The organism is Flavobacteriales bacterium, from assembly GCA_019694795.1.
Taxonomy (GTDB): Bacteria; Bacteroidota; Bacteroidia; order Flavobacteriales_D; family UBA2798; genus UBA2798.
The window spans coordinates 1-57671 of the sequence record JAIBBF010000002.1 but is presented as its reverse complement, the minus strand read 5'-3'; the positions used below and the strand labels follow the sequence as shown (position 1 = coordinate 57671).

Sequence of the window (57671 nt, the reverse complement as noted above, 5' to 3'; positions counted from 1 at the left end):
ATTTCACTTTTCGCAATGGTCTTTTAACGAACGTAATCCTTTTTCGTAGTCGGGACCAATAAACTTCTCCATCATTCTACCGAAAATACGCGCAATGGGATTCATTCCATTGTCAGATTCAAAATCCCAGGTTACTTTACAAGTTCCACTGCCATTGTCTTCAAGAATAAAACAAGCAATAGCCGTTCCTCTTCCTTTAAATGCAATTTTGGTATCTACCTTTTTCCCCTCTTTCACTTCAATAATTTCCATGGTTCCTTCTCCTACTTTTTTTGGATCTCCCGACCAGAAATAACGAGCGCCTAATCCTTTTTCACTTCCCGAAAATTCCTGTTTCATGTTGGGATCTAATTTGGACCAGGGCGACCAATTGCCAACGAAATTTTTCAAATCGATCATTTGCTCCCAGATCACCTCCGGTGAAGCTTTTATTTCAATGCTGCGATGTAAACGTGCGTAACGCGGAGATAAAAATCCGAATAAAACAATCAGGACAATCAGCGACCCGATGATAATTAAAGCAGTAATCATGATTTTTGGTTTTGGTACAACCAAAATAGAAAAAATACAATCAGGTTTTCTGCTTTTTCTTTTTTGCAGCAGGAAAAAGAATGTTATTCAGAATTAAGCGATACCCCGGCGAATTGGGATGCAGACTTAAATCGGTTGGAGGATCGCCGACATAGTGACGATAATCTTCGGGATCGTGTCCGCCATAATAGGTCCAGGTTCCTTTTCCATAGGTTCCGTGCACATAACGCACCGTTCCGAATTGTTTGCTTTCACCCATAATGGTGGCGCTACTCTTTACAAACTTTTTGAGGAAGTCGGTGGTTTGTCCCATAAATCCGGGAACAATGGCGGTGTGATTTTGGCAGAGCATGGTGGGCACAATATCCCATTTGGCTGAGAATTCAAAAAGGGTAAACACATCCTGCGATTCGGGAAGATTATGCAGAGTAGAACCATCGATATCCGAAAATTCATAAATCATCGGATCCATCGTTAATCGGAAATTTTCGAAACAGAATGTCCGGTTATAATCCAGTTTACTTTGCGCATTCGGATCCTGACCATCGCCATCGTACATGGGTCCGCAAATATCAACGCCATCTGCAGATAATGCAATATCAAACGAATCCGTACCGGAGCACATGGTGAAGAGGAATCCCCCATTCGCTACGTATTGTTTTATACGCAAGGCAACACCCAGTTTTAATTCTGAAACTTTATTAAAACCAAGAAATTTTGCCATCGCTTCCGTTTCCCGTTGCTGATTTTGATACCAGGCGGCATTTCGGTACTGGGCATAAAATTTTCCGTACTGACCCGTAAAATCTTCGTGGTGCAAATGCAACCAGTCGTATTTCGTAAGTGCTCCGGTAACTACGGCTGAATCGTAAATCTGATCGTAGGGAATTTCCGCATAGGTCATGACCATGGTAACCGCATCATCCCAGGGTTGATGTCCTTTAGGAGCATACACTGCTATCTTCGGTGCTTTCTCCAGTTTTACCACTTCCATGTTCACTTCCGGATCAGCAATTTCATTGCGGATGGATTGTGCGCGGGAATCAACAATCACTTCATACGAAACGCCACGGATTACACATTCTTCTTCGATGGTCTTGATATAAGGAAGCAGAAAACTACCTCCTCTGTAATTAAGCAGCCATTCTATTTCGAGGTTATTGGCTAAAACCCAATAGGCGATTCCGTAGGACTTCAAATGATTCTTTTGTTTCTCATCCATCGGCACCATGATAAAATTGGAACGGGCGATCTGAGAAAACAGCATTAACACCAGGAGAAAAAATCCTGAAGTTAATTTTCTGTTCATCGTATTATTTATGGAAGCAAGCATGGTGTATTAAAACGAAAAATTATGCCAAATGTTGCTTAGAACGGATCCGGTTCAAATCCACCAGGCTTCATGGGACCAAAACCAATATCAAAGTCTTCATCATCGTTCAGATCATCCATCTTACTCCGTTTAATCACGTTAGTAGTTGGGGTTTTCTGTCCGGTACCGCCATCGAAGTCGGTATTAGGCATCATGTTATTGGCAGCGTAATTATCTTCGAACTGGAAGGAATCGAGATTATCGAATTTGGCGAATTGTCCAACGAATTTCAATTGCACATTTTCCAGTGAACCATTACGGTGTTTTGCAATAATGATTTCACCCACGCCGTGAAGTGATTGTCCTTTTTCATCTTCCGTGATACCGTAGTATTCGGGACGGTAAATAAAGCAAACGATATCCGCATCCTGTTCAATTGCACCCGATTCACGAAGGTCAGAAAGCATCGGACGTTTATCGCCTCCACGTGTTTCCACCGAACGGGAAAGCTGCGAAAGTGCAATAACCGGAACATCCAATTCTTTGGCAATGGATTTTATACTTCTCGAAATCGTAGAAATTTCCTGCTCGCGGTTTCCTTTTCCTTCACCACCGGCCGTCATTAATTGCAGGTAGTCGATAATGATTAATTTAACTCCATGCTGCCCCACCAACCGGCGCGCCTTTGCACGCAATTCGAAAATGGAAAGTGCCGGGGTATCATCAATAAAAATCGGTGCTTCCGATAATTTTTTAATGCGCGAATGCAATTGTTGTAATTCATGCTCTGCCAGATTTCCCTTACGTAATTTATCGGCAGGCAATTCAGTTTCGGAAGCAATCAAACGATTCACCAACTGCAGGGCCGACATCTCCAGCGAGAATACGGCAACCGGTTGATTAAATTGAACCGCAGTATTTCTGGCCATCGATAAAACGAAAGCGGTTTTACCCATACCCGGACGAGCAGCAATAACTACCATGTCGGAACGTTGCCAGCCTGAGGTAACACGATCCAGTTCCGTGAATCCGGTTGGAACACCACTGATACCATCCATATGTCCTTTGGCCTTTTCAATTTCATCAATGGCCTGAAGGATTAATTTATCCATCGATTCATAATCGCGACGAATATTTCCCTGGGTAACTTTATACAATTCACCCTCGGTGGCATCCATTAAATCGAATACATCAGTAGTTTCTTCATAAGCATCCTTAATGGTCTCCGAAGAAATACGAATGAGTTCACGCAAAATATGTTTCTGAGAAATAATCCGCGCATGGTATTCCACATTGGCTGCAGAAGCAACGCGATTGGTTAATTGAGAAATATAAAAGGGACCTCCAACAATATCCAGTTCACCCTTCTGGCGCAATGTTGCCGTTACAGTGAGAATATCGATTGGTTGCGACTTCTGAAATAATTCAGTAATGGCTGCAAATATTTTTTGATGCGCTTCTTTGTAAAAGGATTCGGGTTTTAAAATATCGATCGCATCATTTACTGCATTTTTCTCCAGCATCATGGCACCCAACACGGCCTCCTCCAAATCCAAAGCCTGAGGAGGTAATTTTCCACCATCCACATTTATAGTACCAATGCTCTTCGGACGAGAGGCTCCTCTGCGCTGTTCTGTTTTTATATCTTTCTGTTCATCCATAGCCCAAAAATATCGTTCAATCAGCAACGACTTCGTTCATAAATTTTTTGTTTCTGAAAAGCTTTTAACAGAGCTTATCAACAATTGTTGATTACCCAACGACTAAACCAGCCTTCATTCGTCACAAAATCTGTAGTCGCATCAGGAACGTAAGTCTAAAAATACAACAAAATCCGCTATTTTAGATACATGAAATGGAAATCACACGGTATCAGCCTCTGCCTCCTGGCAAGCACAGTCCTGATTTCCTGTTCCAAGCATAAGGACGAACAGGCACCGGTGGTGATAATACATGGTCCCGGCAACCTTAGTTCCTACCAACTCCCCGCTTCTATTCCGGTAGATGTGGAGATTCGGGACGATCAATCGATTGAAGAATTCAGCATTTCTATTTACAATTCACAAGGTGAAACCGCTTTTCGTGAAATCTGGCAACCCGGACAAAAAGAAATCAGAGAGACTTTCTCCTGTGCAGTGAACGGGCTATACCTTTCCTCCGGAACCTACACATTAAAAGTTTCCGCCAGCGATGGGGTAAATAGTTCTTCTGCATACGGACAATTACAACTCATCGAAATCCCAAAAGCGTTAGAAGCGATCCATGTCCTTTGTTACGGTCAATCGAATCCTGAAATTTTTCGTTTGGACAACGGGACGTTTATTTTTGAAAAATCGATTCCACACGCCATTAAATCGGCCTATATCTCCAATGCATCGCATCAAATTGCCGTACACCCTGTTTCCGGATTTCCCGTACAGGCCTTCCATACTTCCACCTTTGGTGATGCATTTCAGTTGCTGTACCAAAATATAGGTGCCACCGAGTATTTTCAAAGCATGAATTATTCCGGTGAAGAAACTGCTTTATGGGTAGCATTCGGCAACCAACAGATGCGTGCTTATAATGGAGAAGGAAATATCGAAAACACCATCAGTCAACCAGCCAATCGCGTAACAAAAAAAATGATTGCGGGTGGTCGCACACTTTTGTGTGATGAAGAAAACACAAGCAACGGCAATCACTATTTGAGTGCTTACAATCTCAATACAGGATTAACCTTTTTCTCGACTTCCATAAGCGGTGAAGTAATGGATGGACGATTGTGCACCAATGGAAAATTTATTTTGTTTATCAATGAAAACACAACTTCTGCGGTTTATGAATTTGATCCTGATCAATCGATACTCAGTTTAAAACACAACCTGGCTTCAGGCAGAGTCCTCGAATTGACTGCAATCGATTTTGATCTCAGCTGTCTGGCGCATGAAAACGGAATTTTGCTTTACAGTTATCAAAACAACATTTCCGGATTTTTCAATAACAGCATTCAAATCCAACACATTGCATTCGATCCGGTGAATGAAGAAATTCACACCGGTAACAATAAAAGCTATTCGGTTATCGACTACACCAATGGAGCCATCCTGCAGCAATACACCTGCAGCGATACAATCCGAAAAATTTTATTGGAATTCAATAAATAAATCGGATTTTCGTTATACCAGATATCATCATCTTGCTATGAAAACAATACTTCCCCTGTTCTTATCCTTCCTGCTTATTCAACCTGCTTTGGCCCAGGAAGAAGGGAATCCCGATTATGTGGAATACGAAAAGAAAAAAGAAGAAGCCAAGAAAGAAAAAGAATCCGAACTGGATGGTTATTCATTTGCAGAACGTTGCTATTGGGGAGGAAACCTGGCCGGATCTTTAGGCACCTATGGAAATTACCTCGATGTCAGTCCGATTTTCGGATATAATCTGAGTCCGCGGTTATCTGCCGGTATCGGATTAACCTATAAATATTTTAGCGGAATAAATCCATATTACGGTATAAGCTACAGCACTTCCGTTTACGGAGGAAGTATTTTTGCCCGTTATTTATTGGGGAATTCTTTCTTGTTACAAGGTGAATTAGAAACACTGAATACCGAAGCCTGGAACGACCTGAAACAAAAATTCGAACGCAAATTCATTCCCGTTGCATGCGCCGGAATCGGTTACCGCGGCGATATGGGCTATAATTCCTACTCCTACTTTTTACTGATGTACGATTTTATTCAGGACCGCGATTCGCCCTACCCCTTCTCGCCTTTAATTATTAAAATCGGAATGGTGTTCCCTATCAAATCTCCGGAATAGATCGCACTAAATCGTTTTGGAGGAAAAGAAATCAACATTTCGTCCACTTACAACCATTTCTATTGACTTACAAGCTTACGGATTCTATTTTTGCGTCCTCAGCTTGCCTATGAAAAGAACAATTTTCCTTTTTGCATTTTTGCAAATCACGTTGTTTGGTTTTTCCCAACAACAGCTTTTAACCAATGAAAACGCCGCTGTAAATTTCGATGCCGTTTATCAATCGCATCCGGAAATTCCTAGAGGAATACTCGAAGCGGTGGCATGGAACAATACACGAATGCATCATATTGACGCCAATGAAGCAGAAAGTTGCATGGGCATTCCCAAAGCATGGGGTATAATGGGACTCACCCTCGATGGCAAAAACTATTTCAGAGAAAATTTATTGTTGGTTAGTCAACTCTCCGGCTATTCTGCCGAGCAAATCATTACTTCACCGCAATGGTGTGTTGATGCGTATGCAAAAGCATATTCAGCAATTTTAAATCAGAAAAAAAAATCGAATAAGAATAAAGTCCAACCATTCAATGCAGAACTTCATGCTGCTGTCCTTTACGAATTATCGGAAATCCCCGATTCAGGAATGGTCAATCACTTAGCACGCGAAATTCAGGTTTATCAGATATTTTCATTCTTAAACGATGTCAATAAAGCACAGGAATTTCATTTCACGCCCTTTCAGATTAATCTTGAAAAACATTTTGGCGACAACTACAAAATTTTATCTGCGCGAAAAATCATCTTCGAAGAACATGCCATCACCAATGAAATGGGTGAGCCATACCAGGTGACTCAAAAAAATCTGAGAAGTACGGAATATGGTCCAGCTATTTGGACACCCGCCCCAACTTGCAATTACAGTTCTAGAAACGGAACGGCGATTTCTGCCATTACCATTCACACCGTGCAGGGAACTTATGCCGGAGCAATTTCCTGGGCACAAAACTGTGCATCGAGTGTCAGCTATCACTATGTAGTTAGATCGAGCGACGGACAAATAACTCAAATGGTAGCCGAAGCCAATAAAGCATGGCACGTAGGTTCAGAAAATCCGTACACCATCGGTTATGAGCACGAAGGGTATGTGAGTCAAACCGGATGGTACACCACTGCCTTATACAACGCCTCCGCAGATCTCAGTCGCGATATCTGCAATTCGGGATACGGAATTCCACCTTTGAGAACCTATTATGGTCCCTCCTCCACCGGTACCAACACACTGGGCGGATGTACCAAAATTAAAGGTCACCAACATTTCCCCAATCAAACACATACCGATCCGGGAATAAACTGGGATTGGGAATTGTATTATCGTTTAATCAATAATGCGCCGACCATCACCTCGGTGACAAGCAGCAGCGGAAATTTTTACGACAGCGGCGGAGCGGGAAATAATTATTCCGACGACGAACGAAAAATTACAGTGATACAACCCAGCGGAGCAACATCCGTTACGCTCACCTTTACCGCATTCAATATTGAAGCCAATTGGGATTACATGTACATCTACAATGGAAACAGCATCAATGCTCCTCTCATTGGCGTTTATACAGGAACCACATCACCGGGAACGGTGACCGGCAATACGGCATTAACCATTGAATTCAGAAGTGACTGTTCTACCACGCAAAGCGGATGGGCAGCGAGTTGGACCTCTAATGCAACTCCTCCACCTCCTACCGATAATATTGCGCCGAGTACCAATGTGATAGTGAATAACACCTGGCAAACACAAAATTTTACGGTGAACTTTACCGATCAGGACAATGTGGGAGGAACCGGAATTGAAAAATCATATTATCAAGTGATCGATTATGACGGAAGTGATTGGAGAGCAAATGCAGACAACGGATTTTTCTCTGATAATTTTGATTTACCGAATATCCATGCCGACTGGTTTACCATGAGTGGAAACTGGAATATTGTAAACGGAGAATTAGTGCAAAGCGATCAAACCAATGGCAATACAAATATGTATGCTTATTTGAATCAATCATTATCGAATCGTTATCTCTACCACTGGGCAGGAAAAATGGATGGCACAGGAACTAACCGCAGAGCAGGATTGCATTACTTCTGCGATGATGCCACATTAAGCAACAGAGGAAATTCTTATTTCGTTTGGTTTCGTCTCGATAACGACAAAGTACAATTGTACGATGTAGTAAATGATGTATTCACGTTGGTGGATGAAGTCCCATTTAATTTTAACGCCAATCAGTGGTACGATTTCAAAGTCATTTACGACCGCATTACCGGAAAGCACACGGTTTACATTGACAATGCACTCGTACAAACCTGGACCGATGCTACACCACATGTAACGGGCGATTATATTTCCTTTCGCAGTGGAGAATGTATTTACACGGTAAACAATCTTAAAATTTATCGTTCAAGAGCAAGTTCCGCATTAGTAACGGTAGGTACAAGCGGCGATTTGCGTTATCAAAATCAGGATCCGCTTACTCCTGCCGGAAGAATTAAATCGATTGTTGCAGACAATGCCGGAAATTTAAGCGCAATTACATGGCAGGATGTCAATGTAGACTGGACCGCTCCTTCTGATGTGAGTAATGTAAATGATGGTCCTGCCTCCGATATCGACATCAGCACCAATGCCAATGAATTACAAGCGAACTGGAGCAATTCATTCGATCAGCATTCCGACGTTGCACGATACTGGTATTCGGTAGGAACAAGTGCAGGTGCAACTGATGTATTAAACTGGACCGATAATTTCTGGTATGATACCGTTCGCATTCAGGGCTTAAGTCTCAATTATGGCAGCACCTATTTTGTAAATGTAAAAGCAGAAAACGGAGCAGGATTAATTTCAGGAGTTGTAAGTTCCGACGGTGTACTAATACAAACACCAAGCAATCCACCGCACGCCAATTATGTAAATGGCAACACCTTTATTTGTGCCGGTGAACAAATTCACTTTCAAAATAATTCCAGCGATGCAACAACATTTAGCTGGACCTTTCAAAATGGATCACCATCCAGCTCCACACAAACTCATCCGGATATTTCCTATTCTGTTTCCGGAACCTATACCGTACAATTGATTGCAACAGGTCCGGGTGGAGCAGACACCTTAATTTCGAGCATCAACGTGGATGTATCGCAACCTGTTATTGCAGATTTTGCAGTAACCGATACAACGGTTTATCTTCCGAATGCTTTTGTAGGATTTACCAATTTAAGTTCAAATGCAAATGGTGCAACTTGGGATTTTGGTGATGGAAACGGAAATTCAGGAATGAATCCCTGGCACATCTACACAAATTCCGGAGATTATGTTGCCGTTCTTATCAGTGTAAACAATGCTTGTCCGGCCGATACCGCACAAAAAATAATTCATGTAATCGGAACAAATGCCATTGATGAAACTGCTTTATCCAACTTCACTATTGTTCAGCAATTGAACCAGATTATGATCAGCACCAACAACCAGCACCTGCTTAAAAAAATTGATCTGTACAATATGGAAGGTCAACTCATCTCCACTTACGTCCTCCCTTCTACTTCCGCCATCATCCATACCTCTGCAATTTCTGCCGGTGTGTATGTATTGCGATTGGAATCTGACAATGAAATTTTCATTCAAAAAATACTGATCAGTGATCATGAATAACGTTTTATTGCGATCGTTTTTCCTTGCAGGAATAATGCTGCATGCTTATTTTTCCCATGCACAAATCAGTATCCACCAGGAAGAATCTGAGCTTCATTCACAAGCCGGACTCAGCGCTGAGGATTATGAAATTGCGAATCAGCCGCTCGCTAAAGACCGAATAAATCATGCCGCCTGCAATTTGAATAAAGTTGTTTACGGATGGCATCCCTATTGGAGTAATGGATTACAAAGCAATTACGATTGGAGTTTGCTCTCGCATTTATGTTATTTCAGCTATGAACTGGATGCCTCAACAGGAAATGCCATCAGTACACATAGCTTTTCCACTGCACAAGCCGTTACCGATGCACTTGCCAATGGTGTGCGGGTAGATTTATGCGTTACATTATTTTCCAACCACGCTACATTTCTTACCAATACAAGTGCAAAACAAACGCTCATCAACAATCTCATTTCATTGATTTCATCACGCGGTGCGCATGGCGTAAATATCGATTTCGAGGGATTACCCGCTGCTCAGGCAACGAACTTCCGGAATTTTATGAATGATTTGTCCAATCAAATGCACGCTGCCATACCCGGATCACAAGTCAGCACCGTATTGTATAGTGTCGATTGGAACAATGCATTGGATGTAGCCAATATGTCGGCTGTCGATTATTTTATCATCATGGGTTACGATTATTATTACAGCGGTAGTACAACTGCCGGTCCCAATGATCCCTTATACCAATTCAGCACCAGCTACAATTATACCTTATCGAAAAGTGTTACGTATTATCTCGACAAAGGCGTTCCAACGAATAAATTAGTATTAGGACTTCCCTATTACGGAAGAGAATGGGCAACTTCTTCCAATGCCATTCCATCATCTGCAACTGCAAGCGGAGTTAGCCGAACATTTACCTATGTAAAAACCAATTCAAGCGGATTTTATTCTACCGCCAATCGTCATTTCGAAAACGAAAGTATTTCTGCGGCCTATGTGTTTAATAATTCCGGATGGCGACAATGCTTCATCACCGAAGGAAATGAAATGGAAAAACGATTGGATTTTATTAATAAACGCGGCATTGCAGGAATGGGAATCTGGGCATTAGGTTATGATGACGGATACAATGATTTCTGGAACGCCATTGCCAATTATTTTACCGATTGTTATTCCTCTCCATGTTCAGATACCTTAACCGATATCGGAGGAGGACGGTTTAAAAATTATTACGACAAAGAAAATTACACCTACACCATTAGTCCACCCAACGCCACCTCCATTACACTTACCTTCTCCTCCTTTAACCTCGAAAACAATTACGATTTTTTATATGTGTACGATGGTCCAACCACAGCTTCACCTCAGGTGAGCGGATCTCCATTTACAGGCACAAGCATTCCTGCGGCAATTACGAGTAGTGGTGGACATCTCACCTTAAAATTTACTAGTGATGGCGCAACTACAGCACCGGGATTTGTAGCCACCTATCAATGCACGCAGGATAATATTAATCCCGTTACTCAGATTCAATCCATCAATGGCTGGAAGACTTCTAATTTCAATTGTAATTTTACCGATACAGATCAGGGATCAGGTGTGAATCAAAAATTCTGGCAGGTGATGGATAATAACGGCAGCGAATGGCGGGCCAATGCCACACACGGATTTTTCAACGACAACTTCGATGTTGCCATCAACAGCGAATGGACCAATCAAAGTGGAATATGGAATATTACCAGTGCACGACTTAATCAAAGCGACGAAGCGCAGGGAAATGGAAATTTATACACCTCGCTTACACAAGATGCCACTCATGCTTACCTCTATCACTGGCAAGCCAATATGGGAGGAAGCGGAAATAACCGTCGCAGTGGATTGCATTTCTTTTGCGACAATCCTTCATTGACCAATCGCGGAAATTCTTATTTCGTTTATTTCAGGGTGGATAATAACAAATGCCAGATTTACGAAGTGGTGAATGATGTCTTTACCTTAATGACCGACGATGATTTCACCATTGCTCCTTCCACCTGGTACGATTACAAAATTACTTATGATCCATCTACCGGCGAGATTAAAGCCTATGTCAATAATGTCCTTGCTTCTCAATGGACAGATCCATCTCCTTTACAAAGCGGAAATTCAATTTCCATCCGAACCGGAAACACGAATGTATTGTTCGACGATTTAAAAGTATATAAAAGTCGTAGCGCCAATGAATCAATTACCATTGGAAATGTTTCCTCCATGGTCAGATATCAGAACAATGGTCCTGCAAATCCCTCCTGCCGTATTCGTTCCATCATAAATGATCATGCCAACAACTGGAGTAATTCTGTTTCGCAGAATGTAAATATTGACTGGACACCCGGTTCTAATCCCGCATTTGTGAATGAAAGCATCAGTTCAGATATCGACACCACCAATGAAAATTTAAGCAGAAGTTGTAATTGGGGCGTAGCAAACGATGCGCATTCAGGAATAAGTTATTATGAACATAGTATAGGATTAAGTCCTGGCGATTCGAGTGTGCATAGCTGGTCCAACGCAGGAAATGCCTTAAACGACACCATTACGGGCCTTCTGCTCAATTACGGAACCACCTATTATGTGAATGTACGATCGGTTAACGGAGCGGGACTAAAATCGACCATCAGCAGTTCCGACGGATTTATTGTTCTTCAACCAGCCGATCCGGCGATTGCAAGTTTCATTGGAGGAAGTATTCAAACCTGTTCATCCGATTCCTTACAACTGTTCAACACCTCTACACTCGCCAACGGATTTTATTGGTCGCTCCCCGGCTTATCCCCTTCCAGCAGTACATCCACTCACCCAAATGTGATGGTTCCTTCTACCGGAAATTATACAATTACCCTGATTGCATTAGGAGCCGGCGGAAATGATACCTTAACGCAGAACGTAAATATTACGTTGGTCGATCCGGTTACGGCAAGCTTTTCGGTCAATGCAACAACCTTGTATTTACCCAATGCATTTTTGGCACTGCAAAACACCAGCAACAACGCAACATCTTATTATTGGGATTTTGGCGACAGCACTTTTTCTTCAGACAGCGATCCCTGGCACGAATTCACGCAGTCGGGCATCTATGATGTTTGGCTATATGCATCCAACGGTGTTTGTCCCGACGATTCAAGCCTGATAAGTATTACCGTTCTTGATGCCACCCAAGTGGAAGAAAATTCCAACCAAATTCAATTCAGCATTTATCCGAATCCCGCCACTGAGTTGGTAACGATCCGAAACAACAATGCTGTAAAATTTGATGTAGAACTTTACAGCATAGAAGGAAAACTGGTTATTGGGAAAAACAATATCACGGAAAAAAACTATGTGATTCAGGAACAACTGGCAAAAGGGATTTACCTGTTGAACATCAAAACAGAACATTCTTCGCAGCAGTTTAAATTAATCATCGAATAATGCCAGTAGTTTAAAACTTCTATTTTTGCAAAAAATATAATTGCTCATGAACGAATTTCTCGACAAAGTCTATTACGGCAACACCATTTACCATTGGGGCATTTCGGTGGGAATATTATTAGCCTTTATTTTACTGGCTAAAATTGCGTATTGGATTATCGGAAAAGCATTGCGTGGTTTAACGTCCAGAACAAAAACAAAACTGGATGATTTAATCATTGATAAAGTTGAGCAACCGGCCATCATGGCCATTATTCTATCCGGATTTTTAATTGCTTTCAACCGACTTGTTTTCCCGGAAAACACAACCAATTTTATTCATAACTCTACCTATCTGGCTGGTGCTATAAACATCACCTGGATGTTCGTGCGCATTATCGATGCATTAATGGAGGAATATTTAACCCCCTATGCGCAACGAAGCGATAATAAACTCGACGATCAACTCATTCCCATTTTACGACGCGGAATACGGGTTTCACTTTGGATTCTCGGAATAATTGTAGGTCTCAACAATGCAGGATTCGACGTTGCCGCTTTAATCGCCGGACTAGGAATTGGAGGTTTGGCTGTAGCTCTTGCCGCGCAGGACACCGTAAAAAACATCTTCGGAGGAATGATGATTTTTATGGACAAACCTTTCCGCATTGGCGATCGTGTGGTGATTGATGGAATGGATGGAGTGGTTGAAGACATCGGATTACGAAGTACACGCATTCGACAGTTAGATGGCCGATTGATTACAATGCCGAACGGACATTTTTCGGAGAGTCCCGTATTAAACGTCACCAAAGAACCGCAACGGAGAGTCAATATTAAACTCGGTTTGGTTTACAATACCAGCGACGAAAAATTGGAAAAAGCATTGGAGATTTTGAGAGGAATAACCAAAGATCATCCGCTTATCGACGATAGCAAAACAGTCGCCTTTTTCGAATCCTTTGGCGAATTCAGTTTGAATCTTTCTTTGTTTTATTTTATTGAACCGGAACAGGACAATATGAAAATTCAGGGCGAGATCAATCAATCCATTTTAACTGCATTTCGTAAGGAAGGAATTGAATTTGCGTATCCAACGCAAGTGGTGTTTAAGAAAGAAATTAATTAAACGGAATCGTATAATTAAATTTTTCCTTCAGCTGAGTAGGCGTCATTTTAAGCACACGTACGTTCATGGCAATGGGAATTTCGGGTTTATCCTGAGGAACTTTTTTTACGGCAGCGATTTTATCTACCACTTCCATTCCTGAAATAACTTCACCAAAAATGGTGTATTGCTTATCGAGCCAGGGTGTTCCTCCTATTTCCTTGTAAACTTTCACTTGTTCCGGAGTAAAATGAAAACTGCTATCCTTTAATCCTTTTTGCACGCGTTTTTCCTGAATGCGTAAAGTGGAATCATTGAATTTTCTTCCCTGCACTATATAAAATTGCGATCCCGCCGATTTGCGAAGCGGATTAACATCATCGCCATTTCGCGCTGCCGCAATTACACCCCGACGATGGAAAATTTTAGCGTTGTTCATTAATATTTCCGCGTCCAGTTCATAACCGGGACCACCCTCGCCTACCGAATCTTTTTTCTCCGGCATTTTCGAATAGGGATCACCACCCTGAATCATAAAATTCTCGATGACACGATGAAAAAGTGTTCCGTCGAAAAATTTCTTTTTGGCCAGCTTTAAAAAATTAGACCGGTGCAAGGGCGTTTCTTTATAGAGCCAGATATAAATATCACCATGCGAGGTTTCAATCTTAACGATCTCTTCTGCTTTTTCTTTCGGTGTGGTAGTTACAAAGGAATATAACAAGCCTGCACATAGCAACACCAAAAAATACCAACGAAACAACTTCATCTTAGTTTACAAAAAACGTGTGCTTCTTCCTTTGCCGGTTCCAATTCCTGCGCGGTACATCAGCATTAATTCCATTCCGCCATTTCCATTGGTGGCCACCGATAAATCAGAAAGATTTAAATCGTAGCTCATTGCCAGCGTAAATCCGGTCCAGTTAAACTGCAATGTCCCCCACAGTGCATCGCCCACGCGGTAATAGGCACCCATGCCTACCGACATTTCATTTACAAATCCCGTAAAATGCGATTGCTCCTGAATAATGTATTTCACATCGGTGCCCACATTAATAATGCGGTTTCCGCCTTGCATTTTAACAAGGAAATTCGGTAGAATAATCATATTGGTATTCTTCAATCCGATTTCCATTCCTCCGTGAAAAATATATTTACGAAGTAATTTATCGGTTGATCCCAAAAAACTAATATTCGGCTGCGTTAAATGCGATCCAGATGCGCCTAAATAATAGGCATTGTGATCATCTTTTCTGTAAATCCAATACAGACCGGCACCCATATCGAACGATAAAAATTTGGAAGAAGTGCTTGCTTCCCCACTATTTAATGCAGTATTAAATCCATTGCCCGTAAACTGCGTTCCATAATACAAATCGGAAGTATTAATGCTTTTCTGAAACAAACCGGGTTGTACACCGAGCGATAAATACATGTCCTTCGATAATTCAATGGCATAGGCCAGATTTAAACCGTAGGATTGTGTGGTGAGTTTACTTGCTCCTGCTTTATCATTGTAAAACGTTAACCCTGCTCCCAAAAATCCGGAAGATCCGTCGTACACTTTTGCATCTACCGAACTGCTGATGGTGGTAAATGGTTCCGAAATCGATTTCCATTGATTGCGGTAATTGACCATCGCACGTATATCGCCGTTAAACACGCCGGTTGTTCCGGGATTAATTAATCCGGATGCGGAATAAAACTGACTGAAATGAATATCCTGTTGCGCATGTAATGTCGACATGCCCAAAACAGCTCCTAAAGTGATATATAATTTTCGCATGATTTCTGTTTTTAACGTACAACCGTTACATTTCCTTTAATGGTTCCGCTGGCACCGGATATCAATGTGTATTCTAAATAATAAGCAAACACACCTCCGTTTAGTTTTTTACCATCGAGTGTTCCATCCCAGCCTCTCGACTGATCCGTTGTTTCAAACACTTTTTGTCCGTATCGATTGTAAACAATGAAATTCATTTTTACGATGCCTTGTCCCATTACAAAAAGTTCATCATTGATCTGATCACCATTCGGTGAAAAGGCATTCGGTACGCCGATTCCTTCAATGATGTTCACCGTAACCACCACGGTATCCGTAGCCGAACATCCATTTTCCGAATAGGTCACAATATAAGCCGTAGTTCCCAATGGCGTTGCATCTGTAGTTGCTGTACCGGGAGATGTTAATCCGCTTGTGGGACTCCATGCATAATTTCCACTTCCGGATCCTACTGCAGTTAGCGTAACGGTTGATCCTAAATCAATAGTTGTATCTGCACTTGCTGTTACAGTTGGAGCCGTACCTACGGTAATGGTAGTGGAAATGGTATCTGCTCCAAATCCATTGGCGGCAATTAATTGTATCGTGTAAGTTCCGGGAGTAGAATAGCAAATTACACCCGGATTTTGTGAGGTGGAAGTGGAAGGTGTTCCTCCGTTAAAAATCCATCCATACGTACTGGCGCTTGTACTCGTGTTGTTAATGGTAATACAATCGCCTTCACAGAGTGATGTGGCCGAAGGAGTAAATGATGCAACGGGATTACTACACGTAGTAACTGTGATGTAATTCGTTTGCGTAATGGAGTTGGTTCCATTGGCATTTCCTACGGTTAATGTCACCGTATAGGTGCCTGCAGTGGCATAAGTAACAGTGGGATTTTGAGAAGTGGATGTACCCGGCGTTCCTCCTGTAAAGGTCCAGTTCCATGTAGTAGGTGCTCCTGTAGATAAATCCGTAAAGTTCACCGCATCGCCTGCACAAATGGTGGTGCTGTTCGCGCTGAATGCTGCTACCGGAGGAGTGGTGCAGGTGTTAACGGTGATGAATGAAACTTGTGTATCCGTATCACTTCCGTTGGCATTGGTAACGGTTAAAGAAACATCATAGGTTCCTGCAGTGGGATAACAAATATTACTTGGCGAATCCAATGTAGAACTTGCAGTAGAAGCGCCGCTGAATGTCCAGCTGGTTGCCGTAAAGGGTGCTCCGGTACTGGTATTCGTAAAATTAATGCAATCGCCTTCGCATATACTCACCGAGCTGGCTGTAAAAGATGCCACCGGTGGTGATGTTGGATTGGAAGTTAATTTAATATCATCTACAGCAAAACTTGGATCCGTTGCCACTCCGTCTCCGTCATTTTTCCAAACGAAACCAATTTTTACATTCGGATTATTATTGGCCGACGCAGGAAGACTAACCGAATAGGCGGTCCATTTACCCTGACCCGAACATCCGGCGTTGTTTGATTTAGCTATTTGATCTGCCATCACCCAGGTGACACCATCGAAATACCAGAACGATCCATCGTCATCCAGATTTTCTCCGGTTTCCATATACACAAACGTGCAAACGATGTTGGTTTGACCCACACAGGAAATGGTGGGCGACTCCGCGCGTATATTGGTAATTTCATTCGGACTCGAATCATCATAAGCCGCTCCGCAATCGCCGGTTGGACAAAAAATAAATGCTGCAGTAGAAGTTGAAACATTCCCCACATGCAATGATTGATCGTTCCCGCAACCCGATCCGCATTGACCGGCCGCATTTCCGTTTTCCTGGCAGCTGATAAAAAATTTGTTGGCATCCGTTCCATTCGCGCCCACATTCGTCACCGTCCATCCCACCAGCGAAGGATCACATCCCGAACCCGCAGCACAAACAGTCCCGTCAAATTCTTCCTGATAAAACACCTGAGAAAATCCTTTTGAGCCGAAAAGAAGCATCAAAAGTGGCAAGAGTAGTCTTTTCATCATAGCAATAAGTTAATGGCTTAAATTAACGAAAAATGGCTTCATTTTTCATTTTTATCTCCACTCTAATATTTTCCTCTTGTTTTTTAACGGATTTCGGGATTTTATGTATTTTTGCAGCCTCTTATTCGGCACATCTTTCGAATAAGTCCCTGATGCCCAAGTGGTGAAATTGGTAGACACGCCATCTTGAGGGGGTGGTGCACTACGTGCATGCTGGTTCGAGTCCAGTCTTGGGCACAAAAAAGTGGCTTTTTGCCACTTTTTTTTTGTCCAAGACCGGGCGAGAAGTTTATCCCGAAGGAGCAAAGCGGATTTCGGGAAGTCCGGGATTAAAACCGATGAGCTTTAATAACTCTTATTAATTATAATCTGTTTTTATTATCAAATGCTTCAGAATTTAAAAGTTCGTGCTATTTAACTATAGAAAATAGACATGTATCGAATTGCTAAATTTTACATTAAAATTCTTGTCTCGAAACCATCATTTTAGTAATTTGAAAAAAATCAGAAAATTATGAAAAGACTTTCCTTTACGATTTTTCTTTGTTTTAGCACAATTTTAGTTGGTGCTCAACAACAGTCCCCTGCAATTTGTATTCCGCCCTACTATGTGGATTTAATAAGCCCGCTAGGACAAACAGGTAACTTAAGGACTCTCCCGCAAAATAACTGTATTAGTTGCTATCAGGGAGCGCAGGCTAACTATTCAAGCAATATGGTGCTGGATTACGAGGGGAACATAAAATTCTTTATTGTTGATGGTGAAATTTTCGATCGTGAGGGGAACTCAATAGGCTCGTGCTTAAGAGGTCACTCTGAAACCGTGATTATTCCAAGATCAGAATCATTTGATTGTAATAGTTATTATGTTATTTCCAGTGAGGTACCTGATAATGGTATAACCTTGAGAACTGATTTAGCTTAATTGAACCATTGGGCGGTTCTACAACTGCAATGACTTATACGTCCTTAGGGTCTATTAACATTCCAATTGCTAATAAATGTAAATCGATGCATGTAGCGGTTTCAAAACCACTTCCAAATTTAGATAGATATATCTATATCATGGCAGGCGATGATATTCATAAACTAGTACTCCAAGGTGTTAATTTAACTGAAGTTCCATTTCAAATTCCAAACATCCCTTTAAGTGTAGACAATAACTATCATCGTTCAGAAATGGAAATCATTTCACTTTTAGGGGGTGGTTACCGTTTAGCCATATCAAAATTATCTCCAGATAATACCCTTGGAACCACTGGTTCACTAATTGTTGCTGATTTAGATGCCAATGGAGATTTAATTCCTGGCTCAAATGCAACTTATAGTTTAGGACAGGTAATACCATATGGAATTGAATTGTCGCCAAATGGAAAATATCTTTATTATACATTTGAAAATTTAAATACAGGTGCAGGTGGAATTAATTATTTTGATCTTACCACAGGTGTACTTAATGCGCTGCCAGGTGCAATTCAAGCTCAGGATTTTTCCCATTCTCAAATAGAACTATTTTATCCTGGAAAAAAAATGTATTTAGCAGCTAATAACCGTTTTGGATACTTAAGCGATGCTAACGACCCCTATAGTGGATTTATCGAGCCTGATCTAAACATTCCAATCAACTCATTAAATTTAGCGCAGGGTGGCGCACCTCTCAATTCGACCATAAATTATGGGATTTATTTAATGAATGATCAGGTTGACGGAGGATATTATTTTACAGATATTGAGTCACCACCATCATGTTGCAGTGAAAATATTTCTTATGATAAATTCTCTTATTCCGCATCTGTTTCGGCAACATGGACTAATGGAAACAACCCTTTTTCAAATAAAAACGGCATTATTTTTATTCGCGACGAATTAAGAATTCCCACAGGAAAAAGCATAATTATTTCCGGAATGAATTTTCATTTTGGAATAAATGGCAAAATTATCATTGAGAAAGGCGCTAAACTTACTATCAACAATAGCACCTTAACAAGTGTGGGTTGTCATGGAGTTATGTGGAATGGTATAGAAATCCAGGGGACTCCAGGTATTGCTCACTCCACAGCTGCTGTTAATTCAAATTACGGTGTGGTAGTTTTGAATAATTCAGAAATCAGTAATGCACATTATGGAATATCGACCACTCTTCGCGACATAAATAATAACTTTATTGTTCCCCATAGTGGGGGTATGGTTGTTGCAACGAATTCACATTTTTTAAATAACTATATTGATGTCGATTTTGCTCCATTAATTGCATTTTCCGGTATATTTCCATTTACCATTAGCCTTCAAAGTAATAAATCTGTTTTTACTGACTGTTTGTTTGAAACAACGTTTGCCGAATTGAAAGATAATTTAAAACCATATCCGCTTTACCATATTGGAATGGTACAAGTTGCTGGTGTTAGATTTTATCGGAATACGTTTATCAATCAGGTAAATCAACAAGCTAACCAAACCGATCGCGGTACGGGAATTTATAGTGTTGATAGTAAATTTTACGCAACCTGGAAATGTAATTCCAATCCTCCAATTGGCGTACCTTGCCCGGAATCAGATCGTCAGGGAAATTTGTTCGAAAATCTGGCTTATGGTATTGATGCAAGTTCTGCAATGCCGCTAATGAATCCTGTGATAGAGTATAATGATTTTATAGATAATGCAAGAGGAATCCGTATGGTAGGTATAGTAGGAGGCTCAATTGCGAAAAATAATTTTGAAATTGGGACGGATGTGCCCGATCCTTCAGGAATGTTTACGACCTATGGTATTCATACAACAAACTGTACGGGTTATTTTATCGAGGACAATTATCTCACAACGCATAATAACGGGAAGCTGGGAATAGTTACTGTTAATTCAGGTCAAAACAATAATCAAATTCGTAATAATACGTTTAATAATCTGGATTACTCTGCATCAGCTTCAAGGATAAATTGGGGAGATAATATCAATGGCACTTATGTTGGTGTTCAATATCTATGTAATGATTTTAATAACTCACACCAAGTAGATGTACAGGTGACCAGCGGGGGAATTCACACAGGGCAAGGAAGTTGTTTGGCCCCTTCTGCACCTCAAAACCTGAGGAATATGGCTCCCGCCAACAATACCTTTTCTCCGGTGGTTCCACCTTTGTTGCATTTTACTCTCGATGCAACACATGTGTTTCACCAAACAACCTATGTATTTCCGGCCACAAATAGTACGCCTGGCATTATTGAACCTGCGAATGTGTCTATCTTTCCATATTTTGAATCGCCTTGTGGAACTGCAAACTATACAGATAAACAATCGGTATGTCCGGACCTGTATGCGACAACTACCCCAAATGGAGTTTTGATAACGCGTATGTCCACACTTAAAGGGGAAATAGATGCTTTACTTCAACTTATTGATGCGGGAAATACACAGGGATTATTAGCTGCAATTAATAGTAATATGGCACCCGGACAATTGAAAAATTTGTTGATGGGCGCTTCACCGTATCTGAGCGATGAAGTTTTATTGGCTTTAATTCAAAAAACGCCATCCCTTCCTCCTGGTATTTTAAAAGACATATTATTGGCGAATGCTCCGTTTAGTCCTGAAGTATTTGATGCGATTCAAACGTTAACACTCCCAAAAGGTATTCGTAGTCAAATTACAGCTGCGCAAAAAGGTACGTCTGCAAGAGATGAATTATTTGCAGATATTTCATCGCGTATGTTTGAAAAGGACATGGATTTTGATGAGTTGTTCCGCCGTTATCAAAACGATACAATTTATTCAAATCCACTAGACAGTCTTGAAACTTTGCTATTGACAGATCCTACAATAGAACATGAATTGACACGTGTAAGTGTTAAAATAATGAAGGGTGATTTCTCCGGTGCAACTGCACTTATTACGAACATTCGTTCGATCACTACTGATTATGAGAATTACCTGAAGTTATTAGAATCTCTTATGACTATTTATCAATGTCAGGACAAAGCATTTCGTCTTAATTGGGATCTTACTTTGAAACAACAAATGATTGATATTGCCACCGCTGATGATAACAAAGTTGAGTGTAAGAACGCCGGTTCTATTCTTGAATTATTAAAAATATTTAGTCAACCAGAATTGTTTGAATATGTAAACCCATCTAATGCCCGTTCAATGGTGTTTTTGTCTCCCGATACAGAACAGGAAAAATCGCTTACCATCTGGCCCAATCCTGCTGATGATATTCTTAATATTCAATTACCTGTTGTTGAAGCTCAATTTGATATCAGAGTATATGATGCTACAGGTAGAATTATTCTTAGTACATCCAATAGTAACGCAGATTATGCAAAGCTTAACATGAATGAATTACCAAGTGGAGTCTACCTTTTGATTATTTCAACACGTAACGGTAAACAATATTTCAATAAGCTGATTAAAAACTAATGCGAAAATTAATCGTGTTCATATCATTGATGTGTTGTGCTGCTCAAGTGGTAGCACAACACATTTATTTTAAAGGAAGGTATGAATACCAGCACAATGATCTTGCACTTAATTATGGCAATTTATTGTTGCCGGATGGTTATTTATTGTACGGCTCAATAAAAACACCCATGATCAATGAATATAGCGCTGCATTTTTGAAGATTGATCCGTTTGGTAATAAAATCGATTCTTTGATTATTAATGAACCTAATAAATTAATTGAATGTAAATCAGTGTTTGCCTTACAGAATGGATTTATTGCAGTTTGTCATAAAGGAACCAACGGTGGTGGCAACCGATACGATCCATACATCATTCGATTAAATGCAAATCTTGATACCTTATGGACAAAGACCATCGTATTTGGAAGTGATACATTGCCATTTGTCTCGGGGGCAATGATGACACGTGATAGTAATATAGTTGTGTATGGGGATGTGCTTGATAGTATCCCCACAAGTGGGGGAATAATGATATTGAAAATTGATACCCTTGGAAATCTGATGAAATTTAAATCCTTTATTTTTCAAAATGAGTATCAAGGTTGTTCAAGTGTCGATCAAACATTAGATGGAGGATTTATTATTGGAGCAGGATCAACATATTATCATCCACTTGGCCTTGGATATTATAAACAACTTGCCATAAAAACTGATAGTTTGTTTAATGAACAATGGAATTACATTTTTGGAAGGAATGATGCAAATGATGGTGGATTTCTTGTTAAGGCAATGAAAGATTCCACAATAATTATTTATTCGACCACTCCAACACAGGCTGGGGTTTCTCCTCCAAAAGATTGGTATTTCAGAAAGGTTACATATAGCAATCAATTAATCTGGCAGAATCAACATGGCCCAGCAGATACAGATGCTTGGGGATTTGGTTTAACCGAAGTTGGTGATTCAACATTTTACTTATTCAGGCAAACAACCAATAATCCAAAACCCATTATCTCCCGATACGATGCTTCCAATGGTAATCTGCTTTGGTCGCGCGAAAGTCGTGTAGGTTGGGGGGCGCATATTGGCGCGAGCTTAAATTTTGTTCCTGCGGATAGCGGATTTATTATTTCCGGGTTTTATCAATTGTATATGGGAGGTATTTATCCTGCTGATACCGGTTCGCAGGACATTTTTGTAATTAAAACCAATTGCGAAGGTTTTGCAGATCCGCCATTAGCCGACTTTATTCCATTTAGTTTTCCCGGATTTGAAGTAGTGTTAGACAACAACACGATGTATTATACCAGTATGCAAATTAATTGGGGCGATGGTGAAGTTGAATATTTTGGAATTCACTCTGATACGTTAATTTCACATTATTACCAAACACAGGGAACCTACACAGTTACTTTGATTGCCAATGCATGTGGTGATTCGGACACTACCTCGATGAGTGTAGTAGCAAGCACGCTCGGATTGGATGAAAATGATAAGTTAAAAATTAAAATCTGGCCCAATCCTGCTGATGATATTCTTAATATTCAATTACCTGTTGTTGAAGCTCAATTTGATATCAGAGTGTATGATGCTACAGGTAGAATTATTCTTAGTACATCCAATAGTAACGCAGATTACGCAAAGCTTAACATAAATGAATTACCAAGTGGAGTCTACCTTTTGATTATTTCAACACGTAACGGTAAACAATATTTCAATAAGCTGATTAAAAACTAATGCGAAAATTAATCGTTTTCATATCATTGATGTGTTGTGCTGCTCAAGTGGTAGCACAACACATTTATTTTAAAGGAAGGTATGAATACCAGCACAATGATCTTGCACTTAATTATGGCAATTTATTGTTGCCGGATGGTTATTTATTGTACGGCTCAATAAAAACACCCATGATCAATGAATATAGCGCTGCATTTTTGAAGATTGATCCGTTTGGTAATAAAATCGATTCTTTGATTATTAATGAACCTAATAAATTAATTGAATGTAAATCAGTGTTTGCCTTACAGAATGGATTTATTGCAGTTTGTCATAAAGGATCCAACGGTGGTGGCAACCGATACGATCCTTATATCATTCGATTAAATGCAAATCTTGATACCTTATGGACAAAGACCATCGTATTTGGAAGTGATACATTACCGTTTGTTTCGGGAGCGATAATGTGTAGAGATAGTAACCTTGTCATATTTGGCCTTGTTCTTGACAGTGTTCCAACAAGCGGAGGGATAATGATACTCAAAATTGACACACTGGGAAACCTCTTGAATTTTAAGTCTTTCGTTTTCCCCAATGAATACCAAGGATGCGCCAGTGTCGATCAAACTTATGATGGTGGATTTGTTATTGCAGGGAGTTCATCTTACTATCATCCGTTAGGTCCCGGATATTATAAAGATATTGTGATTAAAACAGATAGTTTATTCAACCAGCAATGGATATATCCTTTTGGAAGAAATGATGCTGATAATGGTAGCTGTGTCGCAAAGGCTATGAGCGACTCTACAATAATGATCTATACTCCCATACCCATTCAGGCGGGCGTGAACCCTATGCGAGAGTGGTATTTTAGAAAAGTTACTTATACAAATCAATTAATATGGGAAAATCAGCATGGGCCGGCTGAAGATATAGCATGGCCACGAAACCTTGTAGAAGTTGATGATAGCACTTTCTACGTGTGTAGGCAGTTTTCTAATAATCCTAAAGTGGTTTTATCAAAATACGATGGCAATAGTGGCAATCTTCTCTGGTCACGCGAAAGTCGTGTAGGTTGCGGAGCTCATATCGGAGGTTCTTTAAATTATGTTCCTGATGATAGCGGTTTTATTATTACAGGTTTTTATCAATTGTATGGCGGAGGACTTTGTCCACCCGACACAGGTAGCCAGGACATCTTTGTAATTAAAACCAATTGCGAAGGTTTTGCGGATCCGCCATTAGCCGACTTTATTCCATTTAGTTTTCCCGGATTTGAAGTAGTGTTAGATAACAACACGATGTATTATACCAGTATGCAGATTAATTGGGGCGATGGTGATGTTGAATATTTTGGAATTCACTCTGATACGTTAATTTCACATTATTACCAAACACAGGGAACCTACACAGTTACCATGATTGCCAAAGCATGTGGTGATTCGGACACTACCTCGATGAGTGTAGTAGCAAGCACGCTCGGATTGGATGAAAATGATAAGTTAAAAATTAAAATCTGGCCCAATCCAACCGACAATGAGGTAAGCATTCAATTCAATGAATTACTCAATGAAGTAAATCTTGAGCTTTTTGATGTAACGGGAAGAAATTGCTTAACAAAGCAATTCTTAACTTCCAAAACAATTCATCTGGAATTATCCGGTTTAAATCCGGGCATTTACCTATTAAGAATTACGGATCAGAATGGTATAGTTTTTACAAAAAAAATAATTTTAAAATAAATAAACCTATTATTATTCAGCGCTTGAGAATTTTTGTCAGGAAGCATATCCTAATACTGTAGATTAAAAAATTTCAATTTTACAGGGAAAATACTGTTTGTGGACTTCTTCAGGTAAACGATTCTAAGCAATTTGTAAGTTCAGAACCAAATTGGATTGATTTTCTATTCTCATAGAAGTTAATTGGATAAGCAAAATAATCAATTTTTCTGATTCCGAAATGTGATTACAAAACGCTTAAAAAGCAAATAATATATTTTCATTGTTTTTAACCACTCTTTCTCAATCAATTTTAGCCTATTTTAGCAAAAAAAACATGCTCTCTCACCTCAAAATTGTTGAACTCGCTTCTGTATTGGCCGGACCATCCGTAGGTATGTTTTTTGCCGAACTGGGAGCAAAAGTGATCAAGATTGAAAACAAAAAAACCGGTGGAGATGTAACTCGTTCCTGGAAATTACCCCATGAAGAAAGCGATAAAACTGTTTCCGCCTATTTTTCTTCGGTGAATTATGGCAAGGAATATATGCAGGTAGATTTACAGAATGAACATGATCTTAAACGCATTCATGAATTAATTGCAGGTTCAGATATGGTCATTGCCAATTTTAAAGCGGGCGATGCCGAAAAATACCAACTCGATTACGAATCCTTAAAAAAAATAAATCCTGCACTCATTTACGGATCCATCACCGGATTCGGTGAAAACGATGCTCGTCCTGCCTTCGATGTAGTACTGCAAGCCGAGAGCGGATTTATGTCGATGAACGGAACACCGGATAGTGGTCCGCTAAAAATGCCGGTTGCTTTAATTGATGTCCTCGCAGCCCATCAGTTAAAAGAAGCGTTATTACTGGCCTTACTTAAGCGTGAAAAATCGGGCGAAGGAAGTTCGGTGTCGGTTTCATTGTACGCGGCCGCTGTGAGTTCACTGATTAATCAGGCCACCAATTATCTGATGGGGAATCATATTCCGCAACGTCAGGGTTCTTTGCATCCGAACATTGCGCCTTATGGAGAAACCTTTATTACGGCCGATAAAAAATTCATTGTGCTGGCCATTGGCAGTGATGCACAGTTTAAAAAACTCTGCGATGTATTGGGCGATCCGTCCATCGCCATGAAGAAAATGTACAAAAGCAATACGGCCCGCGTAGAAAACCGCAAGCGTTTGTATTCCGATTTATCTCCCTTATTTTTTCAATATCACCGCAGTGATCTTATGAAATGGTTCATCGAACAACAAATTCCTGCCGGTGCTGTGAATAGCATCGATGAAGTTTTTGCTCAATCTGCCGCTCAATCTTTATTGCTTCGTGAAACTATCGATGGCGTAGAAACTTGCCGTGTGAGTTCGCTGGCCTTCGATCCAAAACGCGTTTTATGATTCGCATTATTCAACCTTCTACCGTGCACGAAATGGAGCAGTATTACGATTTGCGCTGGAAAACGCTGCGTGAACCATGGGGACAAGTCCGCGGAACGGAAAAAGACAATATGGAGGATAGTTCCATTCACTTCATGGCTCTGGAAGGTGAAATACCTTTGGGTGTTTGCCGACTCCAATTCAACGACGAATCGATCGCTCAGGTACGCTTTATGGGTGTTTCTGCTTTAGCAAGAGAAAAAGGTGTTGGAAGAAAATTGCTGGAGGAGGCTGAAAAAACAGCTGCTGCACAGGGTAGAAAAAAAATGATTTTGCAAGCGCGCGATTATGCTGTTCCCTTTTATGAAAAATGCAATTACCGCATAGTAGAAAAAACATTTTTATTGTGGGATTCCATTCAGCATTACCTCATGGAAAAAGAATTAAACTGAAGCAAGGGGTCTGCCCTGCTCTTTTAATTTTTTTAATTCATCGATAAAAAGATCATTGAGAAATCGTCGCAATTTATCCGCTTCTTCATCGCTGAGTTGTATACCTATTTTTACTTCCTTATTCTGATATTCGAATCGCAATCGCTCGCCGCCGATTACCCAAAACGAATTGGACATTACGGCACCGAAACTGGTCGGTTTAATTTCCACCAATCCGAAATTGCGGATATTGTCAACATAAAAATCATACGCTTTCCCCATGCTGCGCAGCGATCGTTTATAGGTCATTTTTCCATCTTCGAGCTTAATTAGTTCAACTCCTTTTCTCCGCCACATCCATACATATCCGATGCGGTATTCATAATAGGCCCAAAAAGAAATCATCACGATGAGTGAAATGATAAATTCCTGGGTTTTGGCAAAGAATAATTGCGAGATGAAAACGAGTCCGCAAAAGGTCCACGCAAAAAACCAGAAGCTGAGCAGTAACTGCTTTTTTTCCTCCAGTCGTGGCGATATCACCAGGGTGATGAAATCGGGGTGTTTTTTATAACTGATTCGTTCGGAGATGTTTTTTACGTCGCTCATGGTCCAAAAATACCTATTTCGGTTTATTTTTTCACGAGATTAACAGTCTGTTATGAATATTCCTTCCTTCCGGGCTTCTGGATTTCAATCTCAGGCATTATATTTGTATAGCATCAATCAAACCTTAATAAACAGAGAGACATGAAAAGACTGACGATTCTCCTCGCTTTGTTCCTGTACACCGGGGCAACCTATTTAAAAGCGCAGGAATACCAGGATCTGGCTTTGTTGTGGGTGGATCAGAAATACGATCGCCTGGCAGAAAAAGCTGTGAAGTATACCGAAAAGGACAAAACCAAGAACGATCCGCTTCCTTACCTGTACCTGGCGAAGGCCCTGTACCGTATTTCGCTGGATGAAAAATTGAAATCGAAAGAAGAATTTAAGAAAGCAGAAAGCGATGCATTGAGTTATGCGGTGAAATACAAAAAGAAAGACCGCAACGGAACCTATAAAGCGGATGCCGACCAGTTTTTTGCTGAAATGAAAACCACTTATTTCGAGCAAATTGAAAACTACTACGAGCAAAACGATTATAAAAAAGCGCTGGGTATTATTAAGAAGGTGGTTCAGTTCGACGATCAAAATCCAGGTGCCTGGTTAATGAAATCGATCTGCGAATTCGAAATGAAAAACAAAACGGAAGCCGTTAAAAATGCACAGATGGGAATTGATTTCGTAAAGAAAATTGCGAATTTCAACGACATGGCCGAATGCGATCAGAATTTCATGCGTTATGCGCTGATGGCATATGCCAACTATCAGGTTAAAACCAAAGATGTTGCAGGTGCAAAAAACACCATCAATCTGGGCTATCAGTATTATTCAAAAACAAAAGATGATGCCGGTGATCCGATTAAGGAAAACGAAGATTATGTTGCGCTTTACAACAAATTAATCAACGGTTGATTCACTAATTCATCAATGGCAGTATACACCGTTTTTAGTTCTTCATCCGAAAAACAATAAGGCGGCAATACATAAATCACATTCCCAAGGGGCCTCATCAGGAGGCCCTTTTTTATGAAGTAATAGTAGATTTTATCGCGCAGTGAATGAAAATATCCGCTTTGATCGCCGGTTTCCAATTCAATCGACAAAATCGTTCCGCAAACTTTAACTGATCGTACAGCCACTTTACCGGTTATCTGAAGAGCGAATTGCTGATGTGCTGTTGCTATTCGTTGTATGTTTTTAAAACAGGAAGGATCTTCAAATAAATCCAACGATGCACAAGCCGCTGCGCAGGCAATGGGATTGGCGGTGTAGGAATGACCATGATACAGGGCCTTCATTTTATCGTCGGAATAAAATGCATCAAAAATCTGTTGCGTGCAAGCCGTAATTCCCATAGGTAAAAATCCACCGGTCAACCCTTTCGAAATACACATCATATCCGGTTTTACCGCGAGTTGTTGCGAGGCGAACAAGGTGCCTGTCCTTCCAAATCCGGTAAACACTTCATCTGCAATCAGCAATATATTTTTTTCCCGACAACGCGCTAAAATTTCATTTAATCCCGCAGCATCGTAAATCACCATTCCTGCACTTCCCTGCACCAATGGTTCGTATATAAAAGCAGCGTATTCGTGCTGCTCTAAATAATTTTCGAGTCGTTGCAATGCGGTGTCATCTCCCACCTGAGGAAGCGGCAAAAAATCGACCTCAAAAAACATGTCCTCAAACGGCGTGTTAAAGGTGGATCTTCCTCCTACCGACATCGCTCCAAAGGTATCGCCATGATAGGCGTTTTCGAAAGCGAGAATCCGGGTTTTCTTTTTTCCATGATTCGAAAAAAACTGAACCGCCATTTTTAATGCCACTTCTACAGAGGTAGAACCATTATCGGAAAAAAAGATTTTGGCCATCGCTCCCGGTAATTGAGGCACTAGTCGCGATGCCAATTCAGTAGCTGGGGCATGCGTGAATCCTGCAAAAATAACATGCTCCAATTCCGCGGCTTGTCGACCAATACGTGCCGCAATATGTGGGTGGGCGTGACCATGAACATTTACCCACCAGGAGGAAATGCAATCGAGCAATTCACTTCCATCCTCCAGATAAATGCGCGATCCGGCGGCGCGTTTTACAGGGAGAATTTCAGCTTGAATTTTCATCTGGGTAAAAGGATGCCAGATGTATTTACGATCCAATTCTACATTGTTCATGCTTCAAAAATAGGAGAAAAAAAAGAGGGCATCAATAACGACGCCCTCTGCATTTTAAGTAGAAACTTTTATTTAATCACAGTATAACCCGGATATTTAGCTTTGTCGAATTTAAAATCGGCATCGTTCACATTTACATTCGGTGTAAGTTTCACCAATTTATAGGTGAGTACATCGCCTTCTTTTCCTTTTACGGTTACAGAGTTTACATCGTGGGTGGCTTTATTAATTTTAATAATCACAGTGTGAAATTTACTCTTGGCAGGAGATACCGGAAATAAATGGATTTCTACCAGTGTAGCACCATTTACCGTTTCTTCTTTCACCCATTTGTATTTAAAATCCTTTTCCCAAATGCTGAACATTTTGGTGGGATTCATCAACTCATCATCATCATCTTCGGCAGGATTTTCATACACTTCTTTTTCCTTCACCAGGATGGTCCATACCGTTTTCCCGTCGCTGATAATTTTTTGCTCTCCGGTTTCAATGATGTATTTATTTCCTTTAATGGTAGCCTTACCACTTTGATTTTCACTGCCTCCGTCCTTGGTTTTTAAGTTCGAACTAAACTCCACACTAAAGGAAGTATAGCCTTTCACTTTTTTGCTCACTTCATCCAGTTCTGCCTTGGCTTTAGGGTCTTTATCCTGAGCAAAGGATTGAAAACCAATTAATAAAAGAGCTGCGGCAATAATACTTGTTTTCATGTTGTTAATCTTTGTTCTTTAAGCCATTCAAAAACTGTTCCAAAACCTGCATGTCCTTAATGATCACCTCCCGGGCTTTGGATCCTTTGAAGGGACCAATGATTCCGGCGGCTTCTAACTGGTCGATAATTCGTCCGGCGCGATTATAACCGAGTTTCATTTTGCGTTGCAACAACGAAGCGGAACCTTGTTGGGTGCTCACTACAATCCGTGCTGCATCATCAAACAAATCATCGCGGTCACCGTCGGCATCCACACCGCCCAGTTCATCCGAATTTTCATCGACATATTCAGGTAAAATAAAAGCACTCGGATAAGCGCGTTGTCCGCCGATGTATTCACATATTTTTTCAACCTCCGGTGTATCTACAAATCCACATTGAATGCGGATTAAATCATTTCCGGTGCTGAATAACATATCACCGCGTCCAATCAATTGCTCTGCACCTCCGGCATCGAGAATGGTTCTGGAATCGATTTTAGAGGTGACACGGAATGCTATTCGGGCAGGGAAATTGGCTTTGATGGTTCCGGTAATGATGTTAACGGAAGGACGCTGCGTGGCTACGATTAAGTGAATACCAATGGCACGTGCTAACTGTGCTAAACGGGCAATGGGCGTTTCAATTTCTTTACCGGCGGTCATGATTAAATCCGCAAACTCATCCACCACCAATACAATGTAGGGAAGGAATTTGTGACCATGCTCCGGATTTAGCCTGCGCTGAATAAATTTCGCGTTGTATTCTTTAATGTTTCTTACACCGGCATCTTTCAGTAATTCATAACGTGCATCCATTTCTATACACAATGAATTCACCGTATGTACCACTTTTTTATTTTCCGTAATAATGGCATCATCAGAATCAGGAAGCTTGGCTAGAAAATGACGTTCAATTTTATTATAAAGTGTCAGCTCTACTTTTTTAGGATCCACCAATACAAACTTAACTTGCGAAGGATGTTTCTTATAGAGAATAGAAACGAGAATGGCGTTGAGTCCAACCGATTTTCCTTGTCCCGTAGCACCCGCCATTAACAAGTGCGGCATTTTGGTGAGGTCGGTAACAAAGGTTTCGTTCGATATGGTTTTTCCCAAAACAACCGGTAATTCCATATCGGAATTCTGGAATTTTTCGGAAGCTACCACACTGCGCATCGAAACAACTTCTGCTTTGGAGTTGGGGACTTCAATACCAATGGTTCCCTTACCCGGAATCGGAGCGATAATACGAATACCCAATGCCGATAAACTCAGGGCGATATCATCTTCCAGGTTTTTGATTTTTGAAATACGCACACCGGGTGCAGGAATGATTTCGTAGAGGGTAACGGTAGGACCAACCGTTGCTTTAATTTTTGCAATCTCGATGTTGTAATTTTTCAGGGTATCGAGAATTCTGTTTTTATTTTCTTCCAGCTCTTCCTTGTTAATGGTAATTCCACCACCACCGTAACTTTCCATTAAATCAAGTCCCGGAAGTTTATAGGAAGATAATTCCAGCGTAGGATCATATTCTCCAAATTCCATCAATCGTTTTTCCACTTCATCCTCGCCCAACTCTCCTTCACCGGCATCCGGAATTTCAATCAGAAAATCTTCTTCACCATTCGGTGATGTTCTTATCTCTTCAGCGATTTCTATCGATAATTCTTCATCCTGAACATCTTCCCTTTCCTGCTCCAGAATTTGTTTTTCGGTTTCAACTTCTTCAATTAAAACTTCATCTACCATCGAAACAGGAATCTCAGTTTCCTTTTCCAGTAAATCGATGCTTTCACTTTTTTCTTCGGCAATGATTTCCTCTTCACGAATCGGATTGTAAACATTTATTTTTCCCGATTCATCCAATGGTGGTTCCTCCTCCAGTTCATCTCCCGATTTTTTACGGAATGCAAAAACCGGATTAAAATAAACCACCAGTACAATAAAATATGAAAAGCCTAAGAGTAATAAAGTTCCGATTTTTCCTAAACTGCCAATCATCCATTCATTGAGATGATAACCGAAAGCTCCTCCCAGAAAAATCCAGTCACCACTGTGCAATAAAAATCCAAGTGTTGCAGAAATCAATAACAATCCCAATACCGACAACTTCAGCATTTTTTTAATGGGAAGAAGTGTGATATCGGTAATAGCTTTAAATCCGAAAACAAAAAAGTTCAGAATAAAAATAAAAGATGCAATACCAAACCAGCGGTGAATAAACAAATGAGAAATTAAAGCACCCAGCTTACCCAACCAGTTCTCTACCTGAATTTCATTGGAACGAAAAATAAAATTAAACCAGTTTACACCATCCACTTTATCCTGATCGGCTTTCCAAGTGAGGACATAAGACGTAAATGCAATGAGTGAATACAAGGAGAACAACAACAATAATCCACCAACGATTTTCTTAAAGCGTTCATCCTGCAAAAAGGTAAAACGCTCCGATAAACTTTTGCGCGGAATCGATTCCTCTTTTTTATTCTCCTTTTTCTCTTTTTCCTTACGGTTTTTTTTCTCCGGTTTCGGCTGATCAGCAGGAGCATCTGCAGGTTGTTGTATGAATTTATTCTGTTTGGCCATTATGCAATAATCCTCGATACAAGGTAGGACTATCTACCCCTTGCACAGAAGAGAAATAAAGGCATTATTGAACAGTACGATGTTAATCGAGATGCAGAGGGAATTATTTACCTCCTCCAAGCGCATTCATTTCACTGATGGGCTTCACTTCATAACCGGCAGGAACCTTGAAATATTCGGAAGAAACTTTTTCTTCTTTTACCGAGGTAACGGTCAACTGAATCACCATTCCGCCACGTTCAATATGGTATTCCATTGGAAAACCTTCGAGATAATCGAAATTTTTATTCAGTCCGGATGGAAGATCTTTGGTATACCAAACCACTTGTGGATCTTTACCCGGATAAGTTATTTCTGCTTTATTGCATTTTTTACCGGCAATATCCTTGGTCTCCTCCAGCAATTTAACCTCCGGTTTTGCATTTGCGGAAGTGTCTTTCATATCGTCGGGACCACCCTTATACGCCACCTTGCTACCCATCATATCGAGCAGAATATACATCTCCTGTTTCTTCTTATCGAACAAGGTAATGGTTGTTCCCATTGCGCTGTTCTGTTCAATTCGACTATGATCATCTTTTAAATACATCGTCATTTCCTTCGGAAGCATGGAAGAATACTGTTCCAGTTCCGGCGGAAGATCTTCGTAGGTCATGGAATAGGTAATTTTACCTTGAAAAGGAGCGCTCTTCTTCTTTTCCTTACCGGGTACAAATGCGAAAAATGTCACCAGGGTGACCGCAAAGGCAATGCGTACTAATTTCATGTGGACTTATTTTATCGATTAATCTACGATAGTAGAAAACATCTCTTCAATTTCACGTTCAAGATCATTCACGGGAACCTGCTTGTAGTTAGACGGAATCTCTAACATTTTATCTTCTACAGGAGCCGGATCAAATTTCTTTGCCGTAAAGCGCATACGAATTCCGTATTGCTCTACCTCATACACCAACAATACGCCGGTAATTTCATTGTAAGGCAAACACCAGTTCGGATCTTTAATTCCAATTTGTTCGGTGTACATCAGTGTTGCTTCGGGTTGACCCATCTCTTCGAAAATGGCCACACTTTTTCTGCACAAAAATCCAACGATGGAATCGCCTTCACTAGTGTGCATATACATTGGTTTAGCAAATTTTTCCTCGAGACGTTTGTTTACGGCCGATTGGTCCATTACCGAATATTTTCTGCGCTGACCAAGCTGAAAAAGAGTAGTAAGTGTTTTGGAATCGCAGTCCACCAAAAATGCAGAAGAAAAAGCTTTTCCCTTTTTTACTTCCATTTTGTATTTGTTCCCCTTAAAACGCATTGTCGCTTTATCGGGTAACATCGCGCTTAAAAATCCTGTTTTATTGAAGTAAGGGTAGGTAACTTCAAACTCAATCGTTCCTTCGTTAACTTTCGAATTACCGCAACAACTAAGTATAGATACTACACCCAAATAGGCAATAAGCCTGAATACGAAATTATTTCTGGAGAAATCCATCAATGCCAATTTTCAGGCAACAAATATATCAGAATTTCAGACAAACAATAGTCCCGGGGACTTAGTAACCGAGGATTTTCAACATCGATTTAGCACTTTGCTCTTTTGCAAAGAGTTTGGTGGTGATTTCACCATTCTCGTCGCGGTCAATTAAAACGTGCTTCGGCGAGGGAATCAGACAGTGTTTGATACCTCCATATCCACTCAATGATTCCTGATATGCACCGGTGTGAAAGAAACCGATATATAAAGGTTCATCTTTGTCCAAACGCGGCAAAAACACCTGATTATCATGCGCTTCCGAGTTGTAATAGTCCTGACTGTCGCAGGAGAGTCCGCCAAGGTTTACCCTAACATATTCCTGATCCCAGTTATTGATAGCCAACAAGATAAAGCGTTGATTGATTCCCCAGGTATCCGGAAGGGTGGTGATAAAGGAATTATCCACCATATACCAAACCTCGCGGTCGTTTTGTTGTTTTTGGCTCATTACCGAATAGATATTGGCTCCGCTTTCACCAACGGTGTATGAACCGAATTCGGTAAAAATATTAGGTTCGGGAACCCCCTTTTGTGTGCAAAACTTTTTAATCTGCTGCACGATTTGTTCGATCATGTATTCATAATCGTACTCAAACCCGAGGGAATTACGGATGGGAAGTCCTCCACCAATGTTAAGGGTATCGAGGGTTGGACAAATCTGCTTGAGGCGATAATACACATTCAGGCACTTTGCAAGTTCCGACCAATAATAGATATTGTCCTTAATTCCCGTATTAATAAAGAAGTGCAGCATTTTTAATTCCAGATTCGGATGTTTTTTAATCTGGTTATTATAAAAATCGATGATATCGATATAACGAATACCCAAGCGCGATGTATAAAAATCGAACGTAGGCTCTTCTTCAGAGGCGATCCGGATTCCGATTTTCACTTTTTTATTGATTTGCGCCTGATAAACGAGCAATTCTTCTTTGTTATCGAGAACAGGAATTAAATTTTCAAATCCTTCATTCACCAATTCAACAATTTGCTCGGTGTATAATTCACGTTTATATCCATTGCAAATGATAAAATGGTCTTTGGTAATAAAACCACGTTCTATCAGATCTTTTACGATGTACATATCATAAGCCGAAGAGGTTTCGAGATGTGCATCATTCTTTAAAACTTCTTCCAGCACGAATGAGAAATGAGAGCTTTTAGTGCAATAACAATATGTATATTTGCCCCGGTAATCGACCTTGGCCATGGCCACGTTGAACATCTTCTTCGCCTTCTGGATCTGTTCACCGATCTTAGGCAAATAAGTGATCTTAAGCGGTGTACCATACTGCTTTACAACATCCATGAGAGGTATTTCATTGAAATACAACTCATTATCATTAACAGTGAAGCTTTCCGTAGGGAAATCAAAAGTCTGTTTGATAAGGTCAAGGTACTGATTTTCCATCTTTTACGATTTAACTCAATTAGATCGGTAATAATTATACAAAGTAAGTCACTCGGATTTAACCGGGGATGCAAAAGTAAATAAATTACTATTATGAAAACGTTAAGCATCATTGAAATTAAGAGTGAGATCGGGGCAGGTACCCGGGGAGCCAGTCTTGGACCCGATGCGATTAAAGTTGCGGCTCTGAATATGGGCGACGATCTCTTTGAAAAGAACCGTCCACAGTTCGTTTTAACGGAAAACCATTTGTTGCATACACCTGTAACTACCCCAAAGGGGAAGCGTATTGCGGGACTCGTTCGCATGTATGAGCGGGTTTCGAAGGTGGTTTCTTCGGAGCTCGAAAAGGATAAATTCCTGTTAATTCTGGCGGGAGATCACTCTACTGCCGGTGGAACGATTGCGGGAATTAAGAAATGTTATCCGGAAAAACGTCTCGGGGTAATCTGGATAGATGCCCATGCCGATTTACATTCCCCTTATTCTACCCCATCCGGAAACCTGCACGGGATGCCGCTTGCCACCGCATTGGCTTATGATAATCTGGAAGATCAGATCAATGACATTAAGGATGAAACACGCTTAGGTTGGGAAAAGCTGAAGAATGTGGCGGGGATTAGTCCCAAAATCCAACCTAAGGATTTGTTGTTTATTGGTGTAAGAGATACCGAACCTGCAGAGGATCACAGCATGGAAAGGAACTCCATCCGCAATTTTAAAGTGGAGGAATTACGCAAAAAAGGAACCCAACAAATAATCGCTGAATGTCTAGATATACTAAAGGACTGCGATTTGATTTATGTATCGCTGGATGTCGACAGCATGGATCCGGAAATTTCCAGGGGTACCGGAACACCGGTTCCCGGAGGATTAACCATAGAAGAAGCGCATGAACTCGCCACGGGATTTGTTGCCTCACCAAAGGTGAATTGTTTTGAAATTGTGGAAGTAAATCCATGTCTCGACGATAAAATCAATAAAATGGCTGAAGTCGCATTCAGCATTGTTAAATCGGTAGTAAACATTGCAAAGGACAAAAACTGAAATGAAACCTGAAATCCAATTAAGTGAAACAATCATTCAACTGCTCAATCAAATTCAAGCCGGATTAGGAAGTGCAGAACAGGTTCAATTACAAAAAACAAAAAAAGAATTCGAAGGTGATTTTACATTGGTCACATTCGGATTTGCAAAACAATTGCGACAAAGCCCGGAAGATTTCGGAAAGATGCTTGGTGAAAAATTAATGGCTGAATCGAATAGTGTTAGTGGATACAATGTTGTAAAAGGCTTTTTAAATATTTCTTTGTCCGATACCGTTTGGTTAAGTACCATTCATGATTGCCTCAATCCTGATTTTGGTAAAGCTTCAACCGCTTCGGGAAAAACATATCTGGTAGAATATTCTTCCCCCAATACCAATAAACCATTGCATTTAGGTCACCTCAGAAATAATTTTCTTGGTTATTCAGTCAGTGAAATACTTAAAGCGAATGGTCACCAGGTGATAAAAACACAAGTGATTAACGACCGCGGAATTCACATTTGTAAATCGATGCTGGCCTGGGAAAAATTCGGAAACGGAGAAACGCCTCAGAGTTCAGGATTAAAAGGAGATAAACTCGTTGGTAAATATTATGTAAAATTCGATTCGGCATTACGCGAGGAATTGAAGCCAATTTTAGCCGCCATTTATGAGCAACGGAATTTAGATTTGTTTGCGGATACCGAAAAAGAAAACGTTCAGAAACTGCTGGATAAGTTCGATCAAATTCAGGAAGCATTTCTTAAAGAAAAATCAGGATTTAATGCGGATGATTTCCAACTTTTCGGTGGAGAAATAGCAGGCATTGCCGGTGAATGTGCTCAAGAAAAATCCACGTTTAAATCGCTCTCCAAAGCATTTGAATCGGTAGAAAAGCCGGATGCAGCGCAAAAGGAATTGATTAAAAAAGTTAAAACGCTTGCATCGTTCGAATCGAAAATGGATGATGTAAAAGGTGAAATTAAAGAGATCGCTCAAAATAAAACCACATTGATGAAAGCAGCACAACAGATGCTTTTACAATGGGAAAAAGGCGATGAGCATACCATTGCGCTTTGGAAAAAAATGAATGGTTGGGTGTATGAAGGATTTGATGAAACCTACAAAACCATTGGGGTTGATTTTGACAAATTATATTATGAATCGGACACCTACCTGTTAGGAAAAGATCAGGTGATGGACGGATTGGCCAAAGGTGTTTTCTTTAAAAAAGAAGATGGTTCGGTATGGTGCGATTTAACCGCTGATGGTCTGGATGAAAAACTCGTATTAAGGGGAGATGGAACTTCAGTTTATATCACGCAGGATATCGGAACAGCCATTGAACGATTTAAGGATTTTCCTAGCATGAACGGTATGATTTATACTGTAGGAAATGAACAGGATTATCATTTTAAAGTACTGTTTCTCATTCTAAAAAAACTAGGTTACGAATGGGCTAATGAATTATTTCATTTATCGTACGGAATGGTAGATCTGCCTTCCGGAAAAATGAAATCGAGAGAAGGAACGGTGGTGGATGCGGATGATTTAGCACGTGAAATGCAGGATGAAGCGAAAGCTAAAACAACGGAACTCGGAAAATTAAATGAGGTTCCGGAAGAAGAACGTGATTTATTATTCCATACACTGGGAATGGGTGCTTTAAAATATTTTATTCTAAAAGTTGATCCCAAAAAACGAATGATGTTTAATCCGGCTGAATCAATCGATTTCCAGGGAAACACCGGTCCGTTTTTGCAGTATACCTACGCTAGAATCCGATCTATTTTACGCAAGGCGGACGTCAACACCGTTTCCGTTAAACAAGAAGGTTCCTTATTAGCGGAAGAAAAATCGGTATTGCTGTTATTGAACGAATTTCCGGAAGTGGTGAAAAATGCTGCGAAGGAATTGAGTCCCGCTTTAATTGGTAACTATGTGTATGAATTGGTAAAAACCTATAATCATTTTTATCAGTCGCTCACCATCCTGAAAGAAGAAGATGCCGATAAAAAAACATTGCGACTTGCATTATCCATTGCTACGGGCAATGTGGTAAAAACGGGATTGCAATTAATGGGTATTGGTGTTCCGGAGCGAATGTAATTATCCCAGGATTTTATCCTTCTTATAACCACGTTTAAAATGCGTCTCGATGAACTCGATGATGCGTCCTGCAATATCCACTTGTGTAGCGCCTTCGATACCTTCTAATCCGGGTGAGGAATTCACTTCGAGAATGAGTGGACCCTTTTTCGATTGAAGCATATCCACACCTGCCACATTTAATCCCATCGCTTTGGCGGCTAACAATGCAGCTCTGCGTTCTTCGCGGGTAATTTTTATGACTTCTGCCTTTCCTCCACGATGAAGATTACTGCGGAATTCACCTTCTAAACCTTGACGACGCATCGCCCCTACTACTCTTCCGCCTACAACGAAACAACGTAAATCTGCACCTTTTGCTTCCTGAATAAATTCCTGAATTAAGAATGAAGCATTCAATCCGTAAAACGCTTCAATGACCGATTTCGCAGAGTTTCTGGTTTCAGCCAATACAACTCCAATTCCTTGTGTTCCCTCCAATAGCTTAATCACCACCGGTGCACCTCCAACCAGATTTAATAAATTATCAATGTCCTTCGGATGATCCGCAAAAACTGTTTTCGGAATACCGATATCGTGTCGCGAAAAAATTTGTAAGGAACGTAGTTTATCTCTGGAGCGTGTAATGGATACGGATGAATTAATGCTGAATACCTTCATCATTTCGAACTGACGAACAACAGCTGTTCCGTAAAAAGTAACCGAAGATCCGATACGGGGAATGACTGCATCTATACCCGATAATTCTTGTCCCTTATAATACATACGAGGTTTACCATGCTCATTCACCATGGTACATTTCAAATGGTCTAACACCACAACATCATGACCACGAAGTTTTGCAGCTTCCACTAAACGGCGTGTGGAATACAGCTTCGGGTTCCGGGAAAGGATCGCGATTTTCATTCGTCAACAAAAATAAAATACGGGGAAAAGCCCTAAGGGCAGAACTAAAGATACAACAAGGAACGATAAAAAAATCAGGTAACGAAGAATTAATTTGGAGCAGGAGAACCCTCGCCCGACAACACAAAATTCCGACTCACATCCACCAGAAATCCTTTGCGCAATAACTTTCTTCCCAACAATACGGGGTACGACATCTTATCGCGGTTCGATAAGGTAAATTCAGTTAACCAAACTTCGGTACCAATCTTAACTTTCAGTTTAACCACGTACCTCGTTTGCGAAATACCATTTGAACTGGTGACTTTACGAACCGTAAATTTTTTAAAGCGCGTAACCTGAGAAGTTTTACGCAATAAATGCGCACATAAAACTTTCTTTTTACCCTCCAGTTCCACCCATACTTTTTCGCAGTGAATCGATGATGTTTTTGCACCCGTGTCTATACGTGCAAGCACATGCATTTTGTTAATTTCTTCGAAATCGACCTTTTCTTTACCACCTATCACTGTAGAATGGCTTTTCTTTAGCGTATGATTCATAGGACATTCGGAATTGAGATGTTAAAAATAAGTCAAAATGACATAAAGATTAACTCTGTTAACAATATGTGTTGCCCGGTTGATGAAAAAGGCCGAAATTTGCAGTCGAAATACGAGAAGTTAAACTGCTATGAAACACCTATTATTTAAACTCTTGCTGAGTGCGATATTTTCGTTTCTGCCGTTGTATGTATCGGTTAGTTATTTTTTCAGCAATACCAACAACAATGCCCGTTTTATCCCGGAACTCACGATTCAAAATGTGTATTCCGAATTAAAAAAACAGGGGATTGCACATCCTGAAGTGGTGTTAAAACAAGTTATTGCAGAAACCAAATGGCTGAATTGCAGGAATTGTTCACTTAAATTCAATAATCTCTTTGGTTTCTTAACCAAAAGCGGATACATGAAATTTGAGGACTGGACAGCTTCTGTTGCATACTATAAAAAATGGCAGGACAGTCAATATAAAGGTGGCGACTACTACCAGTTTTTATCCCGCATCGGTTATGCTACTGCGCCGAGCTATATTCGCTTATTGAAGCAAATCCGTATTCCGGAACTTATTTAAAGATTCCTCCGATTACAATCAGGTTGGGTAAAAACTCTTTTGAACGATTGCGTTCGATATCGAGCACGCTTTGTCCGAATGCTTGCATAAAGGGACGAGCAATCGTGGAATATTCATAGGTATCGTCGCCAATTACTTTATTCTTATTGGTATAAATGCGGGCAGAAATAAAGAATTCAGTATTCGATTGCATGTCCATTACATAAGCAACATCCGTAGTAAATCCATTAGCCCAACCTGCAATGTTAATGATGCGGTAACGATTTGGAATCGGATCTTTAGAATCGCCATTCAATAAAAAATTGGTATAGCCATCTTCGAGATAATCATATTGATTCGTTCTCATGCGTGTGATTTCACGCGGGTGATTTCCCAATAGGCGCAACAAAAAACGCTGTTCAAATTTCCCCATCCGGAATTGTTCGTTTTTAGGAAGCATATCATGAAACACCAAACGAATCATCATCTCATGCAAATCGGAAAGGGATACGAAATTATGATTTGAAAAATCACGTCCGCCCTTAAGCACCGCTTCACCTTCCATGTGTTTTTTACCCACCACCGTTCCTTTTAATTCCAGATTCTCCGCCATAACGCGACCCCGACTTCTTTCTTTCAGCAACACAGAAGATGAATCGGAAGTGAGAATACGAAAATCGGGACCAATAAAGCGCGATGTATCCGGACAATACATTAATCTTCGCACAATGCGTGATGAAGAAAAATTACATTCCTGCAATCGCTGATTGATGTAATCAATACCAACTACATCAAATAATTTATTGAACGATTCATTATCGCTATAGACCAGCATTGAACTTAGTAAATCGCGAAAACTCAATGGACTTTTCTGTGCAGAAATCCGAATGCTGGAGTTTGCTGCAATGAGGGTGTCGACCGGTAAACCTGGATTTACACTTTTTAAAAACTGAACAGGAATATGCAAACGGTCCGCTAATTGTCGCAATGTTTCCGACTCGGTTAAACGTTGATAGAGATGGTAATTGTTTTCATACACATGATCATTGCAAAATTTAACCGGACTGAATTCAATTAAAGATTCAGTAGTGGCTCCTTTGTAGAGCGACCAAATTTTTTCCATGGTAAAAATGGCCACCGGTAATTTCACGGTGCTTGCCGGATAGAAATAGGTGCTTGAGTCGCCATAATGGTAGCGCGTTAATTTCACCGGGTGATTGGTTTGATCGCGATCAATCCGTGTAACAATTAACTCTAAGCGATAATCTTTATGTTTACGAAATACCTTTTTGTATTGCGGCATGGATTTTTTTATGGTAGTCCAAAATGCAGAATTATCTGAAGCTTCTTCGCGCTGCTGAGCTCCGGTAATTAAAAACAAGCCTGTAAATACCAAAAATAAAATTAGCCTCATTGTTTCCGAATAAAAATTTGCTGACTCTGTTTTTTATCTGCGTAATGATATCCGAGGTGGAAGGGTAAATCGTGAATGGTAAATCCGGATTTATAGAGCGAGTCTAAATCCTTTTGAAAAACATAATCCTTAAAATCTTTTACCGGATGAATATACTCGCCAAATAAAATGGTCTCCCATTCCGAAGTATTTTTAAAATATTTATATGGAACTCCGGTATCATCCTGAAAAATGCTTGCACTACCCGATAAAATTCTATTTCTCAATGTAGCAAAGGTGGAATAATGCGGCATATAAGAGGCCGATTTAATCATGGTATTAAATTTTCCAATACCTGCCAGGTATTTATCGAAACCGGGACGAACCTTTTGTCCTTTTTCCGAAACATCCATCGAAAAATAAAACAGCTCTTTTAAAGTATCAGAATCAGGATGGCGAAAACGAAAGCGTACACCTTTTACCCAATTAGACGTATTTCCTACCAATAACGTATCGTGCAATACACCGGAAGTATCGATTCCTACCCCACTGCATTCAAGAATTTCATGTCCCGTTCTGGCAATAAAAACATAAAACACCGGCAAAACTCCACGTGCACGATTGCTTTTAAAATCCTCCTGCATGTGCGTTGTGATAAAATAACTTTTCCCGTAAATATCGCGAAGGGAATTATCTACACTTTGAAGGAATAACTCCCGGTTTTCTTTGTTCAATTGCAAAAGATCCGGCAGATCAATAATCGGCTCTAATGCACAAAAAATAAATGTAGTAGTACCCGGATATAGAATTTCAGGATGCAGGTAATCGGGTCCGCTTAACGGATAAAATAATGGCAATGTATCATTCACCCACAACTTAAAACTGTCCTTCGCCCATTGCTGCATGGGTTGAAGTCGTTCTTCCTTTAATGTATTCCAGTTTTTCTCCGACAATTCAGAATAGCGCTTCCAGAAATCTTCCTGTTCAAATGCAGAAAAGGCGGATCGTGCATTTTGTTTTAATCCCGAAATATAGCGTGCAGAAAAATCGACCAGCGAATCTTTATGGAAGGTTCTGCGCTCGTAACTTTCATGATTGACACTATCTTGTACTTTTTGCGGAGGAGCTGAGGTATTCTCCTCTGTTTTTTTCTCAGAAAAACAAGCTGCAAGAAAAATGGAAAAAAATAAAATGCGTTTCATGACTGAGCCGATTTTTTCCAGTGAACAATGCCGTAAATAATAAATCCAATCAGCATGGTGCTAAGGGAAAACCAAATAATTCCAAAATCTTTTTCTTCCAGCTCCTTGCTAACCATGTAATACAAAAACCATCCGTTAGCCAATAAAAAAACGATAGGCGCCAAAGGGAATAAGGGTGAATTGAATTTTCCTTCCACATTGGTTTTTCTCCAACGTAAGATGATTGCGCCCAATACCGTAAGCGAACTAAACACGGAAAGACTCACCGCGATGTAATTGATTACAAAATGGAAAGAGGAGGTCAGCACCATCGTAATCGCAATAGCTGCCTGTAAAATAATGGCGATGTAAGGAGAACCCAATTTGTTGGATCGGGTAAGTAAATTAAACACAGGATAATCTTTTCCGATTTGTTCATAGACACGCGGACCTGCAATAACCATTGCACTTAATGATGAGACAAGGGCAAAGGTGATTAATGCAGAAAAAACGGTTCCAATTCCCGAACCAAATAATTTATTGGCTACAATATTTCCCACATCCACTTCATCGAAATTCGGAGGTTTAACACCAATTTCCTCGAAGGTTCCCACCGTTAAAAACATACCGTTCAGTGCCACATATAAAACCGTTACGATGATTGTACCAAATAACAAAGACACCGGTAGATTTTTAGATGGATTTTCCAGCAACCCTGCAATATAGGTAGAGGCATTCCATCCGGAATAAGCATACATGATATAAGCAAGAGAAATGGCAAAGGCGGGACTCATAATTAAATCCCAATCTCCTTTTTGCGGTGTAAAGGAATAATTGGTTCCCACAAAATCACTCACCAGAAAAGGTGCAAGACAAAATAAAGCGATCAGCAATATTTTATAGATCGTTAAATATTTCTGAATCTCACCACCAATGCGAACACCGAATAATTGAATGGCAGAAACCAATACAATAAAGGTGACAGCAATAATCCGAATATCCTCTACTCCGATTACAGGAGAAAAATATTTTCCGATGGCTATAGCAACCACACAAATAGGCGCAGAAAAACCCGCAATGAGCGACATCCAACCAGATACAAATCCCAGTGAAGGGTGATAGATGTGCGATAAATAATTGTATTCACCTCCACTGCCCGGAATTCGGGTGGAAACTTCGGCATAGGACAATGCACCTGCTAATGCAATAATCCCTCCTATAAACCACAGGAAAAGAATTACAAAAGCAGAAGGTAATCCCCCCACCTGAAATCCGATGGATGTAAAAACACCCGTTCCAATCATATTGGCTACCACCATCGAAATGGCTACTGACCTGGTATATTTTTGTTGCGACATATAACGAAGATAAGCTTAAGGGAAATAAAAAGTGACAGGGAAGATAATTTTCACAAACAAAATGCTTTTAACAAACACCTGAAGAAATATTCCAATATTTGCAGACTTTAATCCATTATCTGCATGAAAACCTACGGACTGATTGGTTTCCCCCTTACCCATTCCTTTTCGAAAAGCTATTTCGAAAAAAAATTCGAATCCATGGGTCTAAAAGACCATCAGTACCAAAATTTCCCCATTGCCAACATTGCAGAAATTGAAGAATTGGTTGCCGGGAGAAATGATTTATTAGGACTCAACGTCACCATCCCCTACAAGGAAAGTGTAATTCCTTTTTTAGATGAGCTCGAACCGGAAGCAGAAAAAATTGGCGCTGTAAATACCATTCGCATCCTTCACAAAGGTGAAAAGGTTTTTACCACCGGTTACAATACAGATGTTTATGGTTTTGCCATGTCGCTGAAACCTTTTTTACTGAACACGCATCATCGTGCATTGATTTTAGGCACAGGTGGCGCATCAAAGGCTGTTGCGTATGTATTAAAAAAAATCGGAATCAGTTATGTGTTTGTATCACGCAGTGAAGGCAAAGGAAAAATTACCTGGAAGGAATTAAATGCTGATGTAATAAAAGCGCATCCATTAATTATAAATACCACCCCGGTAGGAACTTTCCCGAATGTGAATGATTGTCCCCCTCTACCCACAGAAGGTATTGGTCAGCAGCATTTAATTTTCGATTTAATTTACAATCCGGAAGAAACCTTATTATTAAAAAAGGCCAGGGAAAACGGGGCTGTTGTTTTAAACGGTTTAACCATGTTAAAACTGCAGGCCGAAAAAAGTTGGGAAATCTGGAATCTTTAATTTTTTTCTTCTATATTCATAGCATGCGATCAGCTCTTGCTATTTTATTTTTTGCATTCAGAATTTTTAGTTTTTCCTCTTGCTCCTCTTATCACCCGAGTGGAGTAAAGGATCATACGTCCACCATTTCCGGAGGTCCTCAACAAGCCTCTGCAGATTCTCTTATTTACCCCTACCGTAATCAATTATCGGCAAGTATGCAGGAGGTGATTGGTGTTTCCATTCATGAAATGAAAACGGAACGTCCGCAAGGCCGGCTTGGAAATTTTGTTGCAGATTTAGTTTATGCCTCTTTTTCAAAACTAGTAGTTGGTCGACACGATTCCACCGAATTTATTAAACCACATCTGGCCTTATTGAATACACGCGGATTACGCGCTGCCATTCCTCAAGGTGATATTACGGTAGAACGAATTTTTTCGGTGATGCCCTTTGAAAATGAAGTAGTGTTGGTGAAGTTAAAACTTGCTGATGTAATTAAAATGGCAGAGTACCTGGTACAAGTGGGTGGTCACCCCATCTCATTCAACGGAAGTCTGGTTGCCGTAGATGGAAAACTGCAATCGATGTTTATCAACGATAAAAGTATTCACGCTCTTGCTGAAGTGTGGATCATTACCAGTGATTATTTGGCAGAAGGCGGGGATGGAATGAATTTTTTCAGTGCTGCCGAAGAAATGATTTATACGGGACAAAAACTCAGAGATGTGATCATCCAATATATTCGGAGTGAAACGTCTCAGGGTAAAAAAATACAAGCAGAAACCGATGACAGAATCTTATTTTTCCGATAGCAGAAGATCCTTCATAAAAAAAGCGGGAATGGGATTAGCAGGTATGTTGCTGCTTCCCGAAATGGCTTTTTCTGCTGCTCCATCACCAAAAAGAAAAATCACTATTCTTCATACCAACGATATGCACAGCCATATCGATCCATTTCCTGCCGACGATCCGCAATATGCAGGATTAGGGGGAATGTCGCGCCGCGCTGCATTGATTGATAAAATCCGCAGTGAAGAAGAACTGGTATTGTTATTGGATAGCGGCGATATTTTTCAGGGCACACCTTATTTTAATTTTTTCGGAGGTGAGCCGGAGTTCAAATTAATGAGCGCCATGAAATACGATGCCGCTACGATGGGGAATCATGATTTTGATAATGGACTTGAAGGATTTCTGAAAATGCTTCCGCATGCTACTTTTCCATTTGTTTGTTCGAATTACGATTTTTCTGAAACTATTTTGAAAGGCAAGACGCTCTCTCATACCATCATCACCCGAGGTGGAATAAAAATCGGAATCTTTGGCCTTGGTGTTGAGTTAGATGGATTAGTTGCAAAAAAAAATTATGGAAAAACGAAGTATCTCGACCCTATTGCTGTAGCACAGCAAAAATCTGCTGAGCTGCGTAACCAACACCACTGCGATATGGTCATTTGTTTATCCCATTTAGGCTACTCATACAAAACAGAAAAAATATCTGATTTGAAATTGGCGGCAATGAGTAAAGGTATTGATCTGATTTTAGGGGGACATACCCACACATTCCTCGAAAAAGTGACTTTGGTTAAAAATGCTGATGGAAATCAGGTGATCGTAAATCAGGCCGGATGGGGTGGAATTCGATTAGGAAGAATTGATATAGAATTTGAAAAATCCCCGAAAAACCTAGGTCTTGTGGGAGATTTTGCGTATATTTCAAGTACTAACAAAGATGTTTGCTAATTCTCTCAAAAAAAACTTTTCATAAAATCAAGCGCTTTTGAACTTTTTTTTACACTTTTTTATGTAAATATTTGCTTGAGTTGAGCGGTTAGAATATCAAATATTCTATATTCGCAACCCCGTTGAACAAACGGGCAACAGAACAAGGAACCGAACACAACCATATAACACAACAACGAATGAAGAAAAATCACGAGACTGTCTGGAAGAGTTGTCTGGAAATTATCCGCGACAATGTGAGCCTGCAAAGTTTCAAAACGTGGTTTGAGCCTATCAAACCTTTGAAACTTGAAAACAATGTGCTTACCATCCAGGTTCCCTCTCAATTTTTCTACGAGTGGTTAGAGGAGCATTATATTACGCTACTCAAAAAAACGATCAAAAAGGAACTTGGTGCTGAAGGACGCCTGGAGTATTCCATTGTTATGGAAAATAACTATGGATCCACATCGCCCTACACCGTTAAGATCCCTACGACGAACACCAAAGCATTGAAGAATCCGCCACTTTCGATGCCGTTGGACATCAGCTCCAACCCTATCAAGAATCCGTTTATTATACCGGGTTTGAGGAAGGTTAATGTGGATTCTAATCTTAACCCCAACTACTCGTTTGAAAATTTTGTTGAAGGAGACTGTAATCGTCTGGCACGTTCTGCCGGATATGCTGTTGCCAACAAACCGGGAGGAACTGCATTTAATCCATTACTCATTTACGGAGGAGTTGGATTAGGGAAAACTCACCTCGCACATGCGATTGGTATTTCCATTAAGAATCAGTTCCCCAATAAAACGGTATTGTATGTTTCTTCCGAGAAATTTACGCACCAGTTTATTGATGCCGTGAAAAACAACACCACCAACGATTTCATTCATTTCTATCAGATGATGGATGTATTGATCATTGATGATGTACAGTTTTTCGCAGGTAAAGAACGTACACAGGATGTGTTCTTCCACATCTTTAATCACCTTCACCAAAGTGGAAAACAATTGGTGCTTACTTCTGATAAACCACCGGTAGAAATGCAGGGAATGGAGCAACGTCTTCTTTCTCGTTTCAAATGGGGATTATCAGCGGATCTTCAGGCTCCAAGTCTCGAAACGCGTATCGCTATTCTGGAAAAGAAAATGTATGCCGACGGTATCGAGCTTCCGCGTGAAGTAGTGGAATACCTGGCCTACTCCATCACCACCAATATCCGCGAACTCGAAGGCGCTTTGATTTCATTGATTGCTCAGTCTTCATTGAACAAAAAAGCCATCACGCTGGATCTTGCCAAGCAAATGATCGACAAATTCGTGAAGAATACCGCTCGCGAAGTATCGATCGATTATATCCAAAAAGTGGTGTGCGATTATTTCGATCTTCCAATCGAATTATTGAAATCGAAAACACGTAAACGCGAAGTGGTGCAGGCTCGTCAGATTGCCATGTTCTTTGCTAAGAAAATGACTAAATCTTCATTGGCAAACATCGGTATGCACTGTGGCGGTAAAGATCATGCTACCGTACTTCATGCCTGCCGCACCGTGAATAATCTGGTGGAAACCGATAAACAATTCCGTGGTTACATCGAAGAGCTCGAGAAAAAACTCAGCATTCAGTAATTCACTCTAAAAAATAGGAAAAGGCTACTCTTGGAGTAGCCTTTTTTTATGGACAAAATTGATTTTTACGCAGGAGATTGTTCACTTATTTACAGATTTTCATTCTAACAGGACACCTCTTTGTTTATTTTTGAAACCTAATTCTGAATTTATGACGCTGCACCGCGAAGGATACCTGATTATGCTGATTGCATTTTTTATTACCGGAGGAATTGCCTCAGGTGTTTATTTTATGCCTGAAAGCCTGCTCTGGCTGAAGATTTTCCTTTGGGTGGGACTTTTCATCCTTTTTTACCTGATCGTTCAATTTTTCCGCGTTCCAAAGCGAATTATCACCCAGGGTGAAGATTTAGCTGTTTGTCCCGCCGACGGCAAAGTGGTGGTGATTGAAGAAGTGATGGAAACGGAGTTCTTTAATGAGAAGCGCATTCAGGTGAGTATTTTTATGAGTCCAATGAATGTCCACGTCAACTGGTTTCCCATTGGCGGAACGGTTTGTTATTCGAAATACCACGCAGGAAAATACCTGGTGGCCTGGCATCCGAAATCGTCGACAGAAAACGAGCGCACAACGGTTGTGGTAGAAGATCACAAAGGAAGAAAAGTATTATTTCGTCAGATCGCCGGAGCGATGGCGCGTCGCATTGTGAATTATGCCAAAGAAGGAAATAAAGCAGAACAGGCCAGGGAATTCGGATTTATAAAATTCGGATCGCGGGTGGATATTTTTCTTCCGCTGGATGCAGAAATTTTAGTTCAGCTCAATCAGAAAACCACCGGATCGGTTACTCCATTGGCAAAACTGAAATAAAGGAATTCATTGAATTTAAACCGAACTTAATTTCCGTTTAAATAATCGCGCAGGTATTCGTAACGTGGAGTAAGATCTCCGTTTTTACAAATGGTGGCGCGTTCAAGAATTTGATCTTTGTCGTTACCCAACAACAAAGGAATAATTTCCTCACTCAAAATTTTACCGAAATCACGACTCGCATCGCGTGGTAATTCGCAGGGAAGATTATCAACGGCCATCACACCAATGGTGTGCGGTGCATAAAAATCGGCTTCTTCGCCCGTCTTTGGATCATAACCGTAAAACGGATCTGCAATGGTGGAAGAACGCAATGTGGAGGCTATAGGTTCTCCTATATCACAGGAGATATCGGAGATAATACGAATGCGGAATTTCGGATCGAGGTAATCTTCTTTCACCAAAATCTGAGGTGCACGGCGATCCCAAAAGTGACAAGGAATATACATGTCGGCCTCACGTGCCCATTTGAGAAAATCCGATTCGAAAGCAGACGGATCAGTATAGAATTTTTTCTTATCGAATTCGGAACCATCCTTGCTTTTGTTATAATCACCCACGTGCAAAACAGTGTACACCGGTTGAGAAAATTTACCCACTAAAAAATCATGCGCTTTCACTTCTTTCATTCCTAGGGTATGCAAAACTTCGAGACATCCACCACCAACGCGACCGGATCCTGTAACTACAATTTTATATCCGGGAGGAAGAATTACTTTTTTTAATTCGGCATCCATTTCCTTGCGATCGAAACATTCATGCGCAGGCTTTAAATGGAATACACCAAATTTCTCACCGAAGGTGCGGAAAGCATTGTAACAACCAACAATACCTGCATATCTTCCAAATGCAATAATGCGGTTTCCATTGGTATCTGTTAAGGTTTCATAATCGATCATGGTAATATTCAGATCGATCATTTTTTTGAGAAGCTTACGATTGTGCGCTTGTTTTTTAATGGTGTGTGAAAAGAAAAAATACGTTTTATCTGCAATCAATTCGTTCATGGGGACTTCCTTAATTCCCATCAACACATCACACTCATTCATTTTGTCGGACAACACCAATCCCTGCTCCTCATATTCCGAATCCGGAAAACAACGCTTCACACTTGGTTCAATAAGAATATCGAACTCGGGATGTTGTTTCATTACTTCCACACATTGTGATGGGGTAAGCGGCACTCGTTTATCGGGTGGTACTTTTCCCTCGCGGATAATACCCAACGTAATTTTCCTTTCCATGTCACAAAAATAATCGGATTCGCGTGTATAAATACTAACAGGAACTAAAATCTGATGTAAAAAATACAACAGGTATAGCAGAGCTAAAAACCTGACAAATCGTCCGCAATTTCACGCACTCTTTTTGATTTTTCCCTTTTTGCAGGCTTTTTGATGTATCTTTGTAGTGTTCTTTCACATTTGGGGCCGACCGGCTTTGACAGCGGGTTGGAGTTTCAAGCAAGCATGTCGTGCCATGGAAAAATGCACGTTAATCAGCTTTCCAAACTATAAATGGCGAAAATAACTACGCTCTCGCTGCTTAATTCACAGAAGTGAATTTCGCTTAATCCCGCACCAGGTGTGGGACGAGGACACTTCTCTCCTGCTCCGCCCGTTAGTGGGAGATCCAGAGGTGCCGAGCTTTCGGGATAAGCGGTCCGGCGTTTCGGAGGATCGACGAAAAACTTTAGAAACTAAGCGCAAAATTGGAGGTTGCATTCCGGCTTTGCGACGAAAATCAATTTGCAAATAAACATGTAGAAACCTTGCGGCTTCCCTGATTGGACGAGGGTTCGACTCCCTCCGGCTCCACCCGGCGGGAAATTTGCAGATTGTCTGTCAAATTTCCCGCTTTTTTATTTTCAGACCCCTTGGCACACCTAAGAACCAGAAGAAGGGCCGGATGAAGCGAAGGTGTTCGACATTTCCCATTTTCAATTTCCAGTCTTTCCGGAAAAATCGAACAAAGCAGCTTGCTTTTTCCATGTACATCTAGGCTTAGGTATAACTCCCTGATTCCTTTAGAGAGCTTTATGGCATTTTTTATTTTTTGATCGACACTACTTCTATCCTCCTCCAGTTTTATTATCTCATCGCGCTGTTTTTTTTTGTCTTTGTCTAAAGAATCCTTTAATGACCGAAATTCTTCAATGGACAATGACCGATCAAGGAAAAGTTCTTCCAAGTTCTTAATTCTTTTTTCGGTTTCAGCGAGCTGTTTAGAATGTATTTCCTTTTTGCGTGCTCTTTCTGCAGCAGATCCGTTAAAATATTTTTTCATTATTTTTTCGAACACTCTTTCGGCATTTTGCGTTAGTTCAATTTCCCTCAGTACATTTTCAATGACCAAATTTGCGTAATCAGCACGTACTCGCAATTGCTTACAATGGTTGCAATGGTAATAGTAGTATCCTCTTCCCGATTTGCCTTTCGAAGCACTTCCTGTAAGATTGTTTCCACAATGGTGGCATTTGTAAATCCCACGCAAAGGTAGAGCTTCGTCTTTCGTAGTAGCTTTCACACGATTTGAATGTTGAGAGGCAATATTTAACCTTTCCTGAACTGCAAAAAACAAAGACTCATTGACAATTGCTTCATGTTTTGCATCAATCAATTGATCAGTACAATTTAAATCACCTTTAATTAAAATTTTCCCAACATAAAGGGGATTTCTCAATAAGATCGATAATCGTGTTTTATCAATTTTATATCCAAATTGATCCATTGCCATTCGGATACATTCTTGTTGATTAAAGCCGTCTTCAATCCACATAAATAGACGTTTAATCATAGGTGCATCTGAATTTGGGATCATTTGCGTTTTCCCATTTTGTTCCCTTACCCTACAATATCCTCTAGGAATGGCTCCAACCCATCTCCCCTCCTTTAATGCACCCTTAATACCACCCGTTATTTTTATCGACCGGCGATCATTTTCAATCTCTGGAATTGCAAGATAAAATGCCAGCATGGCCTTATTCTCCGGAATACTTAAGTCAATGGGTTGTTCTGTGGCTTGTGGCTCGATACCAAGGCGCTTAAGTACACCAAGCATCTCATAAGCATCTGCTGTGTTGCGTGAGAATCTATCCCATGATGTAAATAACAATAAATCGATTTTCCCCTTGTTGGACTTAGCAAATCGTAGAAACTCTTTAAAGGCAGGACGGTCGAAAGACTTTGCGGAATGATCTTCTTTAAAGGTGTAAACGATTTCTATGTTGTTACGGACACAATAACCTGTAAGTGCATCGATTTGAACATCTAAGGAGTATCCCTTGGCTTGTTCATCACTACTTACCCTGCCCATGATGGCGGCTCTTTTTATCTTGCTCATTTGATTCCTTTTTTTGGTGTTGTTTAAAAATCTCAGCCCATTGTTCAAAGAGCTTCTCGACTAACTTAGTTTCATCTTCATTTAGTTTTCTTTCAGCTTTACATTTTTGTTTCATTTAAGGTCTTGATACAGATTAGACCTCACGCTTGTTGAGTATCTACTCCCGAACACATTACCTTGCCTTATGCAATAGTTACTTCCATTTACGTGTATTGGTGCAATGCACTACATTTCCGTTTTCGGTTTTTAAGACGATTTCTTGATATCCATTTATTGCGATTAAGTCTGCTATGCGTGTCGCATTTGTGACCTTTTGAACTTCTGTAAAGGATGCTTTTGTGATCTGACCGTTCTTATTGCATGAAACGGTAATCTCTTGATAACGCCCCGAACGGATTCTTTCCAAGACCTCAAGTTCCTTTTCATCAATTACACCATTTGCCAGTAAATACTTTTTTGGCTCAAGCCCAAGTAAAACATCACTTAAAATCTTTGAAAGACTGACGCACACATGAGGCACTTGTTTAAACTCATGCCATTTCATCAAGTAAAAGTTATCTTTTTGATCCTTCAAGTCCTCGATCATGAACTCTCCTTTGGCATTTACCAATAATGAAACGGTTCGATCAAAGGTGAATCCTGTTAATACCAAAAGGTAGAAGACGGAGAACTCATATCTCTTTTTATCAAAGAAGTCCTCCTCGACTAAACCTTGGCTCCAGATTCCATCTTTAATGCTTTCAATGGCATTCGAATTCATCTCTTTGAAATATTCATTTGGACTCTGAGGTGATAACATGAGCACCATAAGCTTTCGGATGTTGTCCCATGGATAACCAAGACTGGTTAAGTCCCTTACAAGACATACCCATATGTAATCTACAATGGTGTATTCACGGTTTTGATTCGGAAGCCCCACAACAGGAACCAATCCTTTGGACTCCCAGTGCTTTATCATATATCCGGGCACCCCCGAATTGGAATAAGGAATAGACCTCTTGCTTAAAGCCTCCATTTTGGCAAGGGAGCCCTTTAGGGACTCTTTGAGAAATTTTTCATTCATCATGTTGCAAATATAGTAAACTATCATACATTTGTGTACTATGTTAACAAAAAAGGAAAGGTGAGAATTATCAAAAACTCAAGTCCCTCAAGCAAGTGCAAATTCTGTGAGAAGTCCTTTACGGCTCATGATGAAAATGTCTTGTATTGTGATAGCTGTATTGCCATTCGTAAGAGCCCCATGAATATGCCAAGTGATGATCATGACGAAAAGATCATAGACTTGGTATCACTTCATTGGCATTTGGATGCCATGCTTAAGGATCATGACAACCTTATCATGGACTCCTTTCAATGTCTTCGTGTTTCTGTTGACTTTCTTCAAATGAAAATACCTGTGTATCGATATCCTAAAGAGAGATACTTGAGTGGCGTCATCGGAGACATAAGAATGGCAAAGTTTATCCCAAAGCATGATAGGTGGAATACTAGACCTCAAGACCGCGAGTGCTTGGTCCAAATACAAAGAGTCAAGGAAAGTCCTTCCGTTAAGCATAGATATAAGGACTCCGAATTGCTTTATATCATGTTTGGACATCATCAGTCAAACCATGCCTTATTATATAACCTTATGAAAGGTGATTACCATGAAAACTAAAAACAACCACAAAGCACAAGTAAATGCCCTCATAAAGGACTTACTTGATTTGCACTTGAAAAGACGTAATCTTTCATTTGATGCTGCATTTGATCTTTTTGAAAAACAAAAGGCACTGCAAACGCTTTATTATGAGCTTTCGCCCAAATCAAGTAAAAAACAAGAATACGTCGAAATGGAAATGACTGAAACCGACAAACAGAAATTGTACTTACAATGCGCAAGTGTAATCTGTTATGATGCACGACCATGTATTTCGTTTTGCGGCACTTCCATTCGTTTTTATGCAAATAAACTTCAACAATTACTCATTGAGGAACTGTTCGCCGGAATATGGTCAAGTTATCTCCAAGAGCGTCATGCATTAATGGTGGCAACCATTTTAAAACATGACTTGGAATGTAAACAGCCAAACCCGAAGCTGAAGGAAAGAAAGGTCAGTCAAAAAACGTTGAATAAGGCTTTGGAATACGCAAAAATTGCCTAAGCTTTCAAAGTCAAAATCGTGAAACTATTGATTTTATTGAGTTCCATAAAAACGGAGGTGACAATTCGGTAAAAATTTTTACTCGTAAAACAACCATATGGTTTACCATGAAAGAGAAAACAAATGGTCAAATGGCTAACTAAACCAAGTATAGTTTTATGGTTAAGAAGATCCAATAAATCACCCCTTGCCAATTGCATGAACAAATGAACCACACTATATTTGTGTAAATACATAGACGAAACAGACACTCAAGACAAAGACATATTTTAAAATATAGCGGTTACTAATTCCTTGCTCCTTAAATCTGGAAAATTTACAGCAAACTGGGAATAAAGTAAGTCCGCTCACGTAAGGCGTGGGCAACTACTTTATTTGTTTGCGGGCTTTCCAGAGCCTAAGGAGCAGATAGGTATGTGAGCCCACGCTGCTTTTTAAGTCTAACCGTCATCAAGGGCTCGGATGACACAAAAACTTTCAAAATGAAAAAGTTTTTTATGATTACGGGTCTTCTAATGATGACCGCCATGATGATTACGAGCTGCTCCAAAGAAAAGCAACTCGAAAGAAGAATGTTTAAAAAGGGAGGAGATTGGAATGTAGCCTCCCTCAGAAGCATTGAGTACGAAGACGGTGTTCTACTCTATGACGACAACTACACCAATTGCGGAACATTCCACTTTGGTAAAGACGGCAAAGGAAATTACACCATTAATGTTGCCGGTATGACCGACTCCGGAAATTTTACCTGGTCGAATGACGAAACAAAAATCACCATTGATGCAGATGTGTACACCGTTGTAAAAAATGAAAAAGACGCAGTAACCATCAAATACACCGAAACCTATTACGATTCCGGTTTTCAGTATAACTACGAAGAAACCATCGCCCTTGAGCGAAAATGACCAAAAATAGTTTTAAAGTTTGCCAAGCCAGATCGAAAGGTCTGGCTTTAGTGTTTTATATTAGTAAGACATAATCACCCGAAACGGGTAGTTATGGATGCATTTATCAGACTTATACAATCGTTATAGGGCATTTTAAAAAAGACGACCGTGAAAACGAAACTTCTCATATTCATAATAATTTTTCTTCCGACAGTCGTGTTCGGACAAAAGAAATATAAGCATAAGTATAGACAGCACTTGACAAGTCAGGAATCAAACTTTACCTCCAAAACAACAGACACCATTCTGCAGACAGACAAAAGTATTTTGACATTTCAAATCTTGGACAATAAAGGAGATGCAATACCATTTGCAAACATTACAATTAGAAACAGCGTAACAGACACAACAATTCACTCTGATTTTGATGGTTTTGTTTCAATTAAATTGAGTTCGGGAACCTTTTCTATTACGATTTTTAGTCTACAGTTTACACCCATCACGCTTGACAACTTTATCGTAAAAGAAAATACAAAAACAGATATCAAAACATCTTTAGGACTTTCAAATGCTTTGAGAATTGCATTAATTTACAGTATTAGAAAATTGACAGATGAAGAAATTAAGAAAATAGTTGATGACCTTAGTAATGACAAAGAAGAAAGCGAGTTAATTAAAAATAAAACCTGTTATATAATGTGGGAAATATAATGATAGAAAGAAAAACGCCCTATAACAGCACCTACCCAAAAGGCGGGGTTTCGTGTTCCAAAGACACCTTTGTGGTTAATGGAAGTTTAGTTTTTCAAATCAAGTTTTGTGGTAAAAGTCCCGCCCTTCGGGTAGCCGCAAAACGTTAGCGGCAATACCCTTTTTAGGCCAATTTGGGCGTATATGGATGACTACAATCAGCGCTATTTTTTTTACTGTAAAATGAAATTCATCTTTTTCAATTCTATTTCTTAGTAAAAAGGCAACC

43 protein-coding genes, 1 tRNA gene, 1 other RNA gene and 1 pseudogene are annotated in these 57671 nt (G+C 40.2%); 25 read left to right on the top strand and 21 right to left on the bottom strand.

The genetic code is table 11. The annotated features are described in order from the left end of the window. Window positions 1–3 precede the first annotated feature (3 nt). The 3 genes from K1X56_01635 to dnaB all read right to left on the bottom strand — a co-directional run bounded on the left by K1X56_01635 (window position 4) and on the right by dnaB (window position 3504). Window positions 4–531, bottom strand: a complete 528-nt coding sequence (locus K1X56_01635; GenBank protein ID MBX7093391.1) for an SRPBCC family protein — start codon at window positions 529–531, stop codon at window positions 4–6. 40 nt (window positions 532–571) lie between these two features. Continuing rightward, entirely contained in the window at window positions 572–1798 is a 1227-nt protein-coding gene (locus K1X56_01630) for an asparagine synthetase B (GenBank protein ID MBX7093390.1), read from the bottom strand. A 101-nt stretch (window positions 1799–1899) separates the two neighbouring features. After that, window positions 1900–3504 carry a replicative DNA helicase gene (gene dnaB / locus K1X56_01625; GenBank protein MBX7093389.1) on the bottom strand — a complete coding sequence of 535 codons (1605 nt, stop codon included), beginning with the start codon at window positions 3502–3504 and terminating at the stop codon, window positions 1900–1902. Window positions 3505–3693: 189 nt separating this feature from the next. On the opposite strand from dnaB, the gene K1X56_01620 reads away from it, so the two are divergent. From K1X56_01620 to K1X56_01600, 5 genes are all read left to right on the top strand, one after another. Then, window positions 3694–4989, top strand: coding sequence for a hypothetical protein (locus K1X56_01620; GenBank protein ID MBX7093388.1), 1296 nt, complete (start codon window positions 3694–3696; stop codon window positions 4987–4989). A gap of 37 nt (window positions 4990–5026) precedes the next feature. Then, window positions 5027–5647 carry a hypothetical protein gene (locus tag K1X56_01615; protein ID MBX7093387.1) on the top strand — a complete coding sequence of 207 codons (621 nt, stop codon included), beginning with the start codon at window positions 5027–5029 and terminating at the stop codon, window positions 5645–5647. A gap of 109 nt (window positions 5648–5756) precedes the next feature. After that, on the top strand, window positions 5757–9287 hold the full coding sequence (locus K1X56_01610; GenBank protein MBX7093386.1) for an N-acetylmuramoyl-L-alanine amidase: 3531 nt from the start codon (window positions 5757–5759) through the stop codon (window positions 9285–9287). Continuing rightward, on the top strand, window positions 9280–12729 hold the full coding sequence (locus K1X56_01605; protein ID MBX7093385.1) for a T9SS type A sorting domain-containing protein: 3450 nt from the start codon (window positions 9280–9282) through the stop codon (window positions 12727–12729). The genes K1X56_01610 and K1X56_01605 overlap by 8 nt, the downstream gene beginning before the upstream one ends. 46 nt (window positions 12730–12775) lie before the next feature. Then, window positions 12776–13837, top strand: coding sequence for a mechanosensitive ion channel family protein (locus K1X56_01600; protein ID MBX7093384.1), 1062 nt, complete (start codon window positions 12776–12778; stop codon window positions 13835–13837). On the opposite strand, the gene K1X56_01595 is transcribed toward K1X56_01600, so the two are convergent. The 3 genes from K1X56_01595 to K1X56_01585 are packed head-to-tail and all read right to left on the bottom strand — an operon-like array spanning window position 13830 to window position 17584. Continuing rightward, window positions 13830–14585 (bottom strand): peptidylprolyl isomerase, encoded by a 756-nt coding sequence (locus K1X56_01595; protein ID MBX7093383.1) that lies wholly within the window; start codon window positions 14583–14585, stop codon window positions 13830–13832. The genes K1X56_01600 and K1X56_01595 overlap by 8 nt on opposite strands. A gap of 6 nt (window positions 14586–14591) precedes the next feature. After that, window positions 14592–15602, bottom strand: coding sequence for a PorP/SprF family type IX secretion system membrane protein (locus K1X56_01590; protein MBX7093382.1), 1011 nt, complete (start codon window positions 15600–15602; stop codon window positions 14592–14594). An 11-nt stretch (window positions 15603–15613) separates the two neighbouring features. After that, on the bottom strand, window positions 15614–17584 hold the full coding sequence (locus K1X56_01585; GenBank protein ID MBX7093381.1) for a PKD domain-containing protein: 1971 nt from the start codon (window positions 17582–17584) through the stop codon (window positions 15614–15616). A gap of 154 nt (window positions 17585–17738) precedes the next feature. Between K1X56_01585 and K1X56_01580 the strand changes: the two genes are divergently transcribed. From K1X56_01580 to K1X56_01550, 7 genes are all read left to right on the top strand, one after another. Next, a tRNA-Leu gene (locus K1X56_01580) sits at window positions 17739–17821 on the top strand. Window positions 17822–18098: 277 nt separating this feature from the next. Beyond that, window positions 18099–18509 carry a hypothetical protein gene (locus K1X56_01575; protein ID MBX7093380.1) on the top strand — a complete coding sequence of 137 codons (411 nt, stop codon included), beginning with the start codon at window positions 18099–18101 and terminating at the stop codon, window positions 18507–18509. A gap of 140 nt (window positions 18510–18649) precedes the next feature. Next, entirely contained in the window at window positions 18650–21997 is a 3348-nt protein-coding gene (locus tag K1X56_01570; GenBank protein MBX7093379.1) for a T9SS type A sorting domain-containing protein, read from the top strand. Further along, window positions 21997–23718: a T9SS type A sorting domain-containing protein gene (locus K1X56_01565; protein MBX7093378.1), complete on the top strand. Its 1722-nt coding sequence runs from the start codon at window positions 21997–21999 to the stop codon at window positions 23716–23718. Before K1X56_01570 ends, K1X56_01565 begins: the two co-directional genes overlap by 1 nt. After that, window positions 23718–25439 carry a T9SS type A sorting domain-containing protein gene (locus K1X56_01560; GenBank protein ID MBX7093377.1) on the top strand — a complete coding sequence of 574 codons (1722 nt, stop codon included), beginning with the start codon at window positions 23718–23720 and terminating at the stop codon, window positions 25437–25439. The genes K1X56_01565 and K1X56_01560 overlap by 1 nt, the downstream gene beginning before the upstream one ends. Before the next feature lie 316 nt (window positions 25440–25755). Further along, a complete protein-coding gene (locus K1X56_01555; GenBank protein MBX7093376.1) occupies window positions 25756–26826 on the top strand; it encodes a CoA transferase in 1071 nt (356 codons plus the stop codon). After that, window positions 26823–27257, top strand: a complete 435-nt coding sequence (locus K1X56_01550; GenBank protein MBX7093375.1) for a GNAT family N-acetyltransferase — start codon at window positions 26823–26825, stop codon at window positions 27255–27257. The genes K1X56_01555 and K1X56_01550 overlap by 4 nt, the downstream gene beginning before the upstream one ends. Here K1X56_01550 and K1X56_01545 read toward each other — a convergent pair. Then, on the bottom strand, window positions 27249–27845 hold the full coding sequence (locus K1X56_01545) for a hypothetical protein (protein ID MBX7093374.1): 597 nt from the start codon (window positions 27843–27845) through the stop codon (window positions 27249–27251). The genes K1X56_01550 and K1X56_01545 overlap by 9 nt on opposite strands. 141 nt (window positions 27846–27986) lie before the next feature. Here K1X56_01545 and K1X56_01540 point away from each other — a divergent pair, with 141 nt between their 5' ends. Beyond that, complete coding sequence (locus K1X56_01540) at window positions 27987–28754, top strand: hypothetical protein (GenBank protein ID MBX7093373.1); 768 nt, start codon at window positions 27987–27989, stop codon at window positions 28752–28754. On the opposite strand, the gene bioA is transcribed toward K1X56_01540, so the two are convergent. From bioA to K1X56_01510, 6 genes are all read right to left on the bottom strand, one after another. After that, window positions 28730–30013, bottom strand: a complete 1284-nt coding sequence (bioA, locus tag K1X56_01535) for an adenosylmethionine--8-amino-7-oxononanoate transaminase (protein ID MBX7093372.1) — start codon at window positions 30011–30013, stop codon at window positions 28730–28732. The genes K1X56_01540 and bioA overlap by 25 nt on opposite strands. Window positions 30014–30081: 68 nt before the next feature. Further along, the gene (locus K1X56_01530; protein MBX7093371.1) at window positions 30082–30723 is read right to left on the bottom strand and encodes an outer membrane lipoprotein carrier protein LolA; all 642 of its coding nucleotides are present in this window, start codon (window positions 30721–30723) and stop codon (window positions 30082–30084) included. A 4-nt stretch (window positions 30724–30727) separates the two neighbouring features. After that, window positions 30728–33295 carry a DNA translocase FtsK gene (locus K1X56_01525; GenBank protein MBX7093370.1) on the bottom strand — a complete coding sequence of 856 codons (2568 nt, stop codon included), beginning with the start codon at window positions 33293–33295 and terminating at the stop codon, window positions 30728–30730. Window positions 33296–33398: 103 nt separating this feature from the next. Then, complete coding sequence (locus tag K1X56_01520; protein ID MBX7093369.1) at window positions 33399–34061, bottom strand: DUF4412 domain-containing protein; 663 nt, start codon at window positions 34059–34061, stop codon at window positions 33399–33401. Between the two features lie 18 nt (window positions 34062–34079). Next, on the bottom strand, window positions 34080–34784 hold the full coding sequence (locus K1X56_01515; protein ID MBX7093368.1) for a hypothetical protein: 705 nt from the start codon (window positions 34782–34784) through the stop codon (window positions 34080–34082). Between the two features lie 61 nt (window positions 34785–34845). Then, entirely contained in the window at window positions 34846–36237 is a 1392-nt protein-coding gene (locus K1X56_01510) for an arginine decarboxylase (GenBank protein MBX7093367.1), read from the bottom strand. 93 nt (window positions 36238–36330) lie between these two features. Between K1X56_01510 and rocF the strand changes: the two genes are divergently transcribed. Continuing rightward, window positions 36331–37284: an arginase gene (gene rocF / locus K1X56_01505; protein MBX7093366.1), complete on the top strand. Its 954-nt coding sequence runs from the start codon at window positions 36331–36333 to the stop codon at window positions 37282–37284. A gap of 511 nt (window positions 37285–37795) precedes the next feature. Beyond that, a complete protein-coding gene (gene argS, locus K1X56_01500; protein MBX7093365.1) occupies window positions 37796–39373 on the top strand; it encodes an arginine--tRNA ligase in 1578 nt (525 codons plus the stop codon). On the opposite strand, the gene rimK is transcribed toward argS, so the two are convergent. Continuing rightward, entirely contained in the window at window positions 39374–40279 is a 906-nt protein-coding gene (gene rimK / locus K1X56_01495; GenBank protein ID MBX7093364.1) for a 30S ribosomal protein S6--L-glutamate ligase, read from the bottom strand. It lies immediately after the preceding gene. A gap of 89 nt (window positions 40280–40368) precedes the next feature. After that, complete coding sequence (locus K1X56_01490) at window positions 40369–40821, bottom strand: ATP-dependent zinc protease (GenBank protein MBX7093363.1); 453 nt, start codon at window positions 40819–40821, stop codon at window positions 40369–40371. 130 nt (window positions 40822–40951) lie between these two features. On the opposite strand from K1X56_01490, the gene K1X56_01485 reads away from it, so the two are divergent. Further along, window positions 40952–41392 (top strand): glucosaminidase domain-containing protein, encoded by a 441-nt coding sequence (locus K1X56_01485; protein ID MBX7093362.1) that lies wholly within the window; start codon window positions 40952–40954, stop codon window positions 41390–41392. Here K1X56_01485 and K1X56_01480 read toward each other — a convergent pair. The 3 genes from K1X56_01480 to K1X56_01470 are packed head-to-tail and all read right to left on the bottom strand — an operon-like array spanning window position 41385 to window position 45303. Next, a complete protein-coding gene (locus K1X56_01480) occupies window positions 41385–42785 on the bottom strand; it encodes a class A beta-lactamase-related serine hydrolase (protein MBX7093361.1) in 1401 nt (466 codons plus the stop codon). The two genes, K1X56_01485 and K1X56_01480, sit on opposite strands and share 8 nt — an antisense overlap. Further along, window positions 42782–43966, bottom strand: a complete 1185-nt coding sequence (locus K1X56_01475; protein ID MBX7093360.1) for a hypothetical protein — start codon at window positions 43964–43966, stop codon at window positions 42782–42784. Before K1X56_01475 ends, K1X56_01480 begins: the two co-directional genes overlap by 4 nt. After that, a complete protein-coding gene (locus K1X56_01470; GenBank protein ID MBX7093359.1) occupies window positions 43963–45303 on the bottom strand; it encodes an amino acid permease in 1341 nt (446 codons plus the stop codon). The genes K1X56_01475 and K1X56_01470 overlap by 4 nt, the downstream gene beginning before the upstream one ends. Window positions 45304–45426: 123 nt before the next feature. On the opposite strand from K1X56_01470, the gene K1X56_01465 reads away from it, so the two are divergent. The 5 genes from K1X56_01465 to K1X56_01445 all read left to right on the top strand — a co-directional run bounded on the left by K1X56_01465 (window position 45427) and on the right by K1X56_01445 (window position 50316). Then, entirely contained in the window at window positions 45427–46170 is a 744-nt protein-coding gene (locus K1X56_01465; protein MBX7093358.1) for a shikimate dehydrogenase, read from the top strand. Between the two features lie 23 nt (window positions 46171–46193). Next, window positions 46194–46964, top strand: coding sequence for a 5'-nucleotidase C-terminal domain-containing protein (locus K1X56_01460; protein ID MBX7093357.1), 771 nt, complete (start codon window positions 46194–46196; stop codon window positions 46962–46964). Then, the gene (locus tag K1X56_01455) at window positions 46939–47895 is read left to right on the top strand and encodes a metallophosphatase (GenBank protein MBX7093356.1); all 957 of its coding nucleotides are present in this window, start codon (window positions 46939–46941) and stop codon (window positions 47893–47895) included. Before K1X56_01460 ends, K1X56_01455 begins: the two co-directional genes overlap by 26 nt. Before the next feature lie 179 nt (window positions 47896–48074). Continuing rightward, a complete protein-coding gene (dnaA, locus tag K1X56_01450; protein MBX7093355.1) occupies window positions 48075–49505 on the top strand; it encodes a chromosomal replication initiator protein DnaA in 1431 nt (476 codons plus the stop codon). A gap of 151 nt (window positions 49506–49656) precedes the next feature. Beyond that, complete coding sequence (locus K1X56_01445; GenBank protein MBX7093354.1) at window positions 49657–50316, top strand: phosphatidylserine decarboxylase family protein; 660 nt, start codon at window positions 49657–49659, stop codon at window positions 50314–50316. A 26-nt stretch (window positions 50317–50342) separates the two neighbouring features. Here the strand turns inward: K1X56_01445 and K1X56_01440 are convergent, their stop codons facing one another. Continuing rightward, the gene (locus tag K1X56_01440; protein MBX7093353.1) at window positions 50343–51548 is read right to left on the bottom strand and encodes an NAD(P)-dependent oxidoreductase; all 1206 of its coding nucleotides are present in this window, start codon (window positions 51546–51548) and stop codon (window positions 50343–50345) included. 194 nt (window positions 51549–51742) lie between these two features. Here K1X56_01440 and ssrA point away from each other — a divergent pair. Beyond that, window positions 51743–52136, top strand: a transfer-messenger RNA (tmRNA) gene (gene ssrA / locus K1X56_01435). A 1057-nt stretch (window positions 52137–53193) separates the two neighbouring features. Here the strand turns inward: ssrA and K1X56_01430 are convergent. Together K1X56_01430 and K1X56_01425 are read right to left on the bottom strand one after the other, a co-directional pair. Further along, window positions 53194–53658: pseudogene (locus tag K1X56_01430) on the bottom strand (recombinase family protein). Window positions 53659–53851: 193 nt separating this feature from the next. Next, entirely contained in the window at window positions 53852–54724 is an 873-nt protein-coding gene (locus K1X56_01425) for a MerR family transcriptional regulator (GenBank protein MBX7093352.1), read from the bottom strand. Between the two features lie 583 nt (window positions 54725–55307). Between K1X56_01425 and K1X56_01420 the strand changes: the two genes are divergently transcribed. The 3 genes from K1X56_01420 to K1X56_01410 all read left to right on the top strand — a co-directional run bounded on the left by K1X56_01420 (window position 55308) and on the right by K1X56_01410 (window position 57403). Further along, window positions 55308–55805, top strand: coding sequence for a hypothetical protein (locus K1X56_01420; GenBank protein ID MBX7093351.1), 498 nt, complete (start codon window positions 55308–55310; stop codon window positions 55803–55805). A gap of 482 nt (window positions 55806–56287) precedes the next feature. After that, entirely contained in the window at window positions 56288–56710 is a 423-nt protein-coding gene (locus K1X56_01415) for a hypothetical protein (GenBank protein ID MBX7093350.1), read from the top strand. Window positions 56711–56908: 198 nt separating this feature from the next. After that, window positions 56909–57403, top strand: coding sequence for a hypothetical protein (locus tag K1X56_01410; GenBank protein MBX7093349.1), 495 nt, complete (start codon window positions 56909–56911; stop codon window positions 57401–57403). Window positions 57404–57671 lie beyond the last annotated feature (268 nt).

Coding starts and splice junctions, on each gene's coding strand:
- bioA (MBX7093372.1), bottom strand. CDS start 30,013: ATGAACAATGTAGAATTGGATCGTAAATACATCTGGCATCCTTTTACC.
- K1X56_01525 (MBX7093370.1), bottom strand. CDS start 33,295: ATGGCCAAACAGAATAAATTCATACAACAACCTGCAGATGCTCCTGCT.
- K1X56_01635 (MBX7093391.1), bottom strand. CDS start 531: ATGATTACTGCTTTAATTATCATCGGGTCGCTGATTGTCCTGATTGTT.
- K1X56_01445 (MBX7093354.1), top strand. CDS start 49,657: ATGACGCTGCACCGCGAAGGATACCTGATTATGCTGATTGCATTTTTT.
- argS (MBX7093365.1), top strand. CDS start 37,796: ATGCTGGCCTGGGAAAAATTCGGAAACGGAGAAACGCCTCAGAGTTCA.
- K1X56_01590 (MBX7093382.1), bottom strand. CDS start 15,602: ATGCGAAAATTATATATCACTTTAGGAGCTGTTTTGGGCATGTCGACA.
- K1X56_01465 (MBX7093358.1), top strand. CDS start 45,427: ATGAAAACCTACGGACTGATTGGTTTCCCCCTTACCCATTCCTTTTCG.
- K1X56_01570 (MBX7093379.1), top strand. CDS start 18,650: ATGGCAGGCGATGATATTCATAAACTAGTACTCCAAGGTGTTAATTTA.
- K1X56_01545 (MBX7093374.1), bottom strand. CDS start 27,845: ATGAGCGACGTAAAAAACATCTCCGAACGAATCAGTTATAAAAAACAC.
- rocF (MBX7093366.1), top strand. CDS start 36,331: ATGAAAACGTTAAGCATCATTGAAATTAAGAGTGAGATCGGGGCAGGT.
- K1X56_01485 (MBX7093362.1), top strand. CDS start 40,952: ATGAAACACCTATTATTTAAACTCTTGCTGAGTGCGATATTTTCGTTT.
- K1X56_01475 (MBX7093360.1), bottom strand. CDS start 43,966: ATGAAACGCATTTTATTTTTTTCCATTTTTCTTGCAGCTTGTTTTTCT.
- K1X56_01620 (MBX7093388.1), top strand. CDS start 3,694: ATGAAATGGAAATCACACGGTATCAGCCTCTGCCTCCTGGCAAGCACA.
- K1X56_01470 (MBX7093359.1), bottom strand. CDS start 45,303: ATGTCGCAACAAAAATATACCAGGTCAGTAGCCATTTCGATGGTGGTA.
- K1X56_01595 (MBX7093383.1), bottom strand. CDS start 14,585: ATGAAGTTGTTTCGTTGGTATTTTTTGGTGTTGCTATGTGCAGGCTTG.
- K1X56_01480 (MBX7093361.1), bottom strand. CDS start 42,785: ATGAGGCTAATTTTATTTTTGGTATTTACAGGCTTGTTTTTAATTACC.
- K1X56_01420 (MBX7093351.1), top strand. CDS start 55,308: ATGAAAACTAAAAACAACCACAAAGCACAAGTAAATGCCCTCATAAAG.
- K1X56_01460 (MBX7093357.1), top strand. CDS start 46,194: ATGCGATCAGCTCTTGCTATTTTATTTTTTGCATTCAGAATTTTTAGT.
- K1X56_01455 (MBX7093356.1), top strand. CDS start 46,939: ATGACAGAATCTTATTTTTCCGATAGCAGAAGATCCTTCATAAAAAAA.
- dnaA (MBX7093355.1), top strand. CDS start 48,075: ATGAAGAAAAATCACGAGACTGTCTGGAAGAGTTGTCTGGAAATTATC.
- K1X56_01600 (MBX7093384.1), top strand. CDS start 12,776: ATGAACGAATTTCTCGACAAAGTCTATTACGGCAACACCATTTACCAT.
- K1X56_01605 (MBX7093385.1), top strand. CDS start 9,280: ATGAATAACGTTTTATTGCGATCGTTTTTCCTTGCAGGAATAATGCTG.
- K1X56_01555 (MBX7093376.1), top strand. CDS start 25,756: ATGCTCTCTCACCTCAAAATTGTTGAACTCGCTTCTGTATTGGCCGGA.
- K1X56_01615 (MBX7093387.1), top strand. CDS start 5,027: ATGAAAACAATACTTCCCCTGTTCTTATCCTTCCTGCTTATTCAACCT.
- K1X56_01425 (MBX7093352.1), bottom strand. CDS start 54,724: ATGATGAATGAAAAATTTCTCAAAGAGTCCCTAAAGGGCTCCCTTGCC.
- dnaB (MBX7093389.1), bottom strand. CDS start 3,504: ATGGATGAACAGAAAGATATAAAAACAGAACAGCGCAGAGGAGCCTCT.
- K1X56_01520 (MBX7093369.1), bottom strand. CDS start 34,061: ATGAAATTAGTACGCATTGCCTTTGCGGTCACCCTGGTGACATTTTTC.
- K1X56_01540 (MBX7093373.1), top strand. CDS start 27,987: ATGAAAAGACTGACGATTCTCCTCGCTTTGTTCCTGTACACCGGGGCA.
- K1X56_01515 (MBX7093368.1), bottom strand. CDS start 34,784: ATGGATTTCTCCAGAAATAATTTCGTATTCAGGCTTATTGCCTATTTG.
- rimK (MBX7093364.1), bottom strand. CDS start 40,279: ATGAAAATCGCGATCCTTTCCCGGAACCCGAAGCTGTATTCCACACGC.
- K1X56_01585 (MBX7093381.1), bottom strand. CDS start 17,584: ATGATGAAAAGACTACTCTTGCCACTTTTGATGCTTCTTTTCGGCTCA.
- K1X56_01415 (MBX7093350.1), top strand. CDS start 56,288: ATGAAAAAGTTTTTTATGATTACGGGTCTTCTAATGATGACCGCCATG.
- K1X56_01550 (MBX7093375.1), top strand. CDS start 26,823: ATGATTCGCATTATTCAACCTTCTACCGTGCACGAAATGGAGCAGTAT.
- K1X56_01530 (MBX7093371.1), bottom strand. CDS start 30,723: ATGAAAACAAGTATTATTGCCGCAGCTCTTTTATTAATTGGTTTTCAA.
- K1X56_01630 (MBX7093390.1), bottom strand. CDS start 1,798: ATGCTGTTTTCTCAGATCGCCCGTTCCAATTTTATCATGGTGCCGATG.
- K1X56_01610 (MBX7093386.1), top strand. CDS start 5,757: ATGAAAAGAACAATTTTCCTTTTTGCATTTTTGCAAATCACGTTGTTT.
- K1X56_01575 (MBX7093380.1), top strand. CDS start 18,099: ATGAAAAGACTTTCCTTTACGATTTTTCTTTGTTTTAGCACAATTTTA.
- K1X56_01510 (MBX7093367.1), bottom strand. CDS start 36,237: ATGGAAAATCAGTACCTTGACCTTATCAAACAGACTTTTGATTTCCCT.
- K1X56_01560 (MBX7093377.1), top strand. CDS start 23,718: ATGCGAAAATTAATCGTTTTCATATCATTGATGTGTTGTGCTGCTCAA.
- K1X56_01565 (MBX7093378.1), top strand. CDS start 21,997: ATGCGAAAATTAATCGTGTTCATATCATTGATGTGTTGTGCTGCTCAA.
- K1X56_01490 (MBX7093363.1), bottom strand. CDS start 40,821: ATGAATCATACGCTAAAGAAAAGCCATTCTACAGTGATAGGTGGTAAA.